Here is a 57,671-nt window from a genome sequence, read left to right as displayed (position 1 = left end):
TTTCAAACTCAGGTTTTCGATAAACATGGAACGTTATGTGCCGTTGCCCATAATGAGATCTATATTCGGGACCTTGACTTCAATTTCGAAACATTAAACCCTGCTCCAACTCCCGCCGAGAACACGAGCATTGAATTATAATTTAATTAATCATGAAAAAATTAATCTTATTAGGCGCCGCTTTTTCCGTTGTTTTCGCTTCTTGTCAAAGCAAACAAGTCGAAAACAAAGATCAAAAACTTTCGGAGCAGGCAATAGCCGTACATGATGAAATCATGCCGCAAATATCACACTTTGATAAGTCAACTATTGTTATCGATTCAGTATTGACCAATTTGGCTACAATAAAGGAAACACAAACAACATTAGACACAGCAAAAACTCGGGTCGACCTGACAAATTTGAAAGATAGCATTGAAAATGCTACTGATAATATGATGACCTGGATGAAAGATTATGATCCTGAAAATGTTGATGAAACATATCAGCAAAAAGAAGTTGATAAAATCAACGCCATGAAAAATCAGTTTGACAGAGTTTCTGAAAACATTAAAACGTTATTAGCTCCATTCAATTAAAATCAATAAAATGAAAAAGTATATTGGCCAATCAATCATGGCCATTACGTCAGCATATCTATTATTCTCTTGTGGACCGACCGAAAGGAAATTGCCTATCTATGGCGAAAGGACTCCTGTAGAAAAGGAAGTGGATGGTAAAAAGGTTGTAGACACTGTTTACCATACTATCCCTGACTTTTCCTTCTTGAATCAAGACAGCACTCTCCTAAATCAAGATTTCTTCAAGGACAAGATCTATGTTACTAATTTCTTTTTTACGCACTGCCCAAGCATCTGTCCTACCATGCAGCGCAACCTACTAAAGGCTTACGAAAAATACAAAGGCAACAATAAGATCGCATTCTTATCCCATAGTATTGATTTTAAATATGACCAGCCTTCTGTACTTAAGGATTATGCTACGAAACTTGGTGTCGATAATGACCAGTGGCAATTTGTTACAGGTAGTAAGGCGGATATCTATGGAATTGCTGAAAAATATATGGTCTATACGAAAGAGGACGAGAATGCTCCTGGCGGCTATGACCACCAAGGATATTTAGTTATCATTGACCCAGACAAAAGAATTCGGGGAGCATACGATGGTACAGATGACGAACAAGTCAAAAAACTATTGGAAGATTTGGATGTTATCCTAGCAGAATACAAATAATGACTCTTCGCTATTTATTAGGAACTTTAAGCTTTGTTTCCATGCTTTATTTTCTGTTTTCTTGTAATACAGATTTAAGCGTGGAAACGATGCAATATGCGACCAATGGCCAAAAACTTTACGTTACACATTGTCAGAACTGCCATGGTGCTAAGGGTGAAGGATTAGGGAAATTATACCCTCCTCTTACTGACAAGGTTTACTTAACTGAAAACCGCAGTAAATTGGCATGCATTGTTAAAAATGGCATGTCCGGTGAGATTAAAGTAAACAATATTATTTTTAACCAACAGATGCCGGGAGTACCTCAGCTCTCCTCTATTGACATTGCTTACGTACTGACTTATGTGACCACTTATTTCGGTGATAGCAAAACTCATTTCAAACAAGAAGAAATCGAAAAGTACTTGAAAGACTGTGATTAATTTACATTGATTAATCATGATTGATTGATGAACATGATTTTAATCGGAATCCGAAAGGGGAACTATGATTAATCGTGATTAAATGATGAACATGATTTTAATCGGAAGTTGGATAGGGTACTTTAGGAATCAAGTAATTATTTCTACGGGGTTGCTTTTATTATCTAACGCTATAAGGTTAATTTTTTATTTCTAAGAAGTTGTTTTTCAGGGTTTTATTTGTTTTTATAGAAAAAGAAAAAGGTTTTCAAACGGGGAGAATGAAAACCTTTAATAACCAATTATAAACCTAAATTATGATACGACAAAGGTAAGTGTAAAAACTACACACGTCAAGGGCAATTTGAATATTTAACAATTTCTTAACATTGGAAATATTTATTGTGGTTTATAACGAACACGTGACAAAATTACGTTAAAAAAAAGGCTACATTTGCAACCGAATGAACATTCAATTGACAGAAAAAAAAGAGCAAATTTTCTTTAGCACGCTAAGATTAATCAACATTCATGGTTTCCATGGATCACCGATGAGCAAGATTGCTAAAGATGCGGACGTTGCCGTCGGCTCTATCTACCATTACTTTCCTTCGAAGGAAGATTTAATCATTGAATTATACTGGTATTGTAAAGAAAAATTAAATGCTCATGTATTTTCCTCAGTTGATAGTACATTGCCTTACGAAACCAGGTTTAAGCAGATCTGGAGGCACCTAGTCCTGTATTACCTAGACCACTTGGATCATTTTGGGTTCTTGGAACAATTCTATGGTTCTCCTTTCTATGAGGGTATTAGAACAAACATTATCAAACAGAAATCAGAGAGGAATGTCTTACTGCATTTTTTGGATGAGGGCGTGAAATCAAAACATTTGAAAGATTTGAATGTTCGATTATTAATCTCTGCGTATTTAGGAGTTGCTATCTCCTTGGTTAGAGGCTGTTTATATGAAAAATCTCAACCTACGGAATATGAACTTGACACGATGGTTGACATTATTTGGAACGGGGTTAAAAAATAATATATATGAATTTAAGAATTAAGGATTTATTACTTTATGTTTCCTTTACTGCGATCTCTGTAGGATCTGTATTTGCCCAAACGACAAATAGCTTAAACAGTAATGCGACTTTGGATGAACTCATCCAGTATGCATTGGAAAACAAAATCGAGGTTAAACAAGCAAAACTTGACCAAGAAATCGGTGAACGTGAGATTGCATCGGCGCTTTCGGGTTGGTTCCCGCAAATCAATGCGAACGGAAGTTTGACACATTTCACTCAGTTGCCAACAGCTAATATCAATGGCCAAAACATTGCAATGGGCATGAAAAACACGTCTGCCCTAACCTTTCAAGCGGATCAAGCAATCATTAACCCAGGATTGTTCCAAGCGTCGAAAGCAGCGCAATATATCAGAAGACAGAATACCCTTGGTGTTGAAGATACTAAAATCAATACTGTAGTGGATGTGAGCAAGGCTTATTACGATATATTAACAAGCGAAGAACAAATAAATATTATCCAAGAAAACATCTCCAGACTAAACAGACAATATACCGAAGCTAATGCTAGATATGAAACTGGGTTGGTGGATAAGACAGACTATAAAAGAGCTCAAATCTCGTTGAACAATGCAAAAGCAGAATTAAAAACCGCTCTTGAATTTAGAAAATATAAATATGATTATCTAAAGACTTTGTTGGGCATGAATCCAAATAATGGTCTTTCGCTTTCATTCGAAAACCAAAATATGGAGAATAATGTATTAATGGACACATCTGAAGTTCTTAATTATGCCAATCGAGTTGAAATCAGACAATTGCAAACCTTAAAAGATTTACAAGTTTTAAATACTCAGTATCAGAAATGGCAATTCCTTCCTCGCTTAAGTGCATTTGCTAATTATGGATTGAATTATCGGAATAATTCTTTTGCTGACCTGTATGGCAATAATTTTCCTCAGTCGGGATTTGGTCTGAGCTTGACCTTCCCTGTGTTTCAAGGGGGAAAACGAATCCATGAAATTAGAAAATCCGAACTTCAAGAATCCAGAATTGATATGGACCTTGAAAACCTAGAAAATCAAATCGGGGCTCAATATTCTGCGGCAATGGCGAATTACCGTTCAAACATCAATGAATGGAGAAATGCAAAAGAAAACGTTGAACTTTCAGAAGAAGTTTACAATACTATAAAATTACAGTATGATGCTGGAGTTAAAACCTATTTGGAACTGATGACAGCAGAAACTGATTTAAAAACCAGTCAATTAAACTATCTAAACTCTTTATATGCTGTTATGTCTAGCAAACTAGATATCCAACAGGCTTTAGGTACGATAGCTATTCAAAATTAAAGAACAACAACCTCAACAACTATACACAAGTAATTACAACAACATGAATTCGAATCGCATATTTTCAACAATACTATTAGGCTCAGGTCTTTTCCTAACGGCTTGTGGCAATAAAGATGGCGCAAAGCAACAACAAGCAGCACAAATGCAAGCACAGGCTATGCCAGTTTCCATGGCCGTGGTACAAACTGAGGTTGTTACAGGTGAGCGTTCTTACCCTGCGAATGTAGTACCATTGCAGGAAACGGAAATCAGGGCTGAAGTTTCGGGATATATCACGAATATCAGTGTAGCAGATGGAGCATTTGTATCGAAAGGTCAAAGATTATATGAAATTGACCGTGTTCGTTATGCTGCGGCAGTCGATCAAGCTAAAGCTAATCTAGAAATTGCAAGAGCAAACCTTGCACGAGTTGAGAAAGATTTACAACGTTATCAAACCCTTGCAGAAAAGGATGCGATTGCAAAACAGACCTTAGATTATGCAATGACTGATGTCAACAATCAGAAAGCACAAGTTCAAGCTGCTGAGGCTGCATTAACAACTGCAAGAGTAAACTTACAACGATCAAGTATCGTTGCTCCTTTTTCAGGCAATATTGGTATCTCACAGGTTCGTACTGGAGCATTGGTTTCTGCGGGGACAACATTGTTAAATACTATTAGTTCTACAAATCCTATTGCTGTTGAATTCCAAATCAATGAAAAAGAAATCATGGAATTCAGCAATCTCCAATCGGGAAAATCTAGTACACAGATTAACCTAACATTACCAGATGCGAGTACTTATGGCTCCAATGGTAGGATTTCGACTATCGATCGTGCGGTAGATCCACAGACTGGTACTTTAAAAGTTCGTGCTACATTCGACAACCCAAACAACACGTTGAGAGCAGGGATGAACTTGAATTTAAATGTATTGAGTACTTCTGCAACAGAACAAATCGTGATTCCTTACAGAGCAATCTTCGAGCAATTAGGAACATTTAATGTATATGCCGTAACTGACAGCAATACTGTAGTCTTAAAACCAGTTACTCTTGGCCAAAAATTAGGCGATCGCGTAGTGATTGCTCAGGGTCTGGATAATGGAAATAAAATAGTTGTGGATGGAGTTACATCTTTGAAACAAGGAGCTAAAGTTGTAGACAAGGCTCAAATGAATCAACAACAACCGCAACCACAACAACCGACAAAATAAGTGCTGTCACCCAAAACTATTTAAGCATGATCTCAGAAGTATTTATAAAAAGACCGGTAACGGCAATGGTAATATCCATATTGATTTCGATCATAGGGGTAATTGCCATTACTACGTTACCCATTAGTCAATATCCTAATATTGCCCCTCCTACAGTATCTGTTTCTGCTATTTATACCGGTGCAGATGCTCAAACAGTTGAGAAAACCGTAACCACCCCTATTGAGAGTCAGATAAATGGTACTCCGGGGATGATTTATATGAGTTCTAACAGTACTTCCGATGGTAGTTCACGTATTACAGTGACATTTGAAGTAGGTACTGACATTGATATTGCAACCCTTGACGTTCAAAATCGTGTAAGTATTGCAGAGCCTGTTTTGCCTGAGGCAGTTCGTCGTCTGGGTGTCACCACGAGAAAAATGAATACCGACATTTTGATGATGGTATCTTTAATTTCTCCAGATGGCAGCCGTGATCAGAATTTCTTGGCTAACTATATCAACTTGTACTTGAAGGATGCGTTATTGCGTGTCCCTGGTGTTGGTGATGTGCAAGCCTTTGGTCAGCCATTTGCGATGCGTGTTTGGTTAGACGCCAACAAATTGGCAAATATTGGGATGTCTCCTGCAGATGTAAATGCAGCAATTTCAGAACAAAACTCGCGTATGCCGGGTGGTTCTGTTGGTGCCCGTCCGCAAGAAAACGCTCAGGTATTTGAATATCCGATCATCATGGACTCTGACTTAGAGGAAGTAGATGAATTTGAAAACATTGTAGTTAAAACCAACACTGATGGTTCTATTGTTTTATTGAAAGATATCGCAAGAGTGGAATTAGGTCAATTTAACTATGGTATTACCAATAAAGTTAACGGTCAGGTTGCTTCTGGTATGATGATTTCACAAACTCCAGGTGGTAATGCTGTACAGACTGCAGATGGTATTTACGCTTCCTTGGAGGAGTTGAAGAAATCATTCCCTGCTGGTGTAGATTATGTTGTAGGATATGAAACTGTGTCTGTTGTAAATGCATCTATCAGTTCAGTTATCCATACGTTGATTGAAGCTATGATCTTGGTAACTATCGTTGTATTCTTCTTCTTACAAAGTTGGAGAGCAACATTAATTCCATTGTTAGCTATCCCAGTTTCAATTGTTGGTACCTTCATATTTTTCACGATTTTTGGGTTCTCGGTTAACAACTTGACGATGTTAGCATTCGTACTCGCGATTGGTATTGTGGTGGATGATGCGATTGTTGTGGTCGAGGCCGTCCAGCATTATATTGACCAATATAAGATGGACGCCAAAGAGGCTACTATGCGGGCTATGAAGGATATTACTGCACCTGTAATTGCCATTGCCTTGATATTGGCTGCGGTATTTGTTCCGGTAGGATTTATTCCAGGTATGGTTGGTAAGTTATACCAACAGTTTGCCATTACCATTGCTGTATCCGTAATGTTATCAGCCTTTATCGCTTTGTCCTTAACCCCTGCATTGTGTTCTATCATGTTAAGACCTTCAGCAACGACTAAGGATTCCAAAGGATTGAACCAATTCTTTTATAAATTCAACCTTTGGTTTGATAAGGTAACCTACAGATATTCAAAAGGAGTTAAAAAAGCTATTAAGGCTGCACCGTTAGTATTGATTCTATTGGTTTGTATTTTCGTAGGTACTGGTTTTATGTTTATGAACAAGAAATCAGGATTTATTCCTAACGAAGATGGAGGTATTTTCTTTATGGGTGTTAACTTACCGGAAGGTGCTTCTAGTGCTCGTACAGAAGAAGTTCTGACGGAACTAACAACAGATTTACGTAAAGATTTTCCAGAGATAGAATATGTGACTTCGATCAACGGTATGAACTTATTGAACCGTGCTGCCAAACCGAATGGTGCTTCCTTATTTGTTTCATTGAAACCTTGGGGTGATCGCGAAAGAACAGTTTCGGAAATCACGGGGGCTATTATGGGCAAATATAGAGGATATTCAAAAGCTACTGTTATTGCGGCAACACCTCCTCCAATTCCGGGATTAGGTACTGCTGGTGGTTTTACGATGGAGATTCAGGATAGGCAAACTGTCGAAATCAAAGATTTTGAGGGTATGGTTGGTCGTTTCTTAGCGGCCGCAAATCAGCGTCCTGAAATCGGAATGGCTTATACCCTATTCAACAGTAATTCGCCAAACTACAAATTACAGGTAGATCGTGAAATGGCTAAGAGAATGGGTGTGCCGGTATCGAATATTTATAGCACTATTTCATCCTATTTAGGTAGTAGTTATGTAAATGACTTCACTAAATATGGTAGAAATTTCCGTGTAGTAACTCAGGCGGATACCAGCTACCGTATGCATATTGAAGATATCAACAAGCTTTATGTAAAGAATGTTCAAGGTCAACCAGTTCCTGTTTCTAATTTGGTGAGATATGAATTGGCTACAAATCCTTCGATCATTAACCACTTTAATATCTTCCGTTCGATCCAAATATCGGGTGAGGCTGCCCCGGGTTATTCATCAGGTGACGCTATAGCAGCTTTAGAAGAAGTTGCGGCACAAACGCTATCTGATGGTTATTCTTACGAGTTCTCCGGTTTATCATTGCAAGAGAAACAGTCAGGCAGTAAAACGATACAGATCTTTGCACTATGTATCCTCTTTGTATTCTTGTTACTAGCCTCATTGTACGAAAGTTGGTCTGTACCATTCTCCATTTTATTATCGGTTCCATTAGGTGTATTTGGTGCAATCTTGGCATTGACCTTATTACCAAACTTGGACAACAATATCTATGCACAGATTGGTTTGGTAACCATTATTGGTCTAGCGGCGAAGAATGCGATTCTAATTGTAGAATTTGCCAAAGAAAGGGTCGATATCGGCATGAACCTACTTGATGCAACTATTGATGCTGTTAAACTTCGTTTACGTCCGATTATCATGACTTCATTAGCATTTATATTGGGTATTATTCCTTTGATGCTTTCCACCGGTGCTGGTGCTGTTTCTAGACAGACAATTGGTTGGACGGTATTTGGAGGTATGACCGCAGCTACTTTCTTAGCAATCTTTATTGTACCGGTTCTATTCGTTGTTATTACACGTCTAGCCTATGGTAAAAAGAAATTGGCTGAATTGGAAGCTAATTTTGATGAAGAGAAAAAGAAAAATCTAAGTGCTCACTAAGCAAAACTAATATTGAGAAAAGGCTAATTCAAATTATATGAATTAGCCTTTTTTATTAAAACGTCTTTCCATTTTGATCAGGTTCTTTATCCAGTCCATCTTGAAATTTCATTGAGGCATGGGTGCCATCACAAAATGGTTTATTCGTTGATTGCCCACAGCGACAGAGCGTTTGTCGATTTCTGACTTCATAATATTTACCATTTGAACTTTTAACTGGAATCCCTCCCCATAATGCGATGGGACCGCTGCAATTATTGGGCATGTCTTCAATCAATCCTATAGTAGGCTCGATGTCTTTGTCTTCAATTGGTGTTCCGCCATCCCATACAATCAAGCGGCCAGATGGACAGTGATGCGCCATACCTACACTTAATTCAACTGATTCTTGGTTTGACTCCTGGACCTCATTCCATATTCGTCTTCCGTTATCACAGAATCTTGCATACGCACATAATTTCTCATCGTCAGATAACGAAACTACTGGACCCTCGATAATTTCTGCCGTAGCAAATTCTGGGTTAAAGGTTGCTGTTTCTGTCAGATCAACACCGTTTTGCTTTGCCTTAAGGTGTGAGTTATCACAGTAGGGTTTATTCTTAGACAAACCGCATCTACATAGATATGTTTCATTTTCAGCCTTAAATGTTGCACCATCCTTATATGCTACCGAAATTCCATTGGGATTGGCAAGAATAAATTGTTGCACCATCTTAGTTTGCCCATGCAGTAGATAAGGACCATCGGCGGTTACCTCAATATATATATTTTTAGTGTTCGTTTCGGTTCCGAGTTGAACATCCAATTGGTCTTTTTCCAATTCCATAGCATTCAATTTTTTATAAGGTAAATTCCATCACTAGGAATAATACGATGAGTTGAGTTTTTGTTTTTAAAAAGAAAACCGTTCCAAATTGGAACGGTTTCTTGATTCACTGTAATGGTGCATTAGGAGTTTACCAAATTACAGCGTTTCACCCATTTGCATTTTCTTTAAATATTCTGGATATATAGTTTGAGAATAGTTTGGCACTTTTTCAATATACTCTTCCATGATAGCCACAGCTTCTTTATTTTTTCCAGTCTGATATAATAATAGAGCAAAGTTCATTAGATCAGTTGGGTTTTGGCTGTTTTTAAATGCTGTTTCGCTCCAAGTTAAAAGAGGCTCTAAATAAGATTTTCCAACATTTTTAGAATATGCCATAACATCATTTACATATTTTATTTTCATCCGATCTGAAATGGAATGAGCATACTTTGACCTATAGGCTTCCAATGCTGGGATAAATTTGTCCCATTGAAATGCATCACTGAAGAACTTCAGCTTTGAAAAATCCATGATTTCTTCAATTCTGTCAGGATATTTCTTGATCAAACTATCCTTTATAGACTTCCAATCTGGATCAGTACTTAAAATATAATATCCTGATGGACTTTTGCGTCCTAAGGTGTTCTGAAGTTCTTCAAAATAAATAATACCACGGTATTGTTCTTCTGCTTTCCCTTCTCCCAAAAATTGATTTATCTTTTGCTGTTCAGTAGTAAGCAAAGGAAAAGTCCTATCTCTAGAAGAGTTGGTCATGTTCAAGATCAATTTTGCATTTCGTTCTGAAGAAATTCCGTTTGTTTTCTTAAGATATTCTCTCAAATATCCTTTTTTAACTTCGTCAGCTTCCCTAGCTATTTGAATTAATTGGTATAAAGCTTCTGTATTATTAGTATCCTTTTGATATGATGCATAGATTGGATAGTATTGGTATTTGGGATCAGTTACATTTTCAAGTATTTTCTTAAAAGCTGAAACATTTTTATACCCAATTACCTTATGGACGATTTCCCCGTTTGGATTGAAAAAGAGTATACAAGGGAAACCAGTGATATTATAATCTTTATCAAATTTCTTGCTTAAAGTCAACCAATCTTTCTTGACCTGGTCCGCATTTTTATCTTCATCAAATTGAACTTGAACAGCTATAAATTTTTCATTTGCGAGATGACCTATGGTATCATTTGGGAATACCTTAGCTTCCATAACTTTACAAGGTCCACACCAACTTGTATAGCAATCGATCAATATAAACTTATTCTCTTCTTTTGCCTTTTCTTTCACTTGTTCCCAATTCAATCCTTCAACAAATCGAATACCTTTTTCTTGAGCAAAAATCAAACTTGGAATCCATAGCAGAATAAATATTAATTTTCTCATAGCATCTTAATCTTTTACATTACGGCTTGAATAATTCTTTAATTGCAATAACGGAAATTGCATTTTTGAGTACCATTTGCAATGGTATTTTCTCGGTTTTTGAACCATAGATATTACTAGTTGAAGAAACTATTCCAACGAGATTACCTGAGGAATTCATAATTGGCCCTCCACTGGATCCTACAGCATAATCAGCAGTAATGGTCATTCGCCATTGCCTTTGTTTCGGATTTGCAGGATTTACCAATTTAGAGTTCTTGGCGACAATTCCTTCAGACAAAAAATAATAGTTCTGTTCAGGATGCGCAATGACAAACACTTTTGAACCAACTGCCAAAGGATCGTCCAAAGGAATAAAAGACACTTTTTTATTTCCAGTATTTACTTTAAAGATCAGCACATCATTGCTGGCTGAATAAGCTAGAATTTTATCTATAGTATATATATCACCTTCAGAATTTTGAACATAATAAAGACTACTGTCCTTACTAAGCATAAGACTATCAACAGACTTTTTACTGTATATCATCTCTCCAAATACATGTCTGTTTGTGACAGCAATTCCATCTTCACTTATGAAAAAAGCAGTGGCTATTGGATCTGCCATTGGCGCAAGTTCAGGATTAGCATGATTCAGACGTCCAACTATCAATACTGCAGACTTATTCTGTGCATAAATTTCTTCAGGACTTAAAATCTTTGAATTATTTGTCGTAGGCAGAGACAATGAAACAGGCTGATCATCAAACAAAGTTTTTGTTTCAATCTGAATTTGACTGATTGTCTTTGCTTTTTGTTCTTTAACAGCGGTCATTATTTTCTGTTCCAATCCATTGAGGTAGAAACTATCTTCTTTAAATAATTCCTCTCCCTTTTGTTGGCCAATTGCTTGCACCCATGGGAGTACAAGCAAGACCACAAACAACAATTTAACACCGTATTTCTTTTTTAATAACATGCCGTTATTTTAATAATTCATTTAATTTATTGAGAAGAGCAGCACCTTTCAAGTCTTTTGCGATTACATTTCCTTCCTTGTCCAACAAAAAGTTGGAAGGGATATTCAATACTCCGTACAACAATGCTGCTTCATTCTCGGAACCTTTTAAGTCTGACACTTGAGTCCAAGGGAGTTTATCAATTTTAATGGCATTCTTCCACATTTGGGCTCCTTTTTCACTATCCAAAGAAACTCCCAAAATATCAAATCCCTTATCCTTAAATTGTTGATATGCATTGACTAGATTAGGATTTTCTGCGCGACAAGGTGCACACCAGCTTGCCCAAAAATCAATAAGGACATACTTCCCTTTGAAATCTGATAGGTTAACAGGTTTTCCTTCCACATCATTCTGTGTGAATTCAGGTGCTTTAGAGCCTATTTTGATCTTAGTGTTTTGAATTAAATTATGCGCAACTAAATCACCGCCAGGAGTTGCTTTGATAGCATCAGAAAGTCCATCATACAGCTCCTGTATAACTGAAATATTTTGGGAACCAAAAAGTGTAAACAACTCAGGAATACTTACCACGCTGTTTGGATGGTCCATTATGAATTTCTTGGAGAAAGCATATTTTGTTTGATATAGACTATCGATCTGTGCATCTACAGCATCACTCTCTTCTTTTTTCATGGTCTTTCCAACAACGCTGTTCTGAAGATCTTTCACTTTTTTTCCAAAATCGTCGTTAAAGGTTTTTACGATCTCATAATCTTCATATGTTGGAGAACCTTTAATTTTTAGATTTTCAATATCTTTAAAATGACCATTGACTTCAATATTTCCTGGTTCAACATACAGAAACTTTGTAACTGGACCTTCAGGTAATTTAGCTACTAAAAATGCATTTGTTGGACCTTCAATTGTACCAGAAAACTCAAACTTTCCATTTTCAACTTTAACAGAATCTTCTCCTGGATAATCTCCTCTTCTAATCAAATGGATAAATTCTTGTGGCCAATCGGTAATGGTTCCTTTTACAGTATATGCTGTTTGGGACATCGCTGGGAATGAACTCATGCACAATAGTGCCCCTGATATTAAATTTCTTAACTTAATCATGTTTCTTTTCTAATTATTTGCCGATTGTATTAGAGCTTTCCTCAATACCAGCGTTATTATTCACATTTTGTAAGGCATCCCCAATCATGACACTTGTCGGAGTTTGCTTCACCTTCTCGGATAGTCCGTTGTACAAATCCATTAAAATTCCTTTGTCTAGAATAGTAGATAAGGATTTAATTTCTTCAAGACTAACAACACTGTTTGGATGATCTTTAATGAATTGCTGTGAAAACTGAATATTTGCTCTGTTCAGGCTATCAATTGAATTATTTATAGCGTCAATTTCTTCAGAATCCGTAGATTCCTCTGCTTGTTGCGAAAGTTGGGCGGTTTTGAAAGCTATATCTTCGTGACCAGCCTGTAACTTTAAAAAGTCAGAATAACTAGGAGATCCCTGTACATCCACCTCTTTAAATGAGCTGAAGTTTCCATTTATGGTAATTGTTCCTGGTTCGATATATAGGAATTTTGCTACTCCACTCCTTTTTTTGGTAATAAGATATGCTTTAGTTGGACCTTCAATTTTTCCTTTAAATTCGAAAGAACCGTCACTTGTCTTTACGGAATCAACGCCTTCATAGTCGCCTTGTCTTACTAAATAAACTGTTTCTGTTGGCCAGCCTGAAATTTTGCCTTTTACAGTGTAATCGGTCTGCGCATTGCATGTTAAACTAACTAGAGTCATTCCAAAGCTTAGCAGAACGATTGTTTTTAAATTTCTCATAATTTTCCCTGAATGTAATTTTTGTTATAACGTATTATTGCTCCCAAGAAGCTCTTCCAATTTTTTGTTAAGGTTATCTCCCATCAGATTTGTAGCAATGATCTTTCCCGAGGGGTCAATCAAGAAATTGCTTGGAACCATCTGAATGACATACAATTTTGCAGCTTCATTATGCTGACCTTTTAGGTCTGAAACTTGTGTCCATGTTACTCCATCGTTTTCTATTGCCCTTTTCCAGCGCCATTCTTCATCTTTTGTATCAATTGAAACTCCCAATATTTCAAAACCTTTTTCTTTGTATTTTGCATACGCCTGGACAAGGTTTGGGTGTTCTTTTCGACAAGGTATACACCAGCTTGCCCAAAAATCCAATAGAACATATTTGCCTTTAAAATCAGTTAACTGAATGTTCTTAGATGTTGAATCTGGTTGAATAAAATTTGGTGCAATTTTTCCAACCTGAATATTCCCTAAATTGATGACACTTGTTTTTAAAGCTTCAGCATTGAAGGACTCTCTAACTGATACATCAAGACCATCGAATAATGCTTTTAAAGTCGGATAATCTAGCTTCATGGATAAACCACCCAATTCATAGATTGTTGCTGGGTTTTTAGGATGGGACTTAATAAATTCCTTTGTGGATTCAATATCCAACTTATCCAATTCTTCCATCTCCCTGAAATATTCCTTTGACTTTTCTTTGTCTTTCTCTCCATCAACTAAAGCATACAAACTATCTACTTTATTTTTCTTTGCATTGTGAATATCTTTGATCTGTTGATATTGATCTGTATACTTTGATCCTGTAACTTTTGCCGATGCCAAGTTTTTATAATCTCCTTGGATCTGAATATTTCCAGGTTCCAAGAAAAAGAATTTAAACTCAGGATTTTCTCCTTCCTTGTTGACAAGAAAAGCATTGGCTACCTCTTCTGTCTTACCTATAAACTCAAAACTTCCATCTACATTCTCAACAGAATCCTTAAAAGGGTTTTCACCTTTTGTTTCGAGATTAATATACTTACCTGGCCAACCCGTGATCTTCCCTTTCACCGTAAAATCTTGTTGAGCCATACAGATTGAACATCCGAGAAAAAATGTAACAGCAAAATTTATTATAAACTTCTTCATGTATTTAAATATTGATATGCATTATTCTTTTCCATTGATTTCTGCAATTGCAGTAATTCCGTTCGAGGCTTCCATAACCTGAAACTTGAAATATTTTGCCTGTACAGGATTAATAAATCGTAAGGTTTTAATATCAGGTTTTTCAACACTTGAATCCCAATAAACGGATCCTGCCAAGAAATAACCTTGGAATTCCCAAGTTTGTCCATCTTGACTGGAGTAAACTTTCACTTCTCTAAAATCGTCGTATGAATCATTATACTGTGGGGTAAATGAGAATCCTTTTACCAGTTTGGAATCACCCATATTTATGGTTATATCTTGCGGCATAACACGTGGAGATCTCCAATAGGTATCGCCTTTACCATCCAAAACTTTTGAAGCGGTAGTTTCTGTATCAAAGTTGCCGCTTGATGTTGCGGTCCATTTAGACCTATCCATGTCTTTTCCAGTCAGACCATCATTGCTAATTATGTTCTTTGTGTCAATGATTTTATGATTGATTTCGATAAAAGCTCTATTTGCCATTTCTACAGTATCTGGCGCTAACAGTTCCTTATCACTACTGTTGTCAATTTTCATGATAAGCACATAGGTCTCATTTCCTATGGTTGCCTCTAGCTTATCATAATCGATTTCGACTTTAATGCTATCTTGCGAGGACCATTGATTTGCTTTTATTGTAGCTTTATTCTTTACAATTTTATAGGATCCTTCTGGTAGAAGTTTTGACTTAGCATTTCTTTTTTTATTGAAAAAATCCAAAGAAACTAATGATCTATCTTCTATTGCTTCTGCAGTTACATCAACATTAATGGATTGCATCAATTTAACGGACATAGACACATTCTTACTAGCATCATCAACTCCATTCATCCTAGTATTAAAAAATCCACCCATGATGTATTTTGCAAACCTGTCATAATATTTGGAGAAGTTCTTTTCAGTTGAAAATTGATCCATGCGTCCTACGATGTAAACTGCTTTAACCTTCATTTTAAGGAAAGCATATTTTCCTTTTAATTCTCCATTTCCAGACTCGACTGAAAATTTAAGTGGAATAACATAAACTTCATCAGGCAAAAGACCATTTCCATTATTAAGGTCCACAAACAGTGAATCTGTTGATATTGATTTTCCTGCTTCGATTTCAAGTATACCATCATTTCTGATTTTGAAGGCATCCTTAGGAAAACTGATAGGCTTAACTTGGTATAATTCTTCGTAGTAAGGAAATAAAGTGGTATCAATTACGGCCTTTACTTTTACGGGTGAAGAAGTAACATCTTTTAATTGCACTTGTGTATAAGGTGCAGCATTAGTAACGCTTTGAATCACCTTCAAACCAACGAATGTAGCCGTTGCTTCCCCGGTAATCGAGGATGGAAATTGAGAAATATCTTTAGAAATATCTTCAAGAGGTCCCAAATTCTCCTTTTTACAGGAAATTAATCCAAACAAGAGAAGAGCTAACGCCAAATGAAATACTAGACTTATTTTCTTTTTCATGATTTCTAAACTATCTTGGGTTAGGAATAATAGCAGGATTATTTTGAATAATTCTTGGTGCTATCTGCATTAAATACCTAGGACTATTTGGAACCAACTCTGCTAATTCTTTTTCTATCTCGCCTGACCATTGGTCTCTCTGTACTCTTTTTAATGTTTTAGCTAATTTTGGGTCTCTATTCATTCTCTTCAGATCAAACAATCTGATTCCACCGTGAAAAATAAATTCTTTACGCTTTTCACTAAATACCAGAGGTAGGATGTCATTTACGTTAGAGGATAGATTATCTGTTCCTGACAATCTGTTTGCTCGGATTTCATTTAATAGTGCTAGTGCACCATCTACTTGACCTTTCCTTTCAAGACATTCCGCTTTAATAAACATGGCTTCAGGAACTCCTATACTATAGTTAAAAGTCATTTTTCCTTCTCTTCCTAAAAACAGGTTAGAGTAATTTGGAAATGCTAATTCCTTTCTTTTATCATTCCAGCCAAAAGATTCTAAAAGTTCGTAATCTCCACGTATAAATCCTCCAAAGTACCTATAGTAATCTTCATCAATTCCAACTTTAGCTAGCATTACCTCGGGATTCTTTGCCTGCTCAAGAAGAGTTACAGGATACGATTTGACATCTTTATAATTCAAGAGTTCTTTCTTTATTGCCAATCCATTCTCCGCTTCTTTGAGTGCATTATCATAATCACCCATATATAAGTAAGTGCGAGCTAATAAAACATGAGCAGCAGCAAGCCCAGGATGTATGATATCTACTCCCATAGCAGGTAATTCTTTTGTTGCTATTGCATCTTTTAGATCTAAGATTATTTGGTCATAAACCTCTTTGACCGTGGCTCTTTTAGGGCGTTCCACTTGGCCAGGAACAAGTATTAAAGGTACTGCTAGACTAGAAGCAGATGTGCCTGAAGTATAATCCGTACCATAAAAATTGGACAACTGAAAGTAAAACCATGCTCTATGAATTTTTGCCTGTGCTAAAATCACTCGTCTCCTACCTTCATCCTCACTGTTATTTAATTTGATAGTTGGCAGTTTATCCAAAACAATATTTAATTGCAGAATCCTCTCATAAACATCATTATAAGGTTGGTCATTGTCGGATGGAAGCCAAATGTCTTTTTCCCACAGATATGCATTCTTGTATGAATTAATTCTAGTGGTGTCATCAATAAAACTATTGTCGCTGGTTAAATCAGCATAGAAGAAATTGCATTCTGCCAATTGTTGGCTATTTAACATTTCTTCAAAGTCTTTGATTGTCGAAGGATTAACAATGGTGGTACTCGGGTTGATATCCAGAAATTTCTTACAACTGATTAATAACCAGCTGAAAATTAAAAGTCCATATTTTATTAAGTTGGTTTTCATATCCGTTATTTTAAAAAGTTGCATTTAGAGTTAAGCCGTATTGTACAGGCAATGGCAATCCCCTTCTACCTTGGTCATCTACAGAATTAGGGTCCAAGTGATATTTATTTTTCGACCAAAAACCTAAATTTTGAATATGGAAGGAGACGTTTAGGGATTGTAATCGCTTGTCAATAAATAAATTATTTGGTGCATTCCATCCGATTAATATTTCTTGTAACCTGGCAAAGTCCGATGAGAAATAACTATTGGATGAATTTCTGGTTAGATATCCTCGCATTGATCTATCACTATCTGACGAAAGTGCTGGAACATCTGTGAATGCTTCGTCTCCAGGTTTTCTCCAACGATCTGCAATCAGCGCACTGTTTTCAAAAAGTACAGATGGGGTAGGAATTTATTTTTTCATTACACCACCCAAGTTCACCAAAACAGTTGCCCTTCCAAAGAAGTTACCAACTGATACCTCTTGGATAACACCTGCAGTCCAAGGAGCACGGGTTTGTCCCATATATATCAATGCTTTTGATAATGTTGCACTATCAGGTGTTGTTGTAGGCTTACCACTTAAGTCATAAATCTGAGGGTTACCTTGATTATCTAACCCAGCCCATTTATATGCCCAAACTGAATTGGTACTATATCCATTGCGGTAACCCCTTAAGAATTTTTCATCTGCAGTATACGGTACATCAGGAACTTCCACTGCCATATTTTGATTATATGCACCATTAATTCCGAGTGTATATCTAAACTTTTCCTTAGAAACAAGTTCGGATTTTACATAAAATTCAAATCCACGATTTTGAATGTTACTGTAGGTAATTAGGTTACCTAATCCAGTGGATGGATCGGCATCTAGAGGAACATTATTGGAAAGTCCCATATCCGAGCGATTGTAATACCTTAGATCTATTCTGGTTTTATCGTTGTTGAAACCCATCTGAATAAATGCTTCGATGGTTCTATTGTTAGGTGGCAATAATCCAAAGTTATTGTTGGTAGCCATGCTAAATCCTCCTCCTTGCATACTATTGGTTCCCATCATCAAGCTCAAGCCTTGAAAAGCACTGGTGGTTTGATAGGAAGCTCCTATTAGGAAGCTGCTGATTTTTTCAGAAGTGAAATAGGACTCATTTTTGATATCATAGGCTAAGTTTCCATTGAACTGTTTGCTGCCTTCTGGCGAACGGTCATAATTCAAAGTAAACATCAGAGCACCATCTCTAAAAATACCGTCGGCTGCAACACCAAAATACCTTACAGTATATTTCTTCCCAAAAGCTGTTGAATCATTTAAAGATCCTGCTCTGGATATACCTGCCATGGTTTGGGTATTATATGTTCCAATCAGGGTTAATTGATTTGAAAATAATTTCAGGGACAATTTCTGATAAATATTCCTAGATGATTGGCCAGCCTGCTGAATAGGTAAATAATTTGAAATCCAAATCGCATAATTATTCCAATCCTCTTGGATTTTTCTAGTTCCATTAATTGGTTTTTGAAGATCCGGCAACTTACTGTTGGTGATCCCTGTAGCAACTCTTAAACTATTTAGCCACGAAGGAAATATTGACGTACGGATTTTCCATCCTAATTCCCCCGAGTACATTTGAGTTTTTGAGTAATTTGCCATTCCATAATTCGGGGCATAAATCTCGCTGGCATTAGCATTTACGGTCAAAACACTATCTTTCCATGCATAATGGATACCCGCATTGGCATTTAAATTTCGGTTCATTGTACTATCCCCCGAACTTGGCGTCAACAGACTGTTCATATAATATGGAGAACTTGTTGTTTGGTACAACGATCTATAACTATATATACCTTGGTCTGGATTAGCAGGAACAAATATCGGAAGACCATAACCAGTTTTATGGTTATATCCATACATCTTACGGGATGACGGAAGTTGAAATATATCACTTGAACCACCGGCACCTACATTCATTGAGATGGTATGGTCATCAATTTGTTTGGTGAGGCTTAAACCAGTTCTAACATTAAGTTGTTGGTTTAATCTGGAATCTTTATTGACAATATCTCCTAGAGGTAGGTAAAAATCCACTCCATTTGCTTTTGGCACCCCCATATTATTTATCAATTGCCTTGCTGCGGAAGAGTTTCCTGCAATTGTTCCCGTTGTATTGGTCTGTAACCTCCTAAAAAACACCGAGTTTGCCCATCTTAATCCCTTTAGCAATTCCCAATCACTGTCAAATCGAGTTTGAATTTGTGTTCCTGTCGAAAAACTACCGTTTGACCGGAAATCTTCTAATAGATTGACGCCATTATTTAAATATCCCGCTTTCTCAATCAATGCATTTCTCTCCGCTGTTATGGAAGAATAATCATAAACATAACCTCCATTTTGATCCAATAACATTTGATATGGTCTTGGCATATTATAAACTGACAGTTCCCCAGATCCATCTTGAGATCTGTTATGGGTTCCATTTATTTGCCATTGGATTTTAAGCTTATTATTGAATAAACTGAAATTGTTTTTAAGGTCTAAGCCATATGAATCAGCATTGTTTTGGAGCCCGTTGCTTTGATTTTTCGAATAATTTCCTGTTAAAGCAAACCTGTAATGTGTTGATCCTCCAGATAAATTCAATAAATGGTTCATGGAGAATGAGTTTTGCTGCAAAAGATTGATTTGGTTTTCATTGGAAAGTACCGCCAATGAATCCATTGATTTATTAAATTGATCTCTAGTAATAATCTGACTGTGTAAACGATTCAGCAGTAATATGGATATATCTGTACTTTCAGCAAATGGGTCTCCGGTTGCCAATTCAGTATTTGATATTTCCTGATACAAGTCTACAAGATCTGCAGAAGTTGCTAAACCTAGATCATTGAAATTATACTTAGGTTTCGGCCTGTAGTACATGTTTGTACTATAACTAATCCGAAGTTTATTGAATTTGCCATCTTTTGTTTTGATCAAGATTATACCGGCCATAGCTCTTGGTCCCCATTTTATCAATTCTTTAGGATCCTTGATTACCTGTACAGATTCAACATTTGCCATAGGATAATCTGCTGGAAATTCTTCAATCGGGAATCCATCGATGACAATCATCATCCCTTCTGTATTTCCAAAACTTGCCGACCCCCTTAATTCAGGAACCAATGTGACACTTGACTGAGTACTAAAGACAGGGAGCACAATTCCAGAACCCAGAGGTAACCGTTGGCCTTTTTCAAGAGCTTCAATAACACGCTGCCCCAATCTCGGATCATATTGCAAATACTGTTCGACAGTATAATAAGTCATTTTAAGACCGCCATGGGTAGTTGGAATATTTACACCGATAACTTTTTTTCTATTAGAGGGTAAAATCTGTAATGTCAATCCCGGAACTGTACCTTGAAGTACCTGACCTAAGTTCATATAACTGCGGTTGGTTAAATCTATCTGGGTATTGAGATTTAATTTTTCTTTTACCTTTGATTCTACTGTTATACCTTCCATTTCCAATACTTTCTCAAACATTTGGACTTTCAATGATTGCTCCCCTCGAAAAAACAACAGATTTTCTTTATGCCCTTGTGATCTAAATGCCAACAGATCACCTCGAGTTGCAGCAATGGTAAATCTTCCGTTTTTGTCGGATGCAGATTTTCTATGAACTGAATCTTTCAGGTTGATAATGGTTACCCCAGCCATCGGCTCTCCCAATTGATTTACGATTACTCCTGGAACAAGTGGGTCAGGTAGATCAGTAATTATAATCTGCACTCCTTCGGGTTGTCGGTCTACTTTCTGATCCCTCGTTTTAGGGACCAAAACAATAGTCTGATTTGCAATGGAATACGAAATAGGTTGCTTTCTGAAAATGTCGTTTAAAACCAACAACAACTCCTTCTTCTTTACATTGATAGTAACAGGATTGGTTCTGTTTATCAAGTTCCCCGAGTAGAATACGTCATAATTGGTTTGGTCTTTAATCTTCATCAACACTGACTCCAAAGAAGCATCTTTTTCCTTTAGAGTCACTTTCTGTGCCTTTGCAGACACAAAAAGCAACATAGATATTAAAACAGTTAGTGCTATTTTCATTTTAGGTTTATGAATTTTTTGTTTTGATAAATTTTAACTATTGGTTATTATTAATTAATAAGGTGTCTAAGCTACGGCACAAGTAGCTATTGCTTTTGTGTGATTTTAAGGTTTTCTTCTGCGAATTACTATGGTTTTACTGTGAGGGTATTGCCTTCTAAGGTTAGATTTATTCCACTTAATTCAAGCACTTTCAATACTTCTGAAAGATTTTGATTCATATTTGTGCTTCCGTAAAAAATCTGATTTTGATCGACTCCCGGCAAGATCTGGATATCAATATCATACCATCTTGCAATTTGGTTTAAGATGGTCTTCAAATCTGCATTGTTAAAGTTGAACTCTCCCCTGACCCAACTGATGCATTCTTTGGCATTGACTTCAGTTACATGTATACCAGCTGCCAGATTAGATGAGATAGCTTGTTGATTGGGTTCAATGATTTCTTCTTCATTTTCAGCTGCGACCTCCACACTTCCATCAATCAATGTCGTAGCAATATGATTTTCATCACTGTAATTATTTACATTAAACTGAGTTCCCAATACTTTGATTCGTTGATTTCCGGCTTTGACAATAAACGGTTTTTCTGAATTGTGCTCGACTTCAAAGTAAGCTTCACCGCTCAGTTCAACCTCTCGAGATTTACCTGTGAATATAACTGGATATTTGAGCTGCGAAGCTGCATTTAACCATACTTTACTATTATCAGGCAGGACCAATTCAAATTTTCGCCCTTTTTTTGTTGTAGCTGTATTATATGCTAATTCATCGGAGGTTCCTACATAAAAGATAGCTCCGTCTTTTTTGATGATTGAAATCCCATTTTCAACTGCAATAACACCATCTGGAATTGAATCAATCAATACTTCACGTCCATCTTCTAGAGTTATTACTAATCCAGATTGACCCGGTGCCTTATCTTGTTTTACTATTTCTGTAGATTCTCTATTACTCAAGGAATTATATAACCAGACCCCTCCAATTGCTAAGAATAAGATTAAACTTGCAGCAATGGGATAAAAATATTTTGTTCGTATTTTACGGATTGGTGTTTGGTCAGATTCATCTGTTTTAGATTCGCTTTCCTTTTCCAATTTCCCTAGAATATTCTCTAGCATTTTTAACTGGTGCTCTTCACGACTTCTAGCTATGGATTCAGGAATATTCAATGGCTCATTTTGCCCAGAATTATACCAATTGGCATATTCTTCGGCTTCAACAGCGCTGATGCTGCCATCCAACCATTTCTTTTCCAGTTCAGATAAACGTTGTTCTGTCATTATTAGAGATTATATTATCGGCTACTATATATATAATCAGTTAACTCGACCATATCCCTATATCGATTTTGAAAAAAATTAATAAAAATTTAATATTGAGACTAAACAAAGAGTAAATTATCACGACAAGTAACTGGTTATGAATAGCTTAAATAAAAATACTTATTATAAAAATTATTTAATATTGTATTGATTTACAAAGGGTGAAATTAAATTTTAGAGGGAAATATTAAGGATATTGTTCTGCCGAATTAATTATAGAGAAGGATCTATGGAATTAAATTCTTACCAAAAGAAGAATAACAGGTATCTCAATCCGGATTTCAAAGTTTTTAATGCTCGAGTTAGGTGGGCTTCAACTGTTTTTTCTGTTATTTCTAGTTTCTGTGCTATTTCCTTTTGAGATAACCCTTCCTCCCTGCTTAATTTATAAACCATTTGACATTTTTCTGGAAGCTTGGCGACTAATCTTTCCAACTTAGCTTTTAGTTCATCAAATTGGAGGTAATTTTCCATAGAATAAGCTTGATCATCTGATTTTTTAGCATGCTCAACATACTTTTGTTCAACAGTCCTTTTTTGTCTGAGATTAATGACCTTATATTTTAGGGCGGTTGCGAGGTAGCCATTTAAATTTTCTGTAACAGCTAATTTTTCTCTTCTACGCCAAAGATCTAGGAATATTTCCTGAACAATTTCCTGAGCTTGGAAAAGATCCCCTAATTTATTTGCAGCGACGACATACAATTTATCCCAATAACGATTATAAATCTCAGTAAATGCCTTAGGATTATTATTCTTGAGCATTACCAATAATTCAGAATCCGTTTTTGAAATATTATGATTCATTTATACTTTTCAGGATAATTTATCGCTTTAAATAGCTTTAAAGTATCTAAAATAACAAATAATAAACTTTAAGTGGAACTAATTAATCGAATAAATATTTTGGGTAAATTATTTAAGTCTAAAATTTTGAAGAAAAATCTTATTTCAGCATAATTCCTACTGACAGATTAAGGTGCTGATGTTTAAAATCTGAGCCATACAAATTACCTTTTAGTTGTTGGTAAACATAGGATGTTGAAAATGTGAATTTTGTTTTATTAAAGGAATCGTAAAGATAAAAGACGCCTAATTTTCCCATTGCTCCTTTGTCGTATACAGGTCCAATTTTTGCAGCATACCCTGCATTAGCAAAAACACCAATTCTTGATACTTCACCAATATAGGCAAGAGGTAACCTGGCATCTAGAAATACAGGGAATAGATTTCTGTCATATTTGGCTGTTTTGTTGTCATCATTTGGACTATTCGTTTGAGTATAAGAGCCCTTCAAGGTTTCATTACCTAAACCAATACCCACATAAGCTTTCTCATTTAAATTTTTACCAAAAATAAAATGCAGAGAGTAACCATTGAACTTACCGTCATATCCTGGACAAACCTATATTTCCGCCAGCTTGGATTATTGAATAGTAATTACTCTGGCTATATCCTAATTTGATGCATAACAAAAGGACTACAGCCACCAAAAAATTTTTCATTGTATTAGTTTAATATTTTATAGATTAATTCGGTTAATAAATCACCACTTTCAGTGAGATGACCCACATTCATACCTTTTGATTTTAGGTCAAACTCTTTAATGACATGGATGATCTCAAAAGTTTTTCTGCGATTGAAGTTTCTTGCTGCGTATTCATATTCCTTGACAAAGAAGGGGTGAACTCCAAGCTGTTTGGCGGCAGCTGTTTGTGATTTATCAGGAAGGTAATGGTATTTTAATATTTTCGTAAAATAAGTTCCGAGAGAACCTATTACGACCGGCATTGGATTACTTTTTGGATTTGCTGCAAAATAATCTACGATCTGAAATGCTTTTAAGGCATTTCTTTTTGACAACGCAGTATTGAGTTCAAATACGTTAAAATCTTTGCTGATACCAATATTTTGTTCAATGTCTGTTGTTGTAATTTCTTTATCAACAGGAATGTTTAATTGGAGTTTTTCTATTTCATTGGCGATTTTAGAAAGGTCAGTTCCTAGATACTCAGCCATTAATGCGGATGCCTGAGGATGTACCTTTCTGCCAGAAGCATTGAGTTGTTCAACAATCCATGCTGCAACCTTATCTTCATAAAGTTTATTGGATTCCAAAACAATCCCTGCTTTTTCCATAAGCTTATAAGCCTTTTTCCGCTTATCAAATTTGCTGTACTTATGTGCAAATACTAAAACTGTTGTTGGAGTAGGCTGTTCTAGATATTTTTGGAGGAGTTCATCATCTTTCCACTTCAAGTTCTGCGCTTCTTTGACTACGATTACTTGATAATCACTCATCATTGGGTACCGCTTTGCCATACTGACAACATTAGAGAAGTCTGTATCCTTTCCATATACCACCGTTTGGTCGAAACCTTTTTGAGCATCATCCAATACGGTATGCTCGATAGCATCAGCAATCAAATCAATAAAGTATGGTTCTTCCCCATGTAAAAGATAGACAGGTGCTAATTTTTTTTTCTTTATTTCTGATAATATGGATTGGGTATTCATGCTGTACGAAAGTACGAAAATGTGTAGACTTTTATGACTTGTAAAGGGCTGTAAATTTTCGTAAATTTGTAAATGTTTAGACCGGTTCCATTGAACTTACCGCCTTTTCCGGCCAAAATCAGCAAAAAACAAGATCAGTATTATATTTTCGACGAGCTGCGAAAAAAGCATCTTTTGTTGACACCGGAGGAGTGGGTACGACAACACTGGGTAAGTCACCTGAACCTGCACTATCGCTACCCCATGTCACTGATGAAAATCGAAGGCGGACTTTCACTGAATGCTCTTCAAAAAAGGTCTGATTTGGTGATTTATGACCGAAAGGGCTCCAAAGTACTTTTGGCAGAATTCAAAGCACCATCTGTCAAAATTACCGAAAAAGTATTTCATCAAATCGCAAATTACAATAGCATTTACAAAATTCCTCTACTTTTAGTCAGTAATGGAATTGAGCATTATTATTGTAGGATTGATTTTGAGCAGTCGAATTTTACATTTATAACGGAACTGCCATCTTTTCATCAAGAAGATTTTGAATTTTAAAATAAATATTATATTAGTAGCTTAAAGCCAGAAGGAAACACATGAATATAGATAAAAACGAATTTAGAAAGTATGCTATCAAGCATCATAGAATTGGAAGCCAACATGTAGATGGTTACATTTCTAGATTACAGCAACAAATTCCAAGCAACCTGACACCTTACATTATCGAAGAGCGTCAATTGAATGTTGCGCAGATGGACGTGTTTTCACGCTTGATGATGGACCGTATTATCTTTTTAGGTGACGGCATCAATGACCAAGTAGCAAATATTGTTCAAGCACAATTATTGTTTTTACAATCTACAGATGCACAACGCGACATTCAGATCTACATTAACTCTCCAGGAGGAAGTGTTTATGCAGGTTTAGGAATTTACGACACGATGCAATATATCTCACCCGATGTAGCCACTATCTGTACAGGTATGGCAGCGTCTATGGGTGCCGTTTTGTTGGTAGCAGGAGCTAAAGGAAAACGTGCTGCGTTACGTCACTCTCGCGTTATGATTCATCAACCATCAGGAGGTGCACAAGGAGTAGCATCTGATATGGAGATCAACTTACGTGAAATGTTGAAATTAAAAGAAGAGTTATACAAAATCATTGCTGATCATTCCGGCCAAACGTATGAATGGGTTGAGAAATCTTCAGACCGTGATTATTGGATGCGCGCCTCAGAAGCCAAAGAATTTGGTATGATAGATGAGGTATTGCTACCTAAGAAAGAAACAAAATAAAAACAATGAGTAAATCGAACAATAGAGATATCCATTGCTCATTTTGCGGAATCAGTAAGAATGAAGCGCAAATGCTTATTGCGGGTGATGGTGCGCATATCTGCGACAGATGTGTGCAACAAGCTGGGGAGATTTTAGCGGAAGAGCTTAAGCAACGCAAGAATAAATCTATTCAAACTGCTCTTAAGTTAATTCGTCCTAAAGAGATCAAGGAACATTTGGATCAGTATGTAATTGGTCAAGATGACGCAAAGAAAGTTATTTCTGTGGCGGTTTACAACCACTACAAGCGTTTGAACCAACGTGTCGATTCTGATGAAACTGAGATCGAAAAATCCAACTTGATTATCGTAGGAGAAACTGGTACTGGTAAGACTTTGTTGGCCAAAACTGTTGCCAAGATATTAAATGTACCATTTTGTATCGTGGATGCAACTGTTTTGACAGAAGCAGGATATGTGGGTGAAGATGTTGAAAGCATCTTGACTAGGTTACTACAGGCAGCAGATTACGACGTAGCAGCTGCTGAAAGAGGTATCATTTATATTGACGAGATTGATAAGATCGCGAGAAAAAGCGACAATCCTTCAATTACACGTGACGTATCCGGAGAAGGTGTTCAACAAGCATTGTTGAAAATCTTAGAAGGAACAAATGTAAATGTACCACCTCAAGGAGGCCGTAAACATCCTGATCAAAAGATGATCTCGGTAAACACAAGTAACATCTTGTTTATTTGTGGTGGTGCTTTTGATGGTATCCAAAAGAAAATTGCGAACAGATTGAGAACTCAAACTGTTGGTTACAAAATGAAAGATGAGGATCAGGAAATTGACTTGAATAACTTATACAAATATATCACTCCGCAGGATTTAAAGAACTTCGGATTGATCCCTGAGTTAATCGGTCGTTTACCAGTTCTTACGCACTTAAATCCATTGGATAAGGAAACATTACTTAATATCCTTACCCAGCCAAAAAATGCATTGGTAAAACAATACATTAAGTTGTTTGAATATGAAGGCATTAAATTGTCTTTTGAGCCTGAGGTTTACGACTTCATTGTTGATAAAGCTTGGGAATTCAAACTCGGTGCCCGCGGTCTGCGGAGTATCTGTGAGGCCATTATGCTGGATGCCATGTTCGAAACACCGAGCAATAAGGACAATTCAGACGATAAGACCTTGCTGATAACGCTCGATTACGCGAAGAACAAATTTGCAAAAACAGACTTCAAAAAATTGCAAGTAGCTTAAAAAAACCTAAACCCTCGCCTATCACGCGAGGGTTTTTTGTATTAGCACATTATTAAGAAAGGATGAAATTATGACAAAGAAGAAAGACGAAAAAGTTGAAAATGTAGAAGAAGTAAACTCTCCAATTAAGGCAGGATTAAAAACAAAAGAAGATATTGTGAACAATTGGCTTCCAAGATATACAGGAAGACCTCTTGATGAGTTTGGCGAATATATTTTGTTAACCAATTTCAGCAATTATGTAAAACTTTTCTCCCAAATGCACGATGATGCACCTATTATGGGAGAGGATAAACCTATGCAAACCTGTACTGCTGATGGTATCACTATAATAAATTTTGGTATGGGATCACCAGTAGCAGCAACAGTCATGGACCTGTTGACAGCTATCCATCCTAAAGCAGTTTTATTCCTAGGGAAAACAGGAGTATTGAAGAAGAAAATTGATGTCGGTGAATTGATTCTACCGATAGCTGCTATTCGTGGCGAGGGAACTTCAAATGATTATTTACCACCGGAAGTGCCTTCGTTACCTGCTTTCGCATTGCAAAAGGCAATCTCTACCACAATCCGCGACCATTCACGTGACTATTGGACCGGAACTGTATATACCACAAACCGCAGAGTTTGGGAACATGACAAGACTTTCAAGAAGTACCTAAAAAGCATTAGGGCAATGGCTGTCGACATGGAAACGGCGACTATATTCTCAGTTGGTTTTGCCAACAAAATCCCAACAGGAGCTTTATTATTGGTTTCAGATCAACCCATGGTACCTGAGGGCGTAAAGACGGAAAGATCTGATGTGACAGTGACTAAATCCTATGTTGAGACTCATGTTAAGATTGGTATTGATGCACTTAAACAATTAATCAACAACGGTCTAACAGTTAAACACCTGAAGTTCTAAAAAATATCTACTTTTGTAGTAGACAACAAACAAACAGAACAGATTTTCACCTATGTGGTACAATAACATACTTGAGACCATTGGCAATACGCCATTGGTTAAATTAAACAAGATAACACAACACTTAAAAGGCACTATATTAGCCAAGATAGAAACCAGCAATCCTGGAAACTCAATCAAAGACCGAATGGCATTGAAAATGATTGAGGATGCTGAAGAAGCTGGACTTTTGAAACCTGGAGGAACGATAATAGAAGGAACTTCAGGAAACACTGGGATGGGCTTGGCAATGGCTGCCATTGTAAAAGGTTATCGTTGTATATTTACCACAACAGACAAACAGTCTAAGGAAAAAATTGATGCCCTTCGTGCCTTTGGCGCGGAGGTAATTGTTTGCCCAACAAACGTAGATCCGGAGGACCCTCGCTCCTATTATTCCGTATCCAGCAGGTTAGAAAAAGAAGTTCCCAATGCATGGAAGGCCAATCAATATGACAATCTTTCTAACTCTAAAGCTCATTACGAACAGACAGGGCCAGAAATCTGGGAACAGACAGAAGGTAAAATCACTCACTTAGTAGTAGGAGTCGGAACTGGCGGTACCATTTCTGGAACAGCAAAATACCTTCGAGAAAAGAACCCGAATATCAAAGTATGGGGAATCGATACCTATGGGTCAATTTTCAAAAAATATAAAGAAACAGGCATATTCGACAAGAATGAAATTTACCCTTATATAACAGAAGGTATTGGTGAAGATTTCTTGCCGAAAAATGTTGATTTCGATGTCATTGATTTATTTGAAAAAGTGACCGATAAAGATGCTGCCTTAATGACAAGAGACTTGGCAAGGAAAGAAGGGATCTTTGCAGGCAATTCTGCCGGAGCTGCTTTGGCAGGCTTGTTACAATTAGGCGCTGATTTGAAAGATGATGATGTCGTTGTAGTCATCTTCCATGACCATGGATCAAGATACATGGGCAAAATGTATAATGAAGATTGGTTAAGAGAAAGAGGGTTCCTAGAAGACGAGAAATTAACCGCTAAATCAATACTTAAGAAGCGTGGTGAACAAGCGATCATCACTGCTGACGCCAACCAAACAGTAGTAGAGACTTTCAATATCATGAAGTCACTGAACATCTCCCAAATACCTGTAACACAACAAGGTATGGTTATCGGAAAAGTGACAGAATCGGATATATTATCGGCATTATTAGAAAATCCTTCGTTAAAGTCATCTGCAGTGGAAGAAATCGTGACCAAACCATTTCCTTTCGTAGACTTAAATACTTCAATTGATAAAATATCAGGATTAATCAATAAAGACACGCAAGCAGTGCTTGTTGAAGACAGTTTTGGAAGGATAAATATTATCACACAATATGATATTATAAATGCAATTTCAGAAGTTTAGTATTTTTCTATTTTTTGGGTATATTTAATAATATCTACCTTAAAGAATGGAAAGAAACGATAAACTTAAAAGACTTGAGTATTGGGTAAAAGCAAGAATAGGTAAAATTGCATTTATTGATATAGAAGAAAAACGTCAGAAACAATGGTACGGCAATGGATATGGTGGTTTTTATGTGGATCCAACTTTAGTTCCTGACAATGCCATTGTTTATTCTTTCGGAATTGGTGAGGACATTTCATTTGACAAGGCAATCATTGAAAAACATGGCTCCAAGGTTTATGGCTTCGACCCTACCCCAAAATCCATCAACTATATTAAAAACAACAATACACCTGAGCAGTTTTATTTTCATCCGTTTGGAATAGGTGAAAAGACTGGCACAGTAACTTTCAATCTTCCCAAGAACAAAGAACATGTCTCTGGCAGTGTTTATGGCCATAAACTAGTGGATGAGAGCAATGCTGTAGAAGTCCTTTTAAAGGAATTTAAGGATATTGTCAGCGAATTGGGCCATCGCCACATTGATGTGTTAAAAATGGATATAGAAGGATCTGAATATGCAGTGATGGAAGGGATTTTAAATTCTGGAATACCCATAAAACAGATTTTGGTCGAAACTCATGAACGCTTTTTTGATGATGGACTTGAAAAGGGTAAAAAATTCTTTAAGCAGCTGCACGACCATGGTTATAGAATTTTTGCAATTTCAGACACCTATCAGGAAATCTCGTTGGTCAAGACTCAATAAAAATATTAAACTAAAAAAGCTCGGAATTAATTTCCGAGCTTTTTTAGTTTTCTGTAAGGTCTTAATTTTTTGGTGCCTCTACCTCAGTTATGATATATATATCTTCCTGATCTTTCTTCATTTTATATTTTTCGCGTGCTATGCGTTGTATTTCACTTTGGTTGAATTGTACATCTTTAATAGATTGCGAGATGCTTTCGATTTCATTGGTATAATACTCTTTTTCCTGTTCCAATTTAGCTTTTTCAGTTTGAAAATTATATTGGGTAGTTATATCATATCGGTCGAAAAAGCACATCCACACTAGGAAAGCTACACCAGCGATAAGATATTGATTACGGATAGTATTAATGAAACGTTCCATAGGCTTGTACAAAGCAATTTAAATTCGGTTAAAGATAACTAATTTAAGATGAACATTACAAGTTTAGAAAGGGCTTATTCAAATAATTAAATTAACCAATGTTGAAAAATAAAAAAGGGAACCAATTGGTTCCCTTTCATGCTTCAAAAAGCAATTATTTTTTCGGAGCGTATTTAAAATCTTTTCCGATGAATTTTGCGTTAGCGCCTAATTCTTCCTCGATACGTAACAACTGGTTGTATTTCGCGATCCGGTCAGAACGAGAGATAGAACCTGTTTTAATTTGACCACAGTTTAAAGCTACAGCTAAGTCAGCAATGGTAGTATCTTCAGTTTCACCAGAACGGTGTGACATTACTGATGTATAGCCATTAGTTTGTGCTAAATGAACAGCATTGATTGTTTCAGTCAATGAACCGATTTGGTTTACTTTAACTAGAATTGAGTTTCCGATACCTTTATCAATACCTTCTTGAAGGCGTTTAGTATTTGTAACGAATAAATCGTCACCTACTAATTGTACACGGTCACCGATTTTCTCAGTTAATAATTTCCATCCTTTCCAATCGTCTTCTGCCATACCATCTTCGATAGAGATGATAGGGTATTTAGCAGTTAATTCAGCAAGGTAATCTACTTGTTCTTCGATAGTACGAACAGCACCACCTTTACCTTCGAACTTAGCATAGTCATATTTTCCTTTTACGAAGAATTCTGTAGAAGCACAGTCTAAAGCAAGACAGATATCTTTTCCTGGTTTGTAACCAGCTTTTTTGATAGCTTCAAGAATTGTTTCGATAGCATCCTCAGTACCTTCGAAAGTTGGCGCGAAACCACCTTCGTCACCTACTGCTGTAGACAAGTTACGGTCATGAAGGATTTTCTTTAAGTTATGGAAAACTTCAGCACCCCAACGCAAAGCCTCAGAGAAGGACTCAGCGCCTACAGGCATAATCATGAACTCTTGGAAAGCGATTGGGGCATCCGAGTGAGCACCACCGTTTACAATGTTCATCATTGGTAAAGGAAGTGTATTAGCATTTACTCCACCGATATAACGATATAATGGCTGACGGCTTTCTTGTGCTGCTGCTTTAGCAACTGCTAAAGAAACACCAAGAATAGCGTTAGCACCTAATTTACCTTTGTTTTCAGAACCATCTAAATCGATCATTAATTTGTCGATTGCATTTTGTTCAAATACGTCTACACCTTCTAAAGCTTTAGCGATTTTAGTATTTACGTTTTCAACAGCTTTCAAAACACCTTTACCTAGGTATTTTTTCTTATCACCGTCGCGTAATTCTACAGCTTCGTGTGCACCTGTAGAAGCTCCAGATGGAACCGCTGCACGGCCAACAAAACCATTTTGGGTTGTTACATCAACTTCTATCGTAGGATTTCCGCGCGAATCTAAAATCTGGCGCGCATGTACGTCAATTATCAAGCTCATTTTTGTGTGGTTTATTTAAATATCTTACTTAGTGTATTTAAGACACTAATATAATAATTATTATTACTATATCAAAAATATGAAAAAATCTAAGTGATAAGCCTTACTTCTTATAAAAATTAAATTATCGTAGCAGATTTAGGTTATAAGAAACAAAAAAGCTGCATCCAATGTGAATGCAGCTTTAAATAATCTTCTTTCCTTATGATTTTACCATTGCAATAAAGTCATCAAATAAATATCTTGAATCGTGTGGACCAGGTGAAGATTCAGGGTGATATTGCACCGAGAATGCGTTCTTTCCTTTCACGCGGATACCTTCAATAGAATCATCATTTAAGTTGATGTGTGTGATTTCAACTTTATCAGAATTTTTAATGTCTTCTGCCACAACACCAAAACCATGGTTTTGAGAAGTGATCTCACATTTATTTGCGATTATATTTTTCACAGGGTGATTGATACCTCTGTGCCCATTATGCATTTTTTGAGTCCTAATATCATTTGCCAATGCTAAGATTTGGTGACCAAGACAAATCCCGAACATTGGTTTATCAGCAGCTAAGATTTCTTTTACAGTTTGGATAGCATAGTCCATTGCTGCTGGATCACCAGGACCATTGGAAATAAAGTAACCATCTGGGTTCCACTCTTCCATTTGAGCGAAAGTAGTTTTTGCCGGGAATACCTTAGCATAAACTTGACGAGAGTCAAAGTTTCTTAAGATATTCTTCTTGATACCAAGATCAAGCACTGCGATACGAGTTGGAGCACCTTCTTCACCGTAGAAATAAGGTTCAGTTGTAGATACTGCTGAAGAAAGCTCTAATCCTGCCATTGAAGGCACTTTCGCCAATTCAGCTTTAAGAGACTCAACATCTAAGTTTTCGGATGAGATAATAGCATTCATCGCTCCTTTGCTACGAATATGTCGAACCAATGAACGCGTATCGATATCTGATATACCTACTAAATTTTCTTCTTCGAAGTAATTTTGAATAGACTGGTCAGCCATCTTACGGCTATAATTAATGTTGTAGTTCTTACAAACTAACCCTGCAATCTGAATTTTTTTAGATTCTTCATCTTCTCCATCAATACCATAGTTACCAATATGTGCATTGGTTGTCACCATGATCTGTGCATAATAAGAAGGATCTGTAAAGATCTCTTGGTAGCCTGTAGTACCCGTATTGAAACAGATTTCGCCTGTTGTCGTACCGATCTTACCTGCTGCTTTACCATGGAAAACTGTCCCATCCTCAAGGACTAAAATTGCTGGCAATTTGCTGTAGTTGGTCATTCTTATCTTTAGTTAAAACGTATTCTCAAATTTAATGATTGATCTCCTTAACTCCCAAACATAAAAAAAGCCCAAACGGGCTAACATATCAATTAATAGATTGACTTGAAGTAGTTACTACTTTAATGGATGATATTGGGTAAAAGGTCTCTTTCATTTTATTGGGAGACAAAGGTACAAATTATTTTAATTCGCAAACAATAGTTTTTTAATTTATTATTCCCGAAATTAACAAAAAAAAGGCTGTCATATTTATTAATGACAGCCTTTATATATTTTCAATTCTAATCTTACTTTGTCAGTTTAAATATATCGTTTCCGAAAACAAATATCATCAGGGCGACGATTATAAAGAAACCCACAATTTGAGCTTTTTCTAAGAATTTGTCACTCAATGGTTTTCCTTGTATCATTTCTATCAACAAGAAAATCACATGCCCACCATCCAATGCTGGAATAGGAAGCATATTCATAAATGCTAATGCCATTGAAAGCATACCTACCAAGCTCCAAAATCTCAACCAGTCTACTTCAGTACCAAACATTGTCGCTATTCCTACTGGGCCAGACAATGCCTTATCTGCACGAACTTCACCTTTAAATATTTTACCAAAACCTTTGATGTTGTCGGTAATTACAGAAAATGCCTTTTTAGTACCTATAGGTAAAGCTTCAAAGAAACCATATTGATGCTGAACTAAAGGAAAATTATTGAATCCTAAGACAGAAGAAGTATCAGCAGCTGCCTTTAATGTTACAGGACTACCATTACGAATAACTTCCAAATTGATTTCTTTATTCTTATTGGCAGTTACCTGAGATTTGAATTCATCTAATTGCTGTACTTGAACACCATTGATAGAAACAATACTATCTCCTACTTGCAATCCCATTTTGTCTGCCCTACTATTTTTCTCCACTAGATTCACAGGTGTCATTTTGAACATAGGCTGAACCAATTCGTTCTTTTTATGTTCCGAAACATCGTTTAAAATGTCTTTTGGAAGCGTGATTTGCATTTGTTGTCCAGCACGTTCAACAGTTAGAACAGCTTCACCCATCAATACATCCGATGTCATAAGGTCCTGAAAGAAGAGATTAGCTTTTTTACCGTTGACTGCTAATATTTTATCACCATCTTTCAAACCGATCTTTTCTCCAATGATCCCTGGTTTTACACCATACAACTGATTATTATCGAAGTCAGTCGAACCATATTTAAAGGTTAGCATCCAAAACACGAGGATACCGACAATAACATTGACGATGATACCGCCCAACATGACGATCAGTCTTTGCCAAGCTGGTTTTGAACGGAATTCCCAAGGTTGAGGTTCACCTTTCATCTGTTCAGTATCCATCGATTCATCGATCATACCTGCGATCTTAACATAACCGCCCAGAGGTAACCAACCTACACCGTACTCACAACCTTTATAATTGAATTTAAATAATTTCACACCCCATGCATCAAAGAAAAGATAGAACTTTTCTACCTTGATGCCGAATGCTCGAGCTGCCAAAAAGTGCCCAAGCTCATGCAAGATGATTAATAAAGACAAGCCTAAAAGGACCTGCCCAACCATGATTACAATTCCCATCTATTATATTTTTGTTATTAATTTACTTTTTATTATTACGATCTATTAAACTTCGTGCCACAGTCCTACTTTCAAGGTCGTACTGCAGATAATCCTCTAAACTTAACGTTTTTTGGGATTTCACCTGACACAATGTCTCTTCAATGATATCGCTCATTTCCAAAAACCCTACCTGATCATTTAGGAATGCTTCCACAACAATTTCATTGGCACCGTTTAAAACACATGGTGCATTACCTCCCGCTTCCAATGCTTGGTAAGCCAGCTTAAGATTTTTGAACACTTCCATATCAGGCTGTTCAAAAGTTAAGGTTGGATAATCCAAGAAATTAAAACGTGGAAAATCATTTTTGAATCGTTTTGGGTAGGTTAAGGCATATTGAATCGGGAGCTTCATGTCTGGAAGCCCCATTTGAGCTTTTAAAGAACCATCTTCAAATTGGACCAATGAATGGACGATGGATTGACGATGGATAATGACATCTACTTGGTCAGCCTCCAATCCAAACAGCCATTTTGCTTCAATGACTTCCAAACCTTTGTTCATTAATGATGCCGAGTCGATGGTAATTTTAGCTCCCATGCTCCAATTTGGATGCTTTAATGCTTCCACTTTGGTCACTGAAACCAAATCATTCCTGGACAACCCTCTAAAAGGGCCGCCCGATGCAGTAAGGATAATCTTCTCAATTGGATTTTCTTCTTCTCCTGCCAAGCATTGAAAAATTGCTGAATGCTCTGAATCAACTGGCAATAACTTGACGTTATTCTTTTCTATCAGATTGGTGATTAATTCACCAGCCACAACTAAAGTTTCTTTATTTGCAAGGGCAATATCTTTTCCGGCTTCAATGGCAGCAACAGTTGGTTTCAATCCAACCGCACCAACAACTGCAGTAAGAACAATATCAATATCATCTCTTTGAACAACATCAATCAATGCTTCTTCTCCAAAATACACCTCTATACCTTTACCTTCTAAAGCATCCTTAACTTTTTCATAAGCGCTTTTATCGCTCACAACAATTGCCGAAGGTTTGAATTTGAGTGCTTGTTGGATTAACAGGTCAGCATTTTTGCCAGCAGTTAATACGGTAATAGAAAAGTGATCGGGATAAAGTTCTACTACTTCCAAAGTCTGTGTCCCAACACTACCTGTAGAACCTAATATGGCTAATTTTCTTTTACTCAAAACTTATTAGTGTTAAATGATATTGTCGATTACCGATGGATCGGATCCTCCTTTATATGCTTTCATCATATCAATATACACAATTGACATGACTACACCGACAACCGGTATAATTACAAAAGCATTGATTAGGCTCAAAATCCATGATACTAAGGAGTATCCTAAATATTCTGCAGCAATCTGCAATAGGTGGGTAGATGCGACAATAGCAATAATTATTAATAGTGTCAATACGTTACCTTTGGTCATTGCCAAGCTAAACCTGTATGATTTAAACGTATTAAATCCGTTTTCTAAAATAAAAAATGGGAAGAATGTGATTCTGATCAGGATGAACATCATAACCAATCCCGTTAGCAACGGATGCACTTCAGTTTGAACAGTCTGCATATTGACCCCTAAGAACAATAATGGGAACAATAATACATACATAATCAAATAAACCACAAAAGCTATCAGACTATAAAACAATAGCCCTACTATATAATAGCAGAATTGCGAAACGGTAGGTAGATAATCCTTAAAGACATGGCTTTTTTCATCTTTTGCCAAGAATATTGTGCGCTTCAACAATACTAATTGTAAGCCAAAATAAAGACCAACAAAGACCAGCAGCAGCAGTACTTTGATAAAGTAATTAGAAGAATCTAAGTACAAGGCAAGGAATGAAGACAGATTTGAAGTCACAAAAAGCAAAAAGCACAATCCGGCAATAGAAATATAATTCCTCATGAGGATATCTACTGCTCTTAACACAACGTCGTTGGCTTTAAATGTAATGTCTTTGAGAAAATCTAGCATGTCTTAAATAATATTGCAAATATGATAATTTTTTTGTTGGAAGCAATTATTTGGAGGCTCAAACGTATAAAAAAAGGCTAAGAATATACTTTCTTAGCCTTTTTTAACATTTCTTATCTTAAATTCTCGGGCACTGGTTTTTCCAATAGATATTGGTAATAAAATCTAGTGCGTTCCTTGAAATCGTAAGCGCTTTTTGACCGGTTGAAACCATGTCTGCTTCCAGGATAAATCATCAGTTCAAAAGGCACTGCTCTATCGGTTAAAGCGTCTACCAATTGAGTTGTATTTTGCAAATGAACATTGTCATCCAAGTCACCGTGCATGATGCGCAATCTACCTTTATATTGATCAACATACGGTAATATAGAACCATTTTTATAACCTTCAGGGTTTGCTTGTGGGGTATCCATCCAACGCTCGGTATAGTGGGTATCATATAATTCCCAACTAGTAACTGGAGCCCCAGCGATACCGAAGTCGAAGTAATCTGCACCTTTTGTCAATGCCAGACACGTCATATAGCCACCATAGCTATGTCCTGTGATCAATAGTTTATCTTTGGCAACCCAAGGTTTAGCTTTCAGCCATTTTGCTACTGTTATATAGTCCACAAGTTCCCAGTTGCCTAGGTTTCTGTGCATCCAAGCAACTCCTTGTTTTCCAAAATGACCAGAAGATCTATGGTCAGCCTCAATTTGGATAACCCCCTCTTGAGACCAATATTCTCCATTAGTTCCTTTCCAGGTATTGCGAACAGTACCCGCATCAGGCCCACCATAAATACTCATGATAACTGGATATTCTTTGGTCTCATCGAAATCAGTTGGATATGTAATGATAACAGGCAAATTAAATTTTCCATCTTCAGATGGAATAGTGATATATTCACGTTTTGCAACTTTATAGTTATCAAAGTCATCTGCTTTACTGTCCGCTAATTCTTTCACAACTTTTCCTTTATTATCTACTAAAGCCACTTTATTAGGTGTAGTAATATTGGAGTAGTTGGTAATGAAATATTTCCCATCAGGGGAAACCAATACATTGTGGGTATAGTCACCAAAAGTTAATCTTTTCAGGTCCTTTCCATTAAACCCAACTCTATAAAGATCCCTTGTCGCTGAATTCTCTTTTCTTGCGGTGAAATATAGAACTTTGCCTTTTTCATCGATATTCTCGATCGATGTTACTTGCCAATCTCCTGAAGTAATAGGATTCACTAATTTTCCGTCAAGAGTATACAGGTAGTAATGCGCCCACCCTGTCTTGTCAGATTTCAGAATATAATGTTTGTTATCTGCCAAATAAGTAATTCGCTCATCATGGTCTAGATTGATCCATGTAGGTTGTTCTTCATTGTAGATTTCAGATTTCTGTCCATTTGAAGGATTTACAGCATAAAATTTCAGGTTTGTTTGGTCCCTGTTCATCCATTGAACCATGATGGATTTACTATCAAAGCTCCAATATGGCTGTCCAAAATATTGATCATCTTTCTCGTTAAAATCTGCCCATACAATTGGAGATCCTTCAGCTTTTACAAAACCGACTTTAACTTCTGGATTAGGGTCACCAGCTTTTGGATATCTTGTTTCCTCCAGATAGCCATGTTGTCCTTTTGAAACATAGATGGGGAACATAGGCACCTTGGTGTCATCGAAGCGCATGAAAGCGATTTCTTTGCTGTCCGGAGACCACCAAAAAGCTCTGTAGTTAGTGGGTCTTCCTAAAATTTCTTCATAATATACCCAAGATGACCAACCGTTGTAGATTACGTCGGTTCCGTCATTCGTATACCTAATTTCTTTACCGGATTCAATCTCCAATCCATATAGGTCACTTTTTCTGGTAAAAGCAACATATTTACCATCTGGGGATAAGGTTGGATTTTGTTCTTCAATTTCCGGTGATTGGGTTAACTGTTTTGCGGGTCCGTCTGGATATTGGATGAACACATCTTTATCCTTAACAAATACTTTAGTAGAGGTATTTACTGGATAAGAGTAACTTTCTTTTTTTCCAGTTTTGACATTGACTTTAAAAAGTTGGTTGTTCGATCTTTCTATATAATGGTTGGCATCTGCCCAGCCTTCAAATTTGCTGATTGTTTTGGTTAATGATGGGGTCCTTCCCCAAGCCTGCTCAAAGGATAATTTTTTAGTTTGCGCACTTGCAACGTCTGTAGATACAATTAACAGAGCAAGACAAGCTACAGAAAACAGTCTATTCATTTGATTACGTTTATAAAGTAATTTGTTTTTTATGCACCGAAAATAGCAAATTCTAGATGATCTCCTAAAAAATGCCTGTAACATATTTAAAGAAAAAGCCACTAAGGTCATTAGTGGCTCATAATAATGTATTCAAAACTAAATTAAAAAGAGTAATTGTCTTTTTGTACTAGTTCGCCGTTGTTCTCAAAACCATTTTCGTCTTGATTTGGCTCATATCTTTTCTCAACAACTTCTTGATTTGCCTTGATATACTCGACAACATCTTGAAGTCCTTCAGCAAACTTTTCGAAATCTTCTTTATAAAGGAAAATCTTGTGCTTAATGAACTGTCCATCTTCAAAGCGTTTCTTACTTTCCGTGATTGTCACATAATAATCGTTTGAGCGAGTGGCTTTCACATCAAAAAAATAAGTACGTTTTCCCGCTCTCACCTTTTTTGAAAATACCTCTTCACGCTCTTTATTGTCAAAATCTCCCATTAGATTAATATAAAATTTAAGTTTAACCCTCTATTTTCAGTCATAAATATATAATAATTAAATTCAATCATCCAAATTTTATTTAAAAATTATTATTATAATAATTAAAATATTGCACCAGATTAGATAACATTATCAAAGTTCTTAGGTTTTTCACCGATTAATTTCAGACTTTCACCGAAAAAATAGCCCAAGAGACCTATTAGCTCTGTTGCTATGCTTATATTCGCTATACTTTTGAGTAAACTAATTCAAAAGGAAACAACGACATGGACAATCAAACAACAAAAACAGATTACGGAAAACCTCCTAAAAACAACAAGTCATCCAACTTAGTCGGATTTATAATTATCTTCTTAGGAGTAGCTATCCTCTTTAAGAACCTTAATATGGGAAATATTGTCCCTAATTGGATGTTCGGATGGGAAACTATATTAATCATTATTGGTTTGGTCATCGGTATCAACTCAAAATTTGAAAAGAAATCTTCAATCGTATTGATCATTATTGGTTCAGTATTTTTATTGAAGAACGAGTTGGATATCCACTTAGGTAGATTTCTTATCCCGGCTGCTGCCATTGCTTTAGGGTTCTACTTGATCAATCGTAACAAGAGCACCCCTACTTTACCTCCTACTACTCCTCCAAAAGATGAGTATGACTGGGACAAGCGTGTAACAGAAGATTATCAAAATAATAATGGCGGTCAAAGTCCAACTGGTACTCAAAACCCTAATGATTCCTATGCACAAACTGATAGCGTGCATAGGAATTATGGAAAAAACTTTATGCCAGATTTCGAAAACTACCTTAAAGTAGACAACTATTTTAGCGATACTAAAAAAGTAATCTTGACAAAGAATTTCTTAGGTGGAAATATAACTTCAGTTTTCGGGAGCACCCAGTTGAACTTCCTGCAAGCAGATTTAAAACAACCCGTTGTAATTGATACATTTCAATTATTTGGAAGCACCAAAATCATCGTCCCTACCAACTGGAAAGTATATTCCAATATTTCTTCGATTTTTGGAGAAGTAGATGATAGAAGACCAATGATAGAGGTTGTAACGGATGAGAACAAAAAAATTTACATCACTGGAACTTCATTATTTGGTGGATTAACAATTAAGAATAGTTAGTTTTAGGTATGCAAAAACCCTTAAGTGAACAATCAAAACGCTATGTAATCCATGCCTCCTCTTGGATTATTTGTGTTTTATATTTCTTAATTGTTTATGGTTTATTATTGTGGTCCAATATTGCGAAGGTAACTGCAGCGTATGATGCAATTATTGGCGCTTTGACCATGACCGGTATATCCTATTTAATTTACAGTACCCTACAGTTTTATCTGCCAAACAACAAAAACTATTGGAAACTTTTTTCAATGGCGGCGATTTTCTCCGCCATCAGTGTTTTGATTGTCCGCATATTGATCATCCAACTTTCTCCAGACGACAATCTTGTTTACCTGGATTTCAGCCTCCCTTTTCGATTCGTCATCAATTTCCTTATTATAACCTGTGTCATGACCATCAATATCTTTTGGAACATACAGGAAGAATTAGTTTTTAATAAAAGACGAAAAGATGAGAGCGAAAAAATGGTTCGTGACGCAGAGCTGTATAACTTGAGACAGCAACTTCAGCCTCACTTTCTGTTCAACAGCTTAAATTCCATCATCGCTTTGATTGGCAGCAAACCTACGGAAGCAAGGAACATGACCTTCCAATTGTCAGACTTCCTCAGAGGAACCATGCGTAAAGATGAAAAGCAATTTACAACAGTAGAAGAGGAAATAAATCATTTAAGCTTATATTTAGACATCGAAAAAGTAAGATTTGGGCATCGCTTGAGCACTGAATTTGAATATGAAGAGGACGTACTTAGCGGCAAGATACCCGTTATGATCTTACAACCACTTGTTGAAAATGCAATTAAGTTTGGGCTTTATAATGTCACCGATCAAGTAACTATAAAAACTAAGATTCTATTGGAGAACAATTTGCTCAGTATAGAGATCAGCAATCCTTTTGAACAGGATCAGCCCGAACAGAAAAAAGGAACTGGCTTCGGCCTAACCAGTATTCAGCGGAGATTATATCTCCTGTTTGGCAGAACAGACCTCTTGCAGACTTCAGTAGATGGCAATACATTTATATCCACATTAAGAATACCACAGTTATGATAAAGACTATCCTTATAGATGATGAACCGTTAGCACGCAGTATGGTGCTTGAATACTTGAATGAACATCCTGATTTTCAGATTGTCGCTGAATGTAACGATGGATTTGAAGGCGTAAAGGCTATCCAACAGCACCAACCGGATTTGGTATTTTTGGACATACAGATGCCTAAGTTAACTGGTTTTGAAATGTTGGAGCTATTGGATTCGCAGCCTCATATCATCTTTACGACAGCATTTGACGAATATGCATTAAAAGCTTTCGAAAAGAATGCTATCGATTACTTATTGAAACCAATTCGTCCGGACAGGTTTCAAAAAGCCATTGAAAAGTTCAAAGCTACCTTTGGTACCCAACAAGCACCAAAGATAGACTCAGCAAAGTTGCAAGAATCTATGGACGAGGAAACTTCTTTGGAACGTGTGGTTGTTAAAACTGGTAATCAAATAAAAATCATCCCCGTTCAACAAATCTTGTTCTTGGAAGCGTATGACGATTATGTAAAAATTCATACCCCTGACGGCATGTTTCTGAAGAATAAGACCATGAGCTCCTTTGAAAAGCAATTGGACGGCAAACAATATGTCAGGGTACATCGCTCATTTATTGTCAAGGTTGATCAACTACAAAAGATAGAACCCATGGAAAAAGACAGCTATATAGCTACTCTTTTGTCCGGTGAAAAAGTAAATATCAGCAAATCAGGTTATGCTAGACTAAAGCAAGTTATAGGTTTATAATTTGTTTTGTATTTTTGGGCATGAGAATTAAAGCATTCAACCTACTCATTATCCTTGTCTTATCTTGTTTTAGCATTGCTAATGCCCAGACAATTGATGAAGACAACAATAGAGCGGTATTTAATAGAATTGAGTTTTTCTTCAATTCCAAGCAAGCCGATTCAATTTATAATCTCGCTTCTGATGCGTTCAAAGAACAGATCAGCCGTGAAAAGATGAACAATACCATTGAGCAGTTATTTGAACTAGGCAAGATTGAAAATGCTACGAAAACAGCCTTCGGAAAGGGAGTCGCTACTTATAAAGTAGAACTAGAATCAGCTACCTTAAGCATACTGCTTGGTATTGATTCAACCATGCATTATTCAACTTTCTTGATTAAACCTTATGAGGCTGAGGAGAAACCTCAAAAAGAAGAGATTATCAGCAATGTTGAAGCAAAGAGTCCCTTGGATCTGTTTGTAGATTCAGTGGCCAGAAGCTACGCAAAAAATGGGAATGCACATTCATTGGCAGTAGCTGTCATTCATCAAAATAAGATCAACACCTTTTTTTATGGCGAAACAGCGCCAGGCAACAATTCACTTCCTGATGCAAATACCGTCTATGAAATAGGTTCTGTCACAAAAACTTTTACCGCAACTCTCCTTGCAGATCTAGTTAATAAAGGTGTTATAGGACTAGATGACAGCATTTCGAAATTCCTTCCTGATACAGTGGCACAAAATCCGGATATCCAAAAGATAACTTTCAAAATGTTAGCGAATCATACCTCGGGCTTACCAAGGTTGGCTAGTAACTGGAATAAAGTACCGAAATTCAATGAAAAAGATCCATATGCAGCTTATGACAAAAAAGCATTATTTGCTTTCTTAAAAGATTTTAAAGCTGAAAAAGAACCAGGCACAGAATACGAATACAGCAACCTGGGTTTTGGTTTATTAGGTGAGCTTCTGTCTACGATCACCAAAAAGCCTTACATGACTTTGGTGAAAGAAACAATACTAACTCCATTAGAGATGACCAATACTGGAGATAAATTAAATCCTAAGAACAAAAACTTTGCTGCACCATTTTCGGAAAATGGAGAGCAAGTTCCATTTTGGAACTTTCAAGCCATTGCAGGTGCTGGCGCATTAAAATCCACGTTGAATGATCTTTTACGCTATACGATTGCACAATTAACCTTCCCTGAGAACGATGTGCAACGTGCAATGAATCTTACAAAACAATTCACATTCCTTGTACCACCTAACAGTGACATTGGTTTAGCATGGCATATGAACATGTTGGATGGTGTGATCTATTATCATCATACCGGAGCAACCGAAGGTTCTAATGCATTCGTAGGGTTTGTTCCTGACGAAAAATCGGTAGTTATCATGCTTTCTAATTCTAGCAATCAATTAGGGAAAATTGGAACGCAGTTGCTTGAAAAAGTTTTGACCACAAAATAAATTGAAAAGGGGAGATTCCCATGCTGGTTATCTCCCCTGTTTCACTGTTTAGTTCTTCTCTTTTCATGGACAAGAACCAATCGCTTTCCTTCGCATCGCTATCTTTCTCAGTGTATCATGACTGTAGGCTTACGCCATCCATTCAGATATGATGATCAAATCAACTTTCCGGAAAGGAATATACGGGTTTATTGTATGTGTGCAATTTTTGTTATACTTCTGCAATCAAATCAACCTCCAATTTATAACCATGACGTAATTCTGGTACCGGCACTACAGTTCTTGCCGGTTTATGTTTACCTATGTAATCGGCAAACAAAGCATTGAACTGTGGCCAGAAGCTGGCGTCACTTATATAAGCTGTCACTTTAACTATTTTCTGCAAACTACTTGAAGAAGCAACCAGAATGTTTTCAATATTCTGGAACACTACATTAAACTGCCCTTCAAAATCGTCATCTTCATGATGCGTTCCATCAGAAGAAATTGGCAACTGCCCAGATATAAACAAGAAATGATTCGATACTATTGCCGTACTATAATGTCCATTTGGCTTCGGGAGTCTATTCCCTTGTAGTATTTTCATGTTAAACAATTAAATTCAATCACTTCTTACAAATTAAACTCTTGCTGTATCCTTATAATAGAAGGATATTAGCACTTTCAGTTCTTTTGCAATTCCTTAGGCAAAAATCCGATCATCTGCCTAAAGTATCGAGTGAAATGACTTTGATCTGAAAATCCGCATAAGAATGCGACTTCCGTCAAAGAGTGTGTGTTCAACTGGATTAACTCCATTGCCCGAATCATCCGTATCTTTCTCTGATACAATAAAACCGTACTACCCGCATATTTCTCAAAATATTTGGATATTGTAACCTTATGGACTGAACATAGCCTTGCTAATTCGTCCAACGTGATGTGCTTGTTCCAGTTAGCTTGAATATAATCCTTCGCTATAGTTACCCAAGCAGGAAAATGAGTTAACATAACCTCCTTTTGTGGACCATTGTTAAGAGACATAATCAATGATTCTACTGCTGAAAAAGCTTCCTCATCACGATAATTTAACTCCTTATAAATGTTAATCATAAATAAATGTAATTCATCAACCAAATTGTAAATTAATTGGCCCTTACAATTTTCTAATATTGCTTATTGGCTGACATTCACAAAGACTATCATTTCGTGAAAATGTTTAATATAGGTTGAAAATAATTTTTAATAGCTAGCTCTTTAAGTTCTTCATAGGCCTTGTCAATTCTGACTATGACCCAACAACTTAACGTCTTTCTGAAACAGTTATTTCCCTAACCATTCCCGAAAACTAATTTGCTTCTAAAAACATTTCTGTAGAGCTATAATTTTTCCCATAAATTAAGCTCAAACATTAAACATCATTCATTAAACGGCTTTGTAGTCCTAGATTCCATATATCTTACTACCAATCAAGCACAGTTTTTTCTTTAAAAAACTGTTCGATACCGTAAATATAGGAAAACAATTAAATAAATAATATCACTTTGTTTTATTAGGATAATTTTAGAAATAAAAAGGAAAATCCTCTAATATTCCATATCTGCGCTATTATTGCTGTTTTTTAAGGAAAGGAAGCAAGGAATTAACTTTATTTTCGCCATCAAATTGTTTGAGAATTTGTAGCGATTTAGCCTCATAAATATAGGTCGATGGAAAATTTTTGGGATGGAAATTCAGAATGAATTCGCCTTCCGGATCATATAGGAATCTCACGCGTGAATCACTCTTCAAACCCTTTGCAAACATATTGATATAACCATCCACCAATGCCTTTTCCTGCATCGAGATGAAGTAGAAATCTACATCTGGTCTTATTACATCCAGGGACTGAGCAATCCCCTGCCCTAATTCTTGGCAGTGCCCACAACCGGGATCAAACAAAACGAAGACTTGAGTATGTTCTTTATTGATGGAATCTGAGGTAACCTTCATCCCTGAATTCATATCGGTAAACTTTGAAAACGAGGGCATGATTTCAGGAACCTGAGCATTTAAAACACCAACAATTGTGAAAATTAAAATTATAGTTGAGATAAAATTTTTCATAATGCAATATAATTGACTCAAATGAGCTTAAATCTAACAAAAAATGCCTCAAAGTACTCTTATTCTGGCCATTTATTGCAAAAAAACAGCTATATTTGCAGGACAAGAAGGTTTAATATTTCAATTTATAACACACTGTGAAAAAGCGTATTGCTATTTTTGCTTCTGGTTCTGGATCGAATGCCCAAAAAATCATGGAGCATTTTAAATATTCTGACAGTGCCGAAGTTGCCTTAGTTTTAAGTAATAACCCGGATGCATATGTCTTGCAACGTGCTGACAATTTTGAAATCCCAACCCATGTCTTTGACAAACACGACTTCTATCAAACTGATGAAATTGTAAACTTATTAAAGCGTTTGGAGATCGATCTTGTTGTCCTAGCAGGATTTCTATGGTTGGTACCAGAAAGTCTTTTGAAAGCTTTCCCTAATAAAATCATTAATATTCACCCGGCCTTATTGCCTAAGTTTGGCGGAAAAGGAATGTATGGCGACCGAGTGCACAAAGCTGTACTTGAAGCCGGAGAAGAAGAACATGGAATTACCATACACTTCGTGAACGAAAATTTTGACGAAGGCGAAATCATCCACCAAGCACGCTTTCGCGTAGAACCAGGAGACACCCTCGAAATCATAAAATTCAACGGCCAACAGCTAGAACATACCCACTATCCAAAAATTATTGAAAATCTGTTGAGGAAGTATAATTGAGACAATAGACAAAAGACAATAGACACAAGACATAAGACATAAGACATAAGAAATAGATGGTCTGCTATTTAATGTTTTATTGATCAGGTGGTAATCTTCAGAAATAAATAGATTGCTATTTAATGGTTTATTTATGAGGTGATTGAATTCAGAAATAAATAGTTTTTTATTTAATAGTTTATTGATCAGGTCCTAGACATTAGAAATAAATAGTTTGCCTTTTAATGGTTTATAGTCCAGGTCCTAGACATTAGAAATAAATAGTTTGCCTTTTAATGGTTTATAGTTCAAGTCCTAGACATTAGAAATAAATAGTTTGCCTTTTAATGGTATATAGTCCAGATCCTAGACATTAGGAATAAATAGTTTGCCTTTTAATGGTTTATAGTTCAGGTCCTAGACATTAGAAATAGTTTGCTATCTCCTGGATTTATTTGCAATTCTACCATTTCTAATGTCTAATGTCTTATGTCTTATGTCTATACCTATATCCCTCATCTACTCTAAAACAACTCCCCTGCAAATTCCACTAGATAATCTCTCCAATTGGACCAGGTATGGCCTCCTTCGGATTCTTTGTAGGTATATTTCATGCCGATATCATCTAATTTTTTCCTGAAATCAGCTCCTGTTTTGTAGAGAAAATCTGTTTTACCCATTCCTATCCAATAGAGCTGGTATCCGTTTTCTTTTTGTTTTAGGAGATTTTGCTCAAAATTGTCATAAACATCGCGCTTTACTTTGTCATTGATCCTGTAAGCTGCAGAGAATAAACCTATGTAATCAAAAGTGTTGGGGTAATAGCTAGAAATAAACAAGGAATGTGAACCACCCATGGACAATCCTGCAATTGCTCGGTTTTTCTTATCCTTTTTCACTCTGTAATTTTTTTCTACAAACTTGATAATTTCACCAAAGTTGGACTCCATGTCACCGGATCCTACGTCTGGTGTTACAAATTCGATTGGATACTCCCCTTTTTCTGAGCTTCCTGGGGTTGCAGAATTGCTCGTATGTCCATTGGGCATCACCACAATCATCGGTTTAGCTTTTCCTGCAGCAATTAAATTGTCCATGATTTGAGCTACCCGCCCTAAGGTCGGCCATGCATCCTCGTCCCCTCCCATGCCATGCAATAAATATAGAACTGGATATTTTTCCTTTTTCTCTTCATAACCTGGAGGGGTATAAACCGTCAGTCTTCGTTCAGCTTTGTTAATCGCTGAAGGATACCACTGCTTTATCATGCTACCATGAGGGACAGACTTAGTTTTATAGTACTCTGCGTTTTCACCATTAGTGATAAAATAATTAAACACATTGCTGACATCCCGGATTTGATAAACATTCAAAGGATCATTGATCCTCACACCATCTATAATAAAATTATAAAGGTAAAGGTCAGAACCAAGGCTGTCTTGTTTCACGGACCATACACCATTGTTGTCTTTGACCATGTTCACCTGAGGTGCCGAAGCTGATGTTTGTTGCATCCAATTTCCGGTCAATGCAACTTTACTTGCATCTGGAGCAATGAGCCTAAATGTAGTGGCGTTATTTGGCTCTACTTCTGGCGACAGCACCTTTGGAAGTTGTTTGCCAATATTTTCTTGAGCATAAGCTTGAATGGAACTAATGCTAAAAGATAAGCACAAGAAATATAGAATTGATTTTTTCATCTTTAGTATTGTTTTTCGAATTGGTACTCCAATATACTAATAAATCGAATTCCATTTTAGTTTGGGTACGCAATAATGTGATAATTTTCAGTAAAAACTTATTTTTAATTTTTATCTTTGCGGCTCCAAACAAAACACAATGAATCATCCTGTTAAGATTAAAAATGCATTGGTTTCAGTTTATTACAAAGATAACCTTGCACCACTAATTCAACTACTAAACAAATACGGAGTTACATTTTATTCCACTGGTGGTACTGAGTCATTTATCCGCGACTTAGATATTCCTGTTGAGCGCGTTGAAGATTTAACTGGCTACCCATCCATTCTAGGTGGCCGCGTAAAAACATTGCATCCCAATGTTTTTGGTGGGATTTTGTCTCGTCGCCCATTAGCTGAAGACAAAAAACAAATTGAGGAATATAATATCCCTGAGATCGATTTAGTAATCGTAGATCTATATCCATTTGAAGAAACTGTTGCTTCAGGTGCTTCAGAACAAGATATAATCGAAAAAATCGATATTGGAGGAATCTCATTAATACGTGCTGCAGCAAAGAATTTCAATGATGTAGTAATCATTTCTTCGAAAAATGACTACAAAGAATTGGAAGAGATACTAGCAGCTCAGGAAGGATCAACGTCATTAGAACAACGTAAGTCCTTCGCCAAACGCGCGTTCAATACATCATCTCACTACGACACAGCAATCTTCAATTATTTCAATCAAGAAGAGCCATTAGATGTTTTCAAACAATCTCAACAGCAAGCTCAAGTGTTGCGTTATGGAGAGAACCCTCATCAAAAAGGTGTTTTTTACGGAGACTTAGAAGGCATGTTCGACAAATTAAATGGAAAAGAACTTTCCTACAACAATTTGGTTGATGTGGATGCTGCTGTTGCGATCATTGATGAGTTTGAAGAGCCTACATTCGCAATTTTAAAACATACAAATGCATGTGGAGTAGCGTCTCGTCCTACCATCAAAGCTGCTTGGGAAGCTGCATTAGCTTGCGATCCTGTATCTGCTTTTGGTGGTGTTTTGATTACCAATGGTGAAGTAGACAAAGAAACTGCTGAAGAAATCAACAACTTATTCTTTGAAGTTTTAATCGCTCCTTCATATACTGAAGAAGCATTGCAAATTCTGACTGCTAAGAAAAACCGTATTATCCTACGTCGCAAAGAGGTTCAATTACCTACTCAACAGTTCAAAACCTTGTTAAATGGTGTTATCCTTCAAGACAAAGACAATACTGTTGAAGGCCCAGAACTTATGTCTGCAGTAACTGAGGTAAAACCTACTGAAGAACAATTAAAAGATTTATATTTTGCAAACAAAATTGTAAAACACACGAAATCAAACACCATTGTTTTTGCTAAGGATGGTACTTTAATCGCTTCAGGTGTAGGTCAAACTTCTCGTGTTGACGCATTAAAACAGGCTATTGAAAAAGCGCAGTCGTTTGGATTTGAAATCAATGGTAGTGTAATGGCTTCAGATGCATTCTTCCCTTTCCCTGATTGTGTTGAGATCGCCGGAAATGCTGGTGTAAAAGCTGTTTTACAACCGGGTGGTTCTATTAAAGATCAATTGTCAATTGATATGGCTAATGAAAAAGGGGTTGCAATGGTAACAACTGGAGTTCGCCACTTCAAACACTAAAAAAATATTATACAATTTAAAGCTCTCAGTGTTACTGGGAGCTTTTTTTATGCTTCAATTTTTCCTTGGAATCGTTTTTGCAAGTAAACAGCATATATTAAGCATAATCACATGAGAAATCTAACTATAATGACCCTGGGCTTGTTGATTTGCATTACATCATGTCAGGGAAACAGGAACCAAGAAACAAATACAGATTTAATAGATTCTATTTCTGCTTTGGACAGCACTTCGGTAGACTCCACACTTGATGAACATGCTGCTGACCCTACTTTGCTGATCCGTGAAAATTTTAACAGAATAAATGAAATAAAGAATTGGGATCGTATAGATTCAGCAGAAATTCACGAATCCACTGAAGGAGGGATCGCAAAATATTATACCAAAAACAGTATTTTGGAATTGATTAAAGTCAGGAGTTTTGGAGAAGGGGGATTTTCATATCAAGATTTTTATTTGAAAGATGGCAAGCTTTCATTCATATTTGAAGAGGTTTACAATTACAACACCCATATCATCGATCCAAAATTCGATATCTCGAAGACCAAGAAAGTTGATGAGGTAAGGTATTATTTTCATGGAGATAGTTTATTCAATCTTATAGCTACTGATAAGGAAAACGAGAAATACTTAAAGGAGAATAAGATAGAAACCGAAAAGAACATGACAAAACTGTTTGGAACCTTAATGCAGATTCAAGCTAACGATTATAATCCTGCTGGCATTTCAGAATAATAAGGCTCGAAAAACTTTCGCTATAATCAAGAGGTTTGCTTATTTTTGCAGCAAGATGTCAGATTTAAAATATAACCAACGAGGTGTATCCGCAGGGAAAGAGGATGTACACAACGCAATCAAAAACATTGATAAGGGTTTGTTCCCTAAAGCATTCTGTAAGATCGTTCCTGATATATTGGCGGGTGATGAGCAATATTGCAACATCATGCATGCTGATGGTGCTGGAACAAAATCCTCTTTAGCATATGTTTATTGGAAAGAAACCGGTGACGCTTCAGTATGGCGAGGTATTGCACAAGATGCGATTATCATGAATCTTGACGATTTATTGTGCGTTGGGGCCATCGATAATATTATCCTTTCTTCAACTATCGGAAGAAATAAAAACCTTATTCCGGGAGAAGTTATCGCTGAAATCATTAATGGCACTGAAGAAATTTTAGCTGACCTACGCGAGATGGGAATCGGCATCTATTCAACTGGAGGAGAAACTGCAGATGTAGGCGACTTAGTTCGTACAATTATCGTTGACAGTACTGTTACCTGTAGGATGAAACGTGAAGATGTTATTTCCAATCACAAAATCAAAGGTGGCAATGTAATAGTAGGACTTGCCTCTTATGGTAAAGCTACCTATGAGAAAGAATACAACGGCGGAATGGGATCTAATGGATTAACTTCAGCAAGACACGATGTGTTTAGCAAATATATTGCTGAAAAATATCCTGAAAGTTTTGATCCGGCAGTACCTTACGATTTGGTATTTGCTGGAGGAAAAGCTTTAACAGACACCATCTTGACCGAAACTGGTGAAGAGGTAACTGCTGGAAAATTATTACTTTCCCCTACTCGTACGTATGCTCCTGTCATCAAACAAATCTTAGATAAATATCGTAATCAAATTGATGGCATGGTTCACTGCTCTGGCGGTGCTCAAACAAAGGTCTTGCATTTTGTAGACAACGTACATGTCATTAAAGACAATCTATTCCCAATTCCTCCTTTATTCGAACTGATTCAGAAAGAATCAAACACGGACTGGCAAGAAATGTATAAAGTATTCAATATGGGTCACCGTATGGAATTATATGTTCCTGAGGAGATTGCTGCTGATATTATCCAGATTTCAGAATCATTCGGTATACCAGCACAAGTTATAGGTCGAGTTGAGTCCTTTGACAAAAAACAAGTGACCATTCGTTCACCATATGGAGAATTTGTATACGAATAAATTTGGCAGTGAGAGGTAAAAAAACCATAGGTAGAACAGAGATCATTGACCTTCCGGAACTAGGTCTTTACAATATCCATGCTAAGATCGATACTGGAGCAGAGACATCTGTTTTACATTGTGAAGACATGGAGGTTGTTAAAAAGGCTGGACACTTATATATTACCGCATTTATCCGCCCAAATGAAGACAGTGAAAAGACTTTAAAACTGACTTTCCCGGTTCATCGGGAACGCACTGTTAAAAGTTCTTTTGGACAATCCGAGATACGCTATATCTTTTTGACCAAGATTCGTATGTTTAACGAGCTATATGATATCAAATTGTCCTTTAGAAACCGCTCTGCCATGTCCTACCCGATGTTATTGGGGCGAAATTTTATCACAGGGAAATTCTTGGTAGATGTGGCGAAAAAAAATTTAGCAACGAATATCATATAAAACACATACATTCGTTATCTGTTTAACAAAAAAACAATTGTGAAAATAGCCGTATTATCGACGAACAAGTCATTATATTCTACCCGTAGATTGGTAGAAGCTGCCGTTAACAGAGGTCATGAATGCGAAGTCATTGACCATGGTAAGTGTTATGTAGGCATACAACAAGGAAAACCTTCCATCCATTATAAAGGTCAAGATATTGCAGAAGTTGATGCCATAATCCCTAGGATAGGCTCATCCGTAACATTTTATGGTTCTGCGATTGTCCGCCAGTTTGAGGTTATGGGCGTTATTTCAGCTAATCCATCCCAAGCAATCACACGCTCTAGGGATAAACTGAGATGTATGCAGATTCTTTCGGGTGCAGGCCTTGGATTACCTATTACGGGATTTGCCAGAACCGCATCCAATGTGGATGATTTGATCTCTATGGTAGGGGGTGCTCCTCTAGTCATCAAATTATTGGAAGGGACCCAAGGTATCGGTGTCGTATTGGCTGAAACTAAAAAAGCTGCCTCCTCTGTAATCGAAGCATTTTATGGTTTAGGAAACAATATCCTGATCCAAGAATATATCAAAGAAGCCAAAGGAACTGATATTCGCGCATTTGTAGTGGATGGAAAAGTTGTGGGCGCAATGAAAAGGACAGCAAAAGAAGGAGAATTTAGATCTAATCTTCACCGTGGTGGAACAGCTGAAGTGGTAAAATTAACCAGAAATGAAAAAGAAACTGCCATCGCTGCCGCTAGGGCAATGGGATTAACAGTAGCAGGAGTAGATATGCTCCCTTCTGCTAGAGGACCATTGATCTTAGAAGTAAATTCTTCCCCAGGCCTTGAAGGAATAGAACAAGCAACTGGAAAAGATATCGCAGGAGAAATAATCAAATACTTGGAAAGACAATATGAAGCCAAACAATTGGCCAAACCTGTCACTACAAGAAGAAAAATCAAGAAGGAAAGCAATTTGTAAGACCCAGATATGAGATGTGGGATTTGAGATTTGAGATATCAACCGGAAAGCAGAGGTGGGATAGCAAGTGGAAAGAAGATCTGAGATAAAAAACTATAAGTGGCCGGAGGAGACTCCGGCCACTGCTTTGATTAGCTGGTCGGCTTTAAATCAATTAATATTTTGGGTCATTATTAGGCGCTAGGTTCCCTTCTATTTCGTCACTTTCATTAGGATACGTTTCTGCTTTATAAGGCACCGTAAAAGTTCTTTTAACTCGTTTTGAGAAAATCATATAGAAACACCATAAAATCATAAACAGCATTTCCCAAATAGATCTGCCTAATTCATTTCCTAATGTAAATTCAGAAGGATTCAATAGGTAAATAAAAATAAACATCACTATATACATAATAAATAACCCTATTCTCAAGAAAACAAAAGTCTGAGGGAAAATATCCCTTCTCTTAAATAATAATATTGCTGTATAAATAGTAAATACTAATCCAATTGCATTAAATACCAGAATAATTGCGAGAAAAATATAGTATAGCGGCCCATTGTCAATATTATATGCTTTTGCCAACTCCCATTGATTTGCATTAAGAGGAGAATCTGCTGAAAAAGACATCAATATGGTCTGAGCAATTGAAATAACCGATCCAATGAGCACCAATATCAGCCATCCTCCTATGGATGTCTCCTCATATGCATGTTCCAGATTGATAAATCCCGTTGGTTTGGATCTATTGTATTTCGCCCAAATAAACCAAACCGTAAGACCAGCGACAAACAGAAAAACTAGGGTAACCCAAATGTTAAATTTAAAGTTAGATATATCCCCTAAATTAATCTTGCCATCATCAGATGCAAATAGGATATACGTGACATTGTTTTCAATTTTCTTGAAGTCCTCTAAATACTTACTTGATTTTTCCATGGGGATGAAAGAATCATTTGTTATAAAAACATTTTTTATGAGGACGGTGTCCTTATTTGTTTTGATGGACCTTGAAAAAAAATAAGCATCTTCTTCAACAAAATCATCAAAATTAAGTGATCCGACAGGAATATTGTCTTTATTGACAATTTTTATGACATGCTCTATATCTATAGGAAATGATAATGCTATTGGCAACATTCTATCTTCCGAAACCTTCGGTAACCTTTCATAAATAGGTTTAGAAAATGCAGGTGCATATTTTTGCTTTTGTCCATCTTCTTTGAACAAATATGACTCTAACAAATATTCCTCAGCAATGGTTAATACATTCTTCTCAAGATTATCTTCAACAACGATTGGTTTAAGTCTTTTTGCCTTTTCATATATTCCTTTGTAATAATCTTCAAAATCATTCTGAATTTGATTTCTTGCATTTTCTTTTAGGTAACTACGCATTTTGTCAGCTTCATTATACCGGTAAGTAGTAAAAACCTTTAAATTCGCTTTATCACCTCCCAAAAGTTGGAATACATCTTCAAACCTTACCAAAAAACCATCTTTAGTAGATTTTTCCAATTCATCCAAATGGGTTCCTGAATTAATAGATAATACTTGCCCATAAGGAGGAAAGTACCTTTCCATTACTGGTCCGCCTTGGTTCGATATGGTAGGATCGACCGCTTTCATCTGTGAGTTTATAAATACAGACAACACCATATGGTTAAATGCGGCAGGACTTGGTTGCACTTTATCCAATTCTTTATCTTGATAGGTATTAGCAAGTACCAATGAAGACTCAATCCCTTTGTCTGCCAGCATAGATGCCAACAATAAGGACTTATCCTTACAATCTCCATATCTTTGTTTAAATACAATTTCCGGGTTATGGGCTCGATGCGAATGTTCGCCCATTTCTACACCCATGTATCGAACGGAATTCTGAACAAAATCTAAACTTTTCTCAAAGAACAGTTCCTGATCTTCATTTGACTCTGCCCATAATTTCTGAACAAATGAATGTAGTTCTGTGCCAGGCTTGAGTTTATGGATTGGATTTACTCTTTTTGCCCATTCTGCAACTTGTCTCCATGTTGAAAATTCAGAAACCTCCACTCTGGGGTTCTGATTGAACCAATAAGGCACATAATCAACATAACCATCAGTTAATTGTGACGGCCGCTCCCAATAATAGTAGTTCAATCCATTTTTATTGATTTTCTTTTCTGAAATAGCACCATTTTGTTTTCGAATATTCAAAATTCGGCCTTCTGGAACTACATAGACAATATGAACAAGACCTGAAGGCTCTCCACCTTCTAAATAACAAGATTCAAAATATTTGCCTTCAAATACAGGATTAAAACCTACCAATGAATAGGAAAACCTAATTTTATCCCCCTTTCGAATATCATCAAGTATGGTAAATGCCGAATAAGAGCCATTATATATAAATCTTTTTAGATCATTTTCAGTAGCTATTACTTTGAATTTGGAAAGATCCAAGCGGTTTTGAATTTTCCCCTCTCGTTCTATCTCCACCCTGTGAATGAATACTTTTTGATAGCTTGGATCAAATTCAACCTCTAAATGGCCTGCATTTTCTGCTCCAGCTTCATCACTAACAACGGTAGTGGTATTATGATAGTGCGTTTGTTCTCCCAGATGAACCTGTTCTTCCAATAATTCATAATAATAACCCAAACTAATGTCATCCAGATTTATTTGCTGAGGCTTAACCGATATGGGTTTCAACCATTTAGGCACGTCAGACTTGGATATTTTTGGGACAGGCTGTGCCATCATAGCCGATATACCTATAAATACCAGCAAGGCAGTTAATAATATTGGTTTTCTCATCTGTTAATAATCGATTAACGAAGATAATCAATAAAACAAATGATTTAATTGAAGTCAAAAAATAAAATAAAAGAAGGTGTCTAAAAAGGCACCTTCTTCTGTTTTATAGCTTTCTGGAGCTCCATTATAATTTCATGAGCAATATTAGGCTGCAAGTCGATGTTTTGTACTTTTCAGCATGTTGATGGCTTGATTTATCGCAAACAGGGAGTTTTTGCCACCTGGTTTACCGATAAAAGCTTTGTCTTTCCACTTTTTTGCCCATTTTCTAGGTTATGGGCAATGGCCATCAAACCGAATTCCACAGCGACCTTCTCCAGACCTTTCATTGTGAACCGGGTAAACCTGTTGTTGCTTTTCATCTGACCGAAAACGGCTTCCACTTCTATGGGTCGCTTGCTCCGATGGTACATTCCCTCTTCCGACAGCAGTCTTTCCCGGGCTTTAGCCTTGAGCTTATTGAGCCTGTGGTTCACTTCAATGAGCCGATCGCCTGTAGCTTTATGGCACCCACTCCGCATCGGGCAGCCTTCGCATCGCCGAGCCTGGTAACAGCTGACCCGGGCAGT

Annotated in this window: 51 protein-coding genes and 1 pseudogene (1 of these 52 running past the window's edge); 24 read left to right on the top strand and 28 right to left on the bottom strand. The window is 36.6% G+C overall.

What is annotated here, in order from left to right; all coding sequences use genetic code 11:
- The 8 genes from CRT24_RS05330 to CRT24_RS05295 form a co-directional block, all read left to right on the top strand.
- A protein-coding gene (locus CRT24_RS05330; RefSeq protein WP_099370216.1) for a hotdog fold domain-containing protein crosses the window boundary here: on the top strand, positions 1-141 show its final stretch. It extends 381 nt beyond the left edge of the window; only the last 141 of its 522 coding nucleotides appear in the window; the start codon falls outside the window, past its left edge; it ends in the stop codon at positions 139-141.
- Between the two features lie 11 nt (positions 142-152).
- Entirely contained in the window at positions 153-578 is a 426-nt protein-coding gene (locus CRT24_RS05325; protein ID WP_099370215.1) for a transposase, read from the top strand.
- Between the two features lie 10 nt (positions 579-588).
- Positions 589-1,233: an SCO family protein gene (locus CRT24_RS05320; protein ID WP_257213969.1), complete on the top strand. Its 645-nt coding sequence runs from the start codon at positions 589-591 to the stop codon at positions 1,231-1,233.
- Positions 1,233-1,658: a cytochrome c gene (locus tag CRT24_RS05315; protein WP_099370214.1), complete on the top strand. Its 426-nt coding sequence runs from the start codon at positions 1,233-1,235 to the stop codon at positions 1,656-1,658. Before CRT24_RS05320 ends, CRT24_RS05315 begins: the two co-directional genes overlap by 1 nt.
- 443 nt (positions 1,659-2,101) lie before the next feature.
- Positions 2,102-2,680, top strand: a complete 579-nt coding sequence (locus CRT24_RS05310; RefSeq protein ID WP_099370213.1) for a TetR/AcrR family transcriptional regulator — start codon at positions 2,102-2,104, stop codon at positions 2,678-2,680.
- Positions 2,681-2,685: 5 nt separating this feature from the next.
- On the top strand, positions 2,686-4,017 hold the full coding sequence (locus CRT24_RS05305) for a TolC family protein (protein ID WP_099370212.1): 1,332 nt from the start codon (positions 2,686-2,688) through the stop codon (positions 4,015-4,017).
- A 43-nt stretch (positions 4,018-4,060) separates the two neighbouring features.
- Complete coding sequence (locus CRT24_RS05300; RefSeq protein WP_099370211.1) at positions 4,061-5,218, top strand: efflux RND transporter periplasmic adaptor subunit; 1,158 nt, start codon at positions 4,061-4,063, stop codon at positions 5,216-5,218.
- 26 nt (positions 5,219-5,244) lie between these two features.
- Positions 5,245-8,415, top strand: a complete 3,171-nt coding sequence (locus tag CRT24_RS05295; protein ID WP_099370210.1) for an efflux RND transporter permease subunit — start codon at positions 5,245-5,247, stop codon at positions 8,413-8,415.
- 55 nt (positions 8,416-8,470) lie between these two features.
- On the opposite strand, the gene CRT24_RS05290 is transcribed toward CRT24_RS05295, so the two are convergent.
- The 14 genes from CRT24_RS05290 to holA form a co-directional block, all read right to left on the bottom strand.
- The gene (locus CRT24_RS05290; protein WP_099370209.1) at positions 8,471-9,241 is read right to left on the bottom strand and encodes a CDGSH iron-sulfur domain-containing protein; all 771 of its coding nucleotides are present in this window, start codon (positions 9,239-9,241) and stop codon (positions 8,471-8,473) included.
- A 138-nt stretch (positions 9,242-9,379) separates the two neighbouring features.
- On the bottom strand, positions 9,380-10,624 hold the full coding sequence (locus CRT24_RS05285; protein WP_099370208.1) for a thioredoxin family protein: 1,245 nt from the start codon (positions 10,622-10,624) through the stop codon (positions 9,380-9,382).
- 19 nt (positions 10,625-10,643) lie between these two features.
- The gene (locus tag CRT24_RS05280) at positions 10,644-11,582 is read right to left on the bottom strand and encodes a serine protease (protein WP_099370207.1); all 939 of its coding nucleotides are present in this window, start codon (positions 11,580-11,582) and stop codon (positions 10,644-10,646) included.
- A 4-nt stretch (positions 11,583-11,586) separates the two neighbouring features.
- Entirely contained in the window at positions 11,587-12,687 is a 1,101-nt protein-coding gene (locus CRT24_RS05275) for a TlpA disulfide reductase family protein (RefSeq protein ID WP_099370206.1), read from the bottom strand.
- Positions 12,688-12,700: 13 nt separating this feature from the next.
- Positions 12,701-13,414: a DUF4369 domain-containing protein gene (locus CRT24_RS05270; RefSeq protein ID WP_099370205.1), complete on the bottom strand. Its 714-nt coding sequence runs from the start codon at positions 13,412-13,414 to the stop codon at positions 12,701-12,703.
- A 24-nt stretch (positions 13,415-13,438) separates the two neighbouring features.
- Positions 13,439-14,548, bottom strand: a complete 1,110-nt coding sequence (locus CRT24_RS05265; RefSeq protein WP_099370204.1) for a TlpA disulfide reductase family protein — start codon at positions 14,546-14,548, stop codon at positions 13,439-13,441.
- A gap of 21 nt (positions 14,549-14,569) precedes the next feature.
- A complete protein-coding gene (locus CRT24_RS05260) occupies positions 14,570-16,057 on the bottom strand; it encodes a BT_3987 domain-containing protein (protein WP_099370203.1) in 1,488 nt (495 codons plus the stop codon).
- A gap of 10 nt (positions 16,058-16,067) precedes the next feature.
- Positions 16,068-17,444, bottom strand: coding sequence for a RagB/SusD family nutrient uptake outer membrane protein (locus CRT24_RS05255; protein WP_180269070.1), 1,377 nt, complete (start codon positions 17,442-17,444; stop codon positions 16,068-16,070).
- Between the two features lie 10 nt (positions 17,445-17,454).
- Positions 17,455-17,724: a hypothetical protein gene (locus CRT24_RS05250; protein ID WP_099370201.1), complete on the bottom strand. Its 270-nt coding sequence runs from the start codon at positions 17,722-17,724 to the stop codon at positions 17,455-17,457.
- 117 nt (positions 17,725-17,841) lie between these two features.
- A complete protein-coding gene (locus CRT24_RS05245) occupies positions 17,842-21,522 on the bottom strand; it encodes a SusC/RagA family TonB-linked outer membrane protein (RefSeq protein ID WP_144034509.1) in 3,681 nt (1,226 codons plus the stop codon).
- Between the two features lie 128 nt (positions 21,523-21,650).
- Positions 21,651-22,805 carry a FecR family protein gene (locus tag CRT24_RS05240; protein ID WP_099370199.1) on the bottom strand — a complete coding sequence of 385 codons (1,155 nt, stop codon included), beginning with the start codon at positions 22,803-22,805 and terminating at the stop codon, positions 21,651-21,653.
- 285 nt (positions 22,806-23,090) lie between these two features.
- Positions 23,091-23,654, bottom strand: coding sequence for an RNA polymerase sigma-70 factor (locus tag CRT24_RS05235; RefSeq protein ID WP_099370198.1), 564 nt, complete (start codon positions 23,652-23,654; stop codon positions 23,091-23,093).
- 139 nt (positions 23,655-23,793) lie between these two features.
- The gene (locus tag CRT24_RS05230) at positions 23,794-24,171 is read right to left on the bottom strand and encodes a hypothetical protein (RefSeq protein WP_099370197.1); all 378 of its coding nucleotides are present in this window, start codon (positions 24,169-24,171) and stop codon (positions 23,794-23,796) included.
- A 185-nt stretch (positions 24,172-24,356) separates the two neighbouring features.
- The gene (holA, locus tag CRT24_RS05225) at positions 24,357-25,364 is read right to left on the bottom strand and encodes a DNA polymerase III subunit delta (RefSeq protein ID WP_099370196.1); all 1,008 of its coding nucleotides are present in this window, start codon (positions 25,362-25,364) and stop codon (positions 24,357-24,359) included.
- Positions 25,365-25,436: 72 nt separating this feature from the next.
- On the opposite strand from holA, the gene CRT24_RS05220 reads away from it, so the two are divergent.
- From CRT24_RS05220 to CRT24_RS05195, 6 genes are all read left to right on the top strand, one after another.
- The gene (locus CRT24_RS05220) at positions 25,437-25,907 is read left to right on the top strand and encodes a type I restriction enzyme HsdR N-terminal domain-containing protein (RefSeq protein WP_099370195.1); all 471 of its coding nucleotides are present in this window, start codon (positions 25,437-25,439) and stop codon (positions 25,905-25,907) included.
- Positions 25,908-25,948: 41 nt separating this feature from the next.
- Positions 25,949-26,647 carry an ATP-dependent Clp endopeptidase proteolytic subunit ClpP gene (gene clpP, locus CRT24_RS05215; RefSeq protein WP_099370194.1) on the top strand — a complete coding sequence of 233 codons (699 nt, stop codon included), beginning with the start codon at positions 25,949-25,951 and terminating at the stop codon, positions 26,645-26,647.
- 5 nt (positions 26,648-26,652) lie between these two features.
- Positions 26,653-27,903, top strand: a complete 1,251-nt coding sequence (gene clpX, locus CRT24_RS05210; protein ID WP_099370193.1) for an ATP-dependent Clp protease ATP-binding subunit ClpX — start codon at positions 26,653-26,655, stop codon at positions 27,901-27,903.
- A gap of 70 nt (positions 27,904-27,973) precedes the next feature.
- The gene (locus CRT24_RS05205) at positions 27,974-28,813 is read left to right on the top strand and encodes an AMP nucleosidase (protein ID WP_099370192.1); all 840 of its coding nucleotides are present in this window, start codon (positions 27,974-27,976) and stop codon (positions 28,811-28,813) included.
- A 52-nt stretch (positions 28,814-28,865) separates the two neighbouring features.
- Entirely contained in the window at positions 28,866-30,230 is a 1,365-nt protein-coding gene (locus CRT24_RS05200) for a pyridoxal-phosphate dependent enzyme (RefSeq protein ID WP_099370191.1), read from the top strand.
- A gap of 46 nt (positions 30,231-30,276) precedes the next feature.
- Complete coding sequence (locus tag CRT24_RS05195; protein ID WP_099370190.1) at positions 30,277-30,981, top strand: FkbM family methyltransferase; 705 nt, start codon at positions 30,277-30,279, stop codon at positions 30,979-30,981.
- Positions 30,982-31,042: 61 nt separating this feature from the next.
- Here CRT24_RS05195 and CRT24_RS05190 read toward each other — a convergent pair whose 3' ends face one another.
- The 8 genes from CRT24_RS05190 to CRT24_RS05155 all read right to left on the bottom strand — a co-directional run bounded on the left by CRT24_RS05190 (position 31,043) and on the right by CRT24_RS05155 (position 40,411).
- Positions 31,043-31,345, bottom strand: coding sequence for a septum formation initiator family protein (locus CRT24_RS05190; RefSeq protein WP_099370189.1), 303 nt, complete (start codon positions 31,343-31,345; stop codon positions 31,043-31,045).
- 154 nt (positions 31,346-31,499) lie between these two features.
- Positions 31,500-32,798 carry a phosphopyruvate hydratase gene (gene eno, locus CRT24_RS05185; protein WP_099370188.1) on the bottom strand — a complete coding sequence of 433 codons (1,299 nt, stop codon included), beginning with the start codon at positions 32,796-32,798 and terminating at the stop codon, positions 31,500-31,502.
- A 202-nt stretch (positions 32,799-33,000) separates the two neighbouring features.
- Entirely contained in the window at positions 33,001-34,101 is a 1,101-nt protein-coding gene (gene carA / locus CRT24_RS05180) for a glutamine-hydrolyzing carbamoyl-phosphate synthase small subunit (protein WP_099370187.1), read from the bottom strand.
- A gap of 290 nt (positions 34,102-34,391) precedes the next feature.
- Positions 34,392-35,702 (bottom strand): RIP metalloprotease RseP, encoded by a 1,311-nt coding sequence (gene rseP / locus CRT24_RS05175; RefSeq protein ID WP_099370186.1) that lies wholly within the window; start codon positions 35,700-35,702, stop codon positions 34,392-34,394.
- A gap of 22 nt (positions 35,703-35,724) precedes the next feature.
- A complete protein-coding gene (locus tag CRT24_RS05170) occupies positions 35,725-36,894 on the bottom strand; it encodes a 1-deoxy-D-xylulose-5-phosphate reductoisomerase (protein WP_099370185.1) in 1,170 nt (389 codons plus the stop codon).
- Positions 36,895-36,906: 12 nt separating this feature from the next.
- Positions 36,907-37,695: a hypothetical protein gene (locus tag CRT24_RS05165; RefSeq protein WP_099370184.1), complete on the bottom strand. Its 789-nt coding sequence runs from the start codon at positions 37,693-37,695 to the stop codon at positions 36,907-36,909.
- A 113-nt stretch (positions 37,696-37,808) separates the two neighbouring features.
- Positions 37,809-39,929: a S9 family peptidase gene (locus CRT24_RS05160; RefSeq protein ID WP_099370183.1), complete on the bottom strand. Its 2,121-nt coding sequence runs from the start codon at positions 39,927-39,929 to the stop codon at positions 37,809-37,811.
- Between the two features lie 143 nt (positions 39,930-40,072).
- Entirely contained in the window at positions 40,073-40,411 is a 339-nt protein-coding gene (locus CRT24_RS05155; protein WP_093098970.1) for a DUF3276 family protein, read from the bottom strand.
- Positions 40,412-40,680: 269 nt separating this feature from the next.
- Here CRT24_RS05155 and CRT24_RS05150 point away from each other — a divergent pair, with 269 nt between their 5' ends.
- Genes CRT24_RS05150 through CRT24_RS05135 form a run of 4 tightly spaced genes read left to right on the top strand, consistent with a single transcriptional unit; the run spans position 40,681 to position 44,796 of the window.
- Complete coding sequence (locus CRT24_RS05150) at positions 40,681-41,550, top strand: LiaF domain-containing protein (RefSeq protein WP_099370182.1); 870 nt, start codon at positions 40,681-40,683, stop codon at positions 41,548-41,550.
- Positions 41,551-41,558: 8 nt separating this feature from the next.
- Positions 41,559-42,599: a sensor histidine kinase gene (locus CRT24_RS05145; RefSeq protein ID WP_099370181.1), complete on the top strand. Its 1,041-nt coding sequence runs from the start codon at positions 41,559-41,561 to the stop codon at positions 42,597-42,599.
- A complete protein-coding gene (locus CRT24_RS05140; protein WP_099370180.1) occupies positions 42,596-43,339 on the top strand; it encodes a LytTR family DNA-binding domain-containing protein in 744 nt (247 codons plus the stop codon). The genes CRT24_RS05145 and CRT24_RS05140 overlap by 4 nt, the downstream gene beginning before the upstream one ends.
- Before the next feature lie 20 nt (positions 43,340-43,359).
- Positions 43,360-44,796: a serine hydrolase gene (locus tag CRT24_RS05135; RefSeq protein ID WP_099370179.1), complete on the top strand. Its 1,437-nt coding sequence runs from the start codon at positions 43,360-43,362 to the stop codon at positions 44,794-44,796.
- Positions 44,797-45,007: 211 nt separating this feature from the next.
- Here the strand turns inward: CRT24_RS05135 and CRT24_RS05130 are convergent, their stop codons facing one another.
- From CRT24_RS05130 to CRT24_RS05120, 3 genes are all read right to left on the bottom strand, one after another.
- Positions 45,008-45,382, bottom strand: coding sequence for a RidA family protein (locus CRT24_RS05130; RefSeq protein WP_099370178.1), 375 nt, complete (start codon positions 45,380-45,382; stop codon positions 45,008-45,010).
- 77 nt (positions 45,383-45,459) lie between these two features.
- A complete protein-coding gene (locus tag CRT24_RS05125) occupies positions 45,460-45,888 on the bottom strand; it encodes a helix-turn-helix transcriptional regulator (protein WP_099370177.1) in 429 nt (142 codons plus the stop codon).
- Between the two features lie 495 nt (positions 45,889-46,383).
- Positions 46,384-46,881 (bottom strand): hypothetical protein, encoded by a 498-nt coding sequence (locus CRT24_RS05120; protein WP_099370176.1) that lies wholly within the window; start codon positions 46,879-46,881, stop codon positions 46,384-46,386.
- Positions 46,882-47,018: 137 nt separating this feature from the next.
- Between CRT24_RS05120 and purN the strand changes: the two genes are divergently transcribed.
- Positions 47,019-47,594 (top strand): phosphoribosylglycinamide formyltransferase, encoded by a 576-nt coding sequence (gene purN, locus CRT24_RS05115; RefSeq protein WP_099370175.1) that lies wholly within the window; start codon positions 47,019-47,021, stop codon positions 47,592-47,594.
- A 503-nt stretch (positions 47,595-48,097) separates the two neighbouring features.
- Here the strand turns inward: purN and CRT24_RS05110 are convergent.
- The gene (locus tag CRT24_RS05110; RefSeq protein WP_099370174.1) at positions 48,098-49,273 is read right to left on the bottom strand and encodes an esterase; all 1,176 of its coding nucleotides are present in this window, start codon (positions 49,271-49,273) and stop codon (positions 48,098-48,100) included.
- Between the two features lie 139 nt (positions 49,274-49,412).
- On the opposite strand from CRT24_RS05110, the gene purH reads away from it, so the two are divergent.
- The 5 genes from purH (at position 49,413) to rimK (ending at position 54,323) form a co-directional block, all read left to right on the top strand.
- On the top strand, positions 49,413-50,939 hold the full coding sequence (gene purH, locus CRT24_RS05100) for a bifunctional phosphoribosylaminoimidazolecarboxamide formyltransferase/IMP cyclohydrolase (RefSeq protein WP_099370172.1): 1,527 nt from the start codon (positions 49,413-49,415) through the stop codon (positions 50,937-50,939).
- 111 nt (positions 50,940-51,050) lie between these two features.
- Complete coding sequence (locus CRT24_RS05095) at positions 51,051-51,674, top strand: hypothetical protein (protein WP_099370171.1); 624 nt, start codon at positions 51,051-51,053, stop codon at positions 51,672-51,674.
- Positions 51,675-51,729: 55 nt separating this feature from the next.
- On the top strand, positions 51,730-52,908 hold the full coding sequence (locus CRT24_RS05090) for an AIR synthase related protein (RefSeq protein WP_099370170.1): 1,179 nt from the start codon (positions 51,730-51,732) through the stop codon (positions 52,906-52,908).
- Between the two features lie 8 nt (positions 52,909-52,916).
- A complete protein-coding gene (locus tag CRT24_RS05085) occupies positions 52,917-53,348 on the top strand; it encodes a RimK/LysX family protein (RefSeq protein WP_099370243.1) in 432 nt (143 codons plus the stop codon).
- A gap of 39 nt (positions 53,349-53,387) precedes the next feature.
- The gene (rimK, locus tag CRT24_RS05080) at positions 53,388-54,323 is read left to right on the top strand and encodes a 30S ribosomal protein S6--L-glutamate ligase (protein WP_099370169.1); all 936 of its coding nucleotides are present in this window, start codon (positions 53,388-53,390) and stop codon (positions 54,321-54,323) included.
- Between the two features lie 154 nt (positions 54,324-54,477).
- On the opposite strand, the gene CRT24_RS05075 is transcribed toward rimK, so the two are convergent.
- Together CRT24_RS05075 and CRT24_RS05070 are read right to left on the bottom strand one after the other, a co-directional pair.
- Positions 54,478-57,102: a DUF3857 domain-containing protein gene (locus CRT24_RS05075; protein WP_099370168.1), complete on the bottom strand. Its 2,625-nt coding sequence runs from the start codon at positions 57,100-57,102 to the stop codon at positions 54,478-54,480.
- A gap of 266 nt (positions 57,103-57,368) precedes the next feature.
- Positions 57,369-57,671: pseudogene (locus tag CRT24_RS05070) on the bottom strand (transposase); the annotation flags it as partial.

Origin of the sequence: Sphingobacterium sp. 1.A.5 (assembly GCF_002734235.1) — a bacterium.
GTDB classification, from domain to species: Bacteria; Bacteroidota; Bacteroidia; order Sphingobacteriales; family Sphingobacteriaceae; genus Sphingobacterium; species Sphingobacterium daejeonense.
This window is presented reverse-complemented; position numbering and strand designations above follow the sequence as displayed.

Bases quoted from the DNA above. Each gene is read 5' to 3' on its own strand.
- CRT24_RS05325 (WP_099370215.1), top strand. From the start codon at position 153: ATGAAAAAATTAATCTTATTAGGCGCCGCTTTTTCCGTTGTTTTCGCT.
- CRT24_RS05320 (WP_257213969.1), top strand. From the start codon at position 589: ATGAAAAAGTATATTGGCCAATCAATCATGGCCATTACGTCAGCATAT.
- CRT24_RS05315 (WP_099370214.1), top strand. From the start codon at position 1,233: ATGACTCTTCGCTATTTATTAGGAACTTTAAGCTTTGTTTCCATGCTT.
- CRT24_RS05310 (WP_099370213.1), top strand. From the start codon at position 2,102: ATGAACATTCAATTGACAGAAAAAAAAGAGCAAATTTTCTTTAGCACG.
- CRT24_RS05305 (WP_099370212.1), top strand. From the start codon at position 2,686: ATGAATTTAAGAATTAAGGATTTATTACTTTATGTTTCCTTTACTGCG.
- CRT24_RS05300 (WP_099370211.1), top strand. From the start codon at position 4,061: ATGAATTCGAATCGCATATTTTCAACAATACTATTAGGCTCAGGTCTT.
- CRT24_RS05295 (WP_099370210.1), top strand. From the start codon at position 5,245: ATGATCTCAGAAGTATTTATAAAAAGACCGGTAACGGCAATGGTAATA.
- CRT24_RS05290 (WP_099370209.1), bottom strand. From the start codon at position 9,241: ATGGAATTGGAAAAAGACCAATTGGATGTTCAACTCGGAACCGAAACG.
- CRT24_RS05285 (WP_099370208.1), bottom strand. From the start codon at position 10,624: ATGAGAAAATTAATATTTATTCTGCTATGGATTCCAAGTTTGATTTTT.
- CRT24_RS05280 (WP_099370207.1), bottom strand. From the start codon at position 11,582: ATGTTATTAAAAAAGAAATACGGTGTTAAATTGTTGTTTGTGGTCTTG.
- CRT24_RS05275 (WP_099370206.1), bottom strand. From the start codon at position 12,687: ATGATTAAGTTAAGAAATTTAATATCAGGGGCACTATTGTGCATGAGT.
- CRT24_RS05270 (WP_099370205.1), bottom strand. From the start codon at position 13,414: ATGAGAAATTTAAAAACAATCGTTCTGCTAAGCTTTGGAATGACTCTA.
- CRT24_RS05265 (WP_099370204.1), bottom strand. From the start codon at position 14,548: ATGAAGAAGTTTATAATAAATTTTGCTGTTACATTTTTTCTCGGATGT.
- CRT24_RS05260 (WP_099370203.1), bottom strand. From the start codon at position 16,057: ATGAAAAAGAAAATAAGTCTAGTATTTCATTTGGCGTTAGCTCTTCTC.
- CRT24_RS05255 (WP_180269070.1), bottom strand. From the start codon at position 17,444: ATGAAAACCAACTTAATAAAATATGGACTTTTAATTTTCAGCTGGTTA.
- CRT24_RS05250 (WP_099370201.1), bottom strand. From the start codon at position 17,724: ATGCGAGGATATCTAACCAGAAATTCATCCAATAGTTATTTCTCATCG.
- CRT24_RS05245 (WP_144034509.1), bottom strand. From the start codon at position 21,522: ATGAAAATAGCACTAACTGTTTTAATATCTATGTTGCTTTTTGTGTCT.
- CRT24_RS05240 (WP_099370199.1), bottom strand. From the start codon at position 22,805: ATGACAGAACAACGTTTATCTGAACTGGAAAAGAAATGGTTGGATGGC.
- CRT24_RS05235 (WP_099370198.1), bottom strand. From the start codon at position 23,654: ATGAATCATAATATTTCAAAAACGGATTCTGAATTATTGGTAATGCTC.
- holA (WP_099370196.1), bottom strand. From the start codon at position 25,364: ATGAATACCCAATCCATATTATCAGAAATAAAGAAAAAAAAATTAGCA.
- CRT24_RS05220 (WP_099370195.1), top strand. From the start codon at position 25,437: ATGTTTAGACCGGTTCCATTGAACTTACCGCCTTTTCCGGCCAAAATC.
- clpP (WP_099370194.1), top strand. From the start codon at position 25,949: ATGAATATAGATAAAAACGAATTTAGAAAGTATGCTATCAAGCATCAT.
- clpX (WP_099370193.1), top strand. From the start codon at position 26,653: ATGAGTAAATCGAACAATAGAGATATCCATTGCTCATTTTGCGGAATC.
- CRT24_RS05205 (WP_099370192.1), top strand. From the start codon at position 27,974: ATGACAAAGAAGAAAGACGAAAAAGTTGAAAATGTAGAAGAAGTAAAC.
- CRT24_RS05200 (WP_099370191.1), top strand. From the start codon at position 28,866: ATGTGGTACAATAACATACTTGAGACCATTGGCAATACGCCATTGGTT.
- CRT24_RS05195 (WP_099370190.1), top strand. From the start codon at position 30,277: ATGGAAAGAAACGATAAACTTAAAAGACTTGAGTATTGGGTAAAAGCA.
- CRT24_RS05190 (WP_099370189.1), bottom strand. From the start codon at position 31,345: ATGGAACGTTTCATTAATACTATCCGTAATCAATATCTTATCGCTGGT.
- eno (WP_099370188.1), bottom strand. From the start codon at position 32,798: ATGAGCTTGATAATTGACGTACATGCGCGCCAGATTTTAGATTCGCGC.
- carA (WP_099370187.1), bottom strand. From the start codon at position 34,101: ATGACCAACTACAGCAAATTGCCAGCAATTTTAGTCCTTGAGGATGGG.
- rseP (WP_099370186.1), bottom strand. From the start codon at position 35,702: ATGGGAATTGTAATCATGGTTGGGCAGGTCCTTTTAGGCTTGTCTTTA.
- CRT24_RS05165 (WP_099370184.1), bottom strand. From the start codon at position 37,695: ATGCTAGATTTTCTCAAAGACATTACATTTAAAGCCAACGACGTTGTG.
- CRT24_RS05160 (WP_099370183.1), bottom strand. From the start codon at position 39,929: ATGAATAGACTGTTTTCTGTAGCTTGTCTTGCTCTGTTAATTGTATCT.
- CRT24_RS05155 (WP_093098970.1), bottom strand. From the start codon at position 40,411: ATGGGAGATTTTGACAATAAAGAGCGTGAAGAGGTATTTTCAAAAAAG.
- CRT24_RS05150 (WP_099370182.1), top strand. From the start codon at position 40,681: ATGGACAATCAAACAACAAAAACAGATTACGGAAAACCTCCTAAAAAC.
- CRT24_RS05145 (WP_099370181.1), top strand. From the start codon at position 41,559: ATGCAAAAACCCTTAAGTGAACAATCAAAACGCTATGTAATCCATGCC.
- CRT24_RS05140 (WP_099370180.1), top strand. From the start codon at position 42,596: ATGATAAAGACTATCCTTATAGATGATGAACCGTTAGCACGCAGTATG.
- CRT24_RS05135 (WP_099370179.1), top strand. From the start codon at position 43,360: ATGAGAATTAAAGCATTCAACCTACTCATTATCCTTGTCTTATCTTGT.
- CRT24_RS05130 (WP_099370178.1), bottom strand. From the start codon at position 45,382: ATGAAAATACTACAAGGGAATAGACTCCCGAAGCCAAATGGACATTAT.
- CRT24_RS05125 (WP_099370177.1), bottom strand. From the start codon at position 45,888: ATGATTAACATTTATAAGGAGTTAAATTATCGTGATGAGGAAGCTTTT.
- CRT24_RS05120 (WP_099370176.1), bottom strand. From the start codon at position 46,881: ATGAAAAATTTTATCTCAACTATAATTTTAATTTTCACAATTGTTGGT.
- CRT24_RS05110 (WP_099370174.1), bottom strand. From the start codon at position 49,273: ATGAAAAAATCAATTCTATATTTCTTGTGCTTATCTTTTAGCATTAGT.
- purH (WP_099370172.1), top strand. From the start codon at position 49,413: ATGAATCATCCTGTTAAGATTAAAAATGCATTGGTTTCAGTTTATTAC.
- CRT24_RS05095 (WP_099370171.1), top strand. From the start codon at position 51,051: ATGAGAAATCTAACTATAATGACCCTGGGCTTGTTGATTTGCATTACA.
- CRT24_RS05090 (WP_099370170.1), top strand. From the start codon at position 51,730: ATGTCAGATTTAAAATATAACCAACGAGGTGTATCCGCAGGGAAAGAG.
- CRT24_RS05075 (WP_099370168.1), bottom strand. From the start codon at position 57,102: ATGAGAAAACCAATATTATTAACTGCCTTGCTGGTATTTATAGGTATA.